This is a genomic window from Collinsella aerofaciens (assembly GCF_015556945.1).
Lineage (GTDB): Bacteria > Actinomycetota > Coriobacteriia > Coriobacteriales > Coriobacteriaceae > Collinsella > Collinsella aerofaciens_AO.
On sequence record NZ_JADNNH010000013.1, the window covers coordinates 1 to 57,671 of the forward strand.

46 protein-coding genes and 1 tRNA gene (1 of these 47 running past the window's edge) are annotated in these 57,671 nt (G+C 60.7%); 18 read left to right on the top strand and 29 right to left on the bottom strand.

What is annotated here, in order from left to right:
- Positions 1 to 433: 433 nt before the first annotated feature.
- From rplT to recJ, 9 genes are all read right to left on the bottom strand, one after another.
- On the bottom strand, positions 434 to 793 hold the full coding sequence (gene rplT / locus I2F59_RS05065) for a 50S ribosomal protein L20 (protein ID WP_006234421.1): 360 nt from the start codon (positions 791 to 793) through the stop codon (positions 434 to 436).
- Positions 794 to 839: 46 nt separating this feature from the next.
- Positions 840 to 1,031 carry a 50S ribosomal protein L35 gene (gene rpmI, locus I2F59_RS05070; RefSeq protein WP_006234422.1) on the bottom strand — a complete coding sequence of 64 codons (192 nt, stop codon included), beginning with the start codon at positions 1,029 to 1,031 and terminating at the stop codon, positions 840 to 842.
- Positions 1,032 to 1,063: 32 nt separating this feature from the next.
- Positions 1,064 to 1,633, bottom strand: coding sequence for a translation initiation factor IF-3 (gene infC, locus I2F59_RS05075; RefSeq protein WP_006234423.1), 570 nt, complete (start codon positions 1,631 to 1,633; stop codon positions 1,064 to 1,066).
- Positions 1,634 to 2,065: 432 nt separating this feature from the next.
- Positions 2,066 to 2,152, bottom strand: a tRNA-Leu gene (locus I2F59_RS05080).
- Between the two features lie 39 nt (positions 2,153 to 2,191).
- Positions 2,192 to 3,625 carry a transglutaminase-like domain-containing protein gene (locus I2F59_RS05085; RefSeq protein WP_195503461.1) on the bottom strand — a complete coding sequence of 478 codons (1,434 nt, stop codon included), beginning with the start codon at positions 3,623 to 3,625 and terminating at the stop codon, positions 2,192 to 2,194.
- 351 nt (positions 3,626 to 3,976) lie between these two features.
- Positions 3,977 to 4,843, bottom strand: a complete 867-nt coding sequence (gene fba, locus I2F59_RS05090; protein ID WP_117840144.1) for a class II fructose-1,6-bisphosphate aldolase — start codon at positions 4,841 to 4,843, stop codon at positions 3,977 to 3,979.
- 194 nt (positions 4,844 to 5,037) lie between these two features.
- Positions 5,038 to 5,721, bottom strand: coding sequence for an MBL fold metallo-hydrolase (locus tag I2F59_RS05095; RefSeq protein ID WP_324249581.1), 684 nt, complete (start codon positions 5,719 to 5,721; stop codon positions 5,038 to 5,040).
- A gap of 88 nt (positions 5,722 to 5,809) precedes the next feature.
- Positions 5,810 to 8,170: a RelA/SpoT family protein gene (locus I2F59_RS05100; protein WP_195503463.1), complete on the bottom strand. Its 2,361-nt coding sequence runs from the start codon at positions 8,168 to 8,170 to the stop codon at positions 5,810 to 5,812.
- Positions 8,171 to 8,185: 15 nt separating this feature from the next.
- Positions 8,186 to 11,473 (bottom strand): single-stranded-DNA-specific exonuclease RecJ, encoded by a 3,288-nt coding sequence (recJ, locus tag I2F59_RS05105; protein ID WP_195503464.1) that lies wholly within the window; start codon positions 11,471 to 11,473, stop codon positions 8,186 to 8,188.
- A gap of 274 nt (positions 11,474 to 11,747) precedes the next feature.
- Between recJ and I2F59_RS05110 the strand changes: the two genes are divergently transcribed.
- Complete coding sequence (locus I2F59_RS05110) at positions 11,748 to 12,746, top strand: bile acid:sodium symporter family protein (RefSeq protein ID WP_195503465.1); 999 nt, start codon at positions 11,748 to 11,750, stop codon at positions 12,744 to 12,746.
- A 30-nt stretch (positions 12,747 to 12,776) separates the two neighbouring features.
- Here the strand turns inward: I2F59_RS05110 and I2F59_RS05115 are convergent, their stop codons facing one another.
- From I2F59_RS05115 to I2F59_RS05150, 8 genes are all read right to left on the bottom strand, one after another.
- On the bottom strand, positions 12,777 to 13,574 hold the full coding sequence (locus tag I2F59_RS05115) for a DUF4931 domain-containing protein (protein WP_195503466.1): 798 nt from the start codon (positions 13,572 to 13,574) through the stop codon (positions 12,777 to 12,779).
- 3 nt (positions 13,575 to 13,577) lie between these two features.
- The gene (locus I2F59_RS05120; protein WP_195240671.1) at positions 13,578 to 14,255 is read right to left on the bottom strand and encodes a copper homeostasis protein CutC; all 678 of its coding nucleotides are present in this window, start codon (positions 14,253 to 14,255) and stop codon (positions 13,578 to 13,580) included.
- A 175-nt stretch (positions 14,256 to 14,430) separates the two neighbouring features.
- Positions 14,431 to 15,144 carry an ABC transporter ATP-binding protein gene (locus tag I2F59_RS05125; RefSeq protein ID WP_215694175.1) on the bottom strand — a complete coding sequence of 238 codons (714 nt, stop codon included), beginning with the start codon at positions 15,142 to 15,144 and terminating at the stop codon, positions 14,431 to 14,433.
- Complete coding sequence (locus I2F59_RS05130; protein ID WP_118206116.1) at positions 15,145 to 16,005, bottom strand: ABC transporter ATP-binding protein; 861 nt, start codon at positions 16,003 to 16,005, stop codon at positions 15,145 to 15,147. It lies immediately after the preceding gene.
- A complete protein-coding gene (locus tag I2F59_RS05135; RefSeq protein ID WP_195240665.1) occupies positions 15,995 to 17,074 on the bottom strand; it encodes a branched-chain amino acid ABC transporter permease in 1,080 nt (359 codons plus the stop codon). Before I2F59_RS05135 ends, I2F59_RS05130 begins: the two co-directional genes overlap by 11 nt.
- Positions 17,075 to 17,083: 9 nt before the next feature.
- On the bottom strand, positions 17,084 to 17,965 hold the full coding sequence (locus I2F59_RS05140; protein WP_035137220.1) for a branched-chain amino acid ABC transporter permease: 882 nt from the start codon (positions 17,963 to 17,965) through the stop codon (positions 17,084 to 17,086).
- A 139-nt stretch (positions 17,966 to 18,104) separates the two neighbouring features.
- Positions 18,105 to 19,292, bottom strand: coding sequence for an ABC transporter substrate-binding protein (locus I2F59_RS05145; protein WP_006234442.1), 1,188 nt, complete (start codon positions 19,290 to 19,292; stop codon positions 18,105 to 18,107).
- Between the two features lie 271 nt (positions 19,293 to 19,563).
- The gene (locus tag I2F59_RS05150) at positions 19,564 to 20,730 is read right to left on the bottom strand and encodes an ABC transporter substrate-binding protein (protein WP_195503467.1); all 1,167 of its coding nucleotides are present in this window, start codon (positions 20,728 to 20,730) and stop codon (positions 19,564 to 19,566) included.
- 250 nt (positions 20,731 to 20,980) lie between these two features.
- Between I2F59_RS05150 and I2F59_RS05155 the strand changes: the two genes are divergently transcribed.
- The gene (locus I2F59_RS05155) at positions 20,981 to 22,324 is read left to right on the top strand and encodes a homoserine dehydrogenase (protein WP_138111975.1); all 1,344 of its coding nucleotides are present in this window, start codon (positions 20,981 to 20,983) and stop codon (positions 22,322 to 22,324) included.
- Positions 22,325 to 22,538: 214 nt separating this feature from the next.
- Entirely contained in the window at positions 22,539 to 23,288 is a 750-nt protein-coding gene (locus I2F59_RS05160; protein WP_195503468.1) for an SDR family NAD(P)-dependent oxidoreductase, read from the top strand.
- A gap of 218 nt (positions 23,289 to 23,506) precedes the next feature.
- Here I2F59_RS05160 and I2F59_RS05165 read toward each other — a convergent pair whose 3' ends face one another.
- Positions 23,507 to 25,069 carry a cation:proton antiporter domain-containing protein gene (locus tag I2F59_RS05165; protein WP_195503469.1) on the bottom strand — a complete coding sequence of 521 codons (1,563 nt, stop codon included), beginning with the start codon at positions 25,067 to 25,069 and terminating at the stop codon, positions 23,507 to 23,509.
- 184 nt (positions 25,070 to 25,253) lie between these two features.
- Between I2F59_RS05165 and I2F59_RS05170 the strand changes: the two genes are divergently transcribed.
- Positions 25,254 to 29,000: a phosphoribosylformylglycinamidine synthase gene (locus tag I2F59_RS05170; protein ID WP_195503470.1), complete on the top strand. Its 3,747-nt coding sequence runs from the start codon at positions 25,254 to 25,256 to the stop codon at positions 28,998 to 29,000.
- Between the two features lie 98 nt (positions 29,001 to 29,098).
- Positions 29,099 to 30,034 carry a DMT family transporter gene (locus I2F59_RS05175; protein WP_195503471.1) on the top strand — a complete coding sequence of 312 codons (936 nt, stop codon included), beginning with the start codon at positions 29,099 to 29,101 and terminating at the stop codon, positions 30,032 to 30,034.
- A gap of 188 nt (positions 30,035 to 30,222) precedes the next feature.
- Here the strand turns inward: I2F59_RS05175 and I2F59_RS10035 are convergent, their stop codons facing one another.
- The 4 genes from I2F59_RS10035 to I2F59_RS05195 all read right to left on the bottom strand — a co-directional run bounded on the left by I2F59_RS10035 (position 30,223) and on the right by I2F59_RS05195 (position 33,723).
- Positions 30,223 to 31,365: a GGDEF domain-containing protein gene (locus I2F59_RS10035; RefSeq protein ID WP_195503472.1), complete on the bottom strand. Its 1,143-nt coding sequence runs from the start codon at positions 31,363 to 31,365 to the stop codon at positions 30,223 to 30,225.
- A 188-nt stretch (positions 31,366 to 31,553) separates the two neighbouring features.
- Positions 31,554 to 32,576 (bottom strand): 2-keto-3-deoxygluconate permease, encoded by a 1,023-nt coding sequence (locus I2F59_RS05185; protein WP_195503473.1) that lies wholly within the window; start codon positions 32,574 to 32,576, stop codon positions 31,554 to 31,556.
- Positions 32,577 to 32,717: 141 nt separating this feature from the next.
- The gene (locus I2F59_RS05190) at positions 32,718 to 33,041 is read right to left on the bottom strand and encodes an AzlD domain-containing protein (RefSeq protein WP_055287162.1); all 324 of its coding nucleotides are present in this window, start codon (positions 33,039 to 33,041) and stop codon (positions 32,718 to 32,720) included.
- Positions 33,031 to 33,723 (bottom strand): AzlC family ABC transporter permease, encoded by a 693-nt coding sequence (locus tag I2F59_RS05195; protein ID WP_070100763.1) that lies wholly within the window; start codon positions 33,721 to 33,723, stop codon positions 33,031 to 33,033. Before I2F59_RS05195 ends, I2F59_RS05190 begins: the two co-directional genes overlap by 11 nt.
- Positions 33,724 to 33,849: 126 nt before the next feature.
- Between I2F59_RS05195 and I2F59_RS05200 the strand changes: the two genes are divergently transcribed.
- On the top strand, positions 33,850 to 34,662 hold the full coding sequence (locus tag I2F59_RS05200; RefSeq protein WP_055287158.1) for an HD domain-containing protein: 813 nt from the start codon (positions 33,850 to 33,852) through the stop codon (positions 34,660 to 34,662).
- Here the strand turns inward: I2F59_RS05200 and I2F59_RS05205 are convergent.
- From I2F59_RS05205 to I2F59_RS10040, 3 genes are read right to left on the bottom strand one after another with little or no spacing between them, the layout of a single operon-like run.
- Complete coding sequence (locus I2F59_RS05205) at positions 34,659 to 35,864, bottom strand: electron transfer flavoprotein subunit alpha (protein WP_195503474.1); 1,206 nt, start codon at positions 35,862 to 35,864, stop codon at positions 34,659 to 34,661. The genes I2F59_RS05200 and I2F59_RS05205 overlap by 4 nt on opposite strands.
- Complete coding sequence (locus I2F59_RS05210) at positions 35,865 to 36,680, bottom strand: electron transfer flavoprotein subunit beta/FixA family protein (RefSeq protein WP_195503475.1); 816 nt, start codon at positions 36,678 to 36,680, stop codon at positions 35,865 to 35,867. It abuts the gene before it with no gap.
- 2 nt (positions 36,681 to 36,682) lie between these two features.
- The gene (locus tag I2F59_RS10040) at positions 36,683 to 38,284 is read right to left on the bottom strand and encodes an FAD-binding oxidoreductase (RefSeq protein ID WP_195503476.1); all 1,602 of its coding nucleotides are present in this window, start codon (positions 38,282 to 38,284) and stop codon (positions 36,683 to 36,685) included.
- A 345-nt stretch (positions 38,285 to 38,629) separates the two neighbouring features.
- Here I2F59_RS10040 and I2F59_RS05220 point away from each other — a divergent pair, with 345 nt between their 5' ends.
- From I2F59_RS05220 to I2F59_RS05260, 9 genes are all read left to right on the top strand, one after another.
- Positions 38,630 to 38,926 carry a hypothetical protein gene (locus I2F59_RS05220; protein ID WP_195503477.1) on the top strand — a complete coding sequence of 99 codons (297 nt, stop codon included), beginning with the start codon at positions 38,630 to 38,632 and terminating at the stop codon, positions 38,924 to 38,926.
- On the top strand, positions 38,923 to 39,432 hold the full coding sequence (locus I2F59_RS05225; protein ID WP_117746254.1) for a hypothetical protein: 510 nt from the start codon (positions 38,923 to 38,925) through the stop codon (positions 39,430 to 39,432). Before I2F59_RS05220 ends, I2F59_RS05225 begins: the two co-directional genes overlap by 4 nt.
- 90 nt (positions 39,433 to 39,522) lie before the next feature.
- Positions 39,523 to 40,122, top strand: coding sequence for a hypothetical protein (locus I2F59_RS05230; protein ID WP_161160416.1), 600 nt, complete (start codon positions 39,523 to 39,525; stop codon positions 40,120 to 40,122).
- A gap of 49 nt (positions 40,123 to 40,171) precedes the next feature.
- Positions 40,172 to 40,387 carry a hypothetical protein gene (locus I2F59_RS05235; protein ID WP_138111941.1) on the top strand — a complete coding sequence of 72 codons (216 nt, stop codon included), beginning with the start codon at positions 40,172 to 40,174 and terminating at the stop codon, positions 40,385 to 40,387.
- Between the two features lie 18 nt (positions 40,388 to 40,405).
- A complete protein-coding gene (locus I2F59_RS05240; RefSeq protein WP_138111938.1) occupies positions 40,406 to 41,836 on the top strand; it encodes a hypothetical protein in 1,431 nt (476 codons plus the stop codon).
- 118 nt (positions 41,837 to 41,954) lie between these two features.
- On the top strand, positions 41,955 to 42,671 hold the full coding sequence (locus tag I2F59_RS05245) for a DUF554 domain-containing protein (RefSeq protein WP_195503478.1): 717 nt from the start codon (positions 41,955 to 41,957) through the stop codon (positions 42,669 to 42,671).
- 87 nt (positions 42,672 to 42,758) lie between these two features.
- Positions 42,759 to 44,519: a TerB N-terminal domain-containing protein gene (locus I2F59_RS05250; RefSeq protein WP_271755743.1), complete on the top strand. Its 1,761-nt coding sequence runs from the start codon at positions 42,759 to 42,761 to the stop codon at positions 44,517 to 44,519.
- Positions 44,512 to 45,816, top strand: coding sequence for an ATP-binding protein (locus tag I2F59_RS05255; protein ID WP_052044044.1), 1,305 nt, complete (start codon positions 44,512 to 44,514; stop codon positions 45,814 to 45,816). Before I2F59_RS05250 ends, I2F59_RS05255 begins: the two co-directional genes overlap by 8 nt.
- A 116-nt stretch (positions 45,817 to 45,932) precedes the next feature.
- Positions 45,933 to 48,377 (top strand): DEAD/DEAH box helicase, encoded by a 2,445-nt coding sequence (locus I2F59_RS05260; protein ID WP_195503479.1) that lies wholly within the window; start codon positions 45,933 to 45,935, stop codon positions 48,375 to 48,377.
- A 27-nt stretch (positions 48,378 to 48,404) separates the two neighbouring features.
- On the opposite strand, the gene I2F59_RS05265 is transcribed toward I2F59_RS05260, so the two are convergent.
- The 4 genes from I2F59_RS05265 to I2F59_RS05280 form a co-directional block, all read right to left on the bottom strand.
- On the bottom strand, positions 48,405 to 49,283 hold the full coding sequence (locus I2F59_RS05265; RefSeq protein ID WP_195503480.1) for a spermidine synthase: 879 nt from the start codon (positions 49,281 to 49,283) through the stop codon (positions 48,405 to 48,407).
- Positions 49,284 to 51,191: an elongator complex protein 3 gene (locus I2F59_RS05270; RefSeq protein ID WP_195503481.1), complete on the bottom strand. Its 1,908-nt coding sequence runs from the start codon at positions 51,189 to 51,191 to the stop codon at positions 49,284 to 49,286.
- A 98-nt stretch (positions 51,192 to 51,289) separates the two neighbouring features.
- Entirely contained in the window at positions 51,290 to 52,186 is an 897-nt protein-coding gene (locus I2F59_RS05275) for a DUF4097 family beta strand repeat-containing protein (RefSeq protein WP_158562939.1), read from the bottom strand.
- Complete coding sequence (locus I2F59_RS05280) at positions 52,186 to 52,908, bottom strand: helix-turn-helix domain-containing protein (protein WP_117758784.1); 723 nt, start codon at positions 52,906 to 52,908, stop codon at positions 52,186 to 52,188. The genes I2F59_RS05275 and I2F59_RS05280 overlap by 1 nt, the downstream gene beginning before the upstream one ends.
- 267 nt (positions 52,909 to 53,175) lie before the next feature.
- Here I2F59_RS05280 and I2F59_RS05285 point away from each other — a divergent pair, with 267 nt between their 5' ends.
- The 3 genes from I2F59_RS05285 to I2F59_RS05295 form a co-directional block, all read left to right on the top strand.
- Positions 53,176 to 54,048: a methyltransferase domain-containing protein gene (locus I2F59_RS05285; RefSeq protein WP_055287126.1), complete on the top strand. Its 873-nt coding sequence runs from the start codon at positions 53,176 to 53,178 to the stop codon at positions 54,046 to 54,048.
- A 119-nt stretch (positions 54,049 to 54,167) separates the two neighbouring features.
- Positions 54,168 to 55,007 carry a tRNA (guanine(46)-N(7))-methyltransferase TrmB gene (trmB, locus tag I2F59_RS05290; protein ID WP_195503482.1) on the top strand — a complete coding sequence of 280 codons (840 nt, stop codon included), beginning with the start codon at positions 54,168 to 54,170 and terminating at the stop codon, positions 55,005 to 55,007.
- A gap of 98 nt (positions 55,008 to 55,105) precedes the next feature.
- Positions 55,106 to 57,671, top strand: the 5' portion of a protein-coding gene (locus I2F59_RS05295; RefSeq protein ID WP_195503483.1) for a DEAD/DEAH box helicase. It continues 116 nt past the right edge of the window; only the first 2,566 of its 2,682 coding nucleotides appear in the window; it begins with the start codon at positions 55,106 to 55,108; its stop codon lies beyond the right edge, outside the window.

A 57,671-nucleotide genomic window follows, 5' to 3' on the forward strand; every position in this document is an offset into this window, starting at 1 on the left:
CCTCTCGGCGGCCTTGCGAAAAACAAATCCAAGTTAGACCATTTCAAATGGTTCGATGTCTGCCCGGATGCGACACTGAAGTGAGTGTCCATCCTCGCAGTATCCGGTTCTCAAGGTGCACGCCCCGCGGCTGATCCGGTCCGACCGGGCCGCGCGGCAAGGAGATATATTGCCAGACCGGAGGGCCCCCGGGGGCGGGAATCTGGGCGTACACATTTCCTACACAATATATTGCTTTCTATAGGTAATAGAAAGACTGGTGCGGATCTTCCGCACGTATCAGATGATGACCCTTTGGTTCAGGAATACATAGAGATCGGTCACCTGTAAGTGTTTATCTACCCGCGCTTTTAGCAATGTAAACCGCGCTTCAGATAAAAAGAGGGAGCGCCGCGCACAACGCGACACTCCCCCAGCGATTCAAGAGAATCTATTAGGCCTCGAGAGCCTTCTTGGCGATGGTAGCCAGCTCGTTGAAGGACTCGATGTCCTCGTAAGCCATCTGAGCCAGGACCTTGCGGTCGAGCTCGATGCCGGCAACCTTCAGACCGTGCATGAACTGAGAGTAAGAGATGTCGTTCAGGCGAGCAGCAGCGTTGATACGGGTGATCCAGAGAGAACGGATCTCGCGCTTCTTGTTGCGGCGATCACGATACTGATACTGCAGGGAGTGCTGGACCTGCTCTTTAGCATGCTTGTAAGTACGCGAAGCGGCACCGTAGTAACCCTTCGCACGGTGCATAACGGTACGGCGCTTCTTCTTGGCGGCAACAGCGCGCTTAATACGTGCCATGTTCTATCAACTCCTAGACGGTAAAACGAAAAACGGGAACGCGAACTTAGGCGAGACGCGACTTGATGACCTTGCGGTCGGCAGCGGCGATCTCGGTCTCCTGACGGAAGCCACGCTTACGCTTGGTGGACTTCTTGCTCAGGATGTGGCTCTTGAAAGCCTTGGCGCGCATAAGCTTGCCGGTACCAGTCTTGCGGAAACGCTTCTTGGTGCCGCTGTGGGACTTCATCTTAGGCATGAAATACTCCTTAATCGGTTACAGAACACTAGTTACTTGGTATCGCTTGCCGCTTTATCCTCATCGAAGGCGCCCTTAATCGGGGCGAGCAGCATAAGCATGTTACGGCCTTCCATCTTAGGCTTGGACTCGACCGTAGCGTAAGGCTTGAGATCCTCGGCGAGGCGCTCGAGAACGTTAAGGCCCTGCTCCGGGTGAGCCATCTCACGGCCGCGGAACATGATGGTGATCTTAACGCGTGCGCCCTTCTTGAGGAAACGCAGAACGTGGCCCTTCTTGGTCTCGTAGTCGCCAACGTCGATCTTGGGTCGGAACTTCATTTCCTTGACCTCGACCTTGGACTGGTTCTTACGAGCAGCCTTGGCCTTCATGGCCTGCTGGTACTTGAACTTACCGTAGTCCATGACCTTGCAGACCGGCGGCTCCGCGTTGGGAGCGATCTCGACCAGGTCGAGACCCTGATCGTCGGCGACGCGCTGGGCATCGCGGATGGCGAACAGGCCGAGCTGAGAGCCATCGACGCCAATCAAACGGCACGAAGATGCAGTGATCTCGTCGTTGATGCGGGTGTCATCAGACTTAGCTATTTTCCCTACCTCCATTCATAAAAAAAATAACCCGGCGCTTCTCAACAACCAGGTCGTACACATAGACTTCCTCGATTTGAGGAAGGGAATCTAAGTTGTATGACCAGTCAGCTGCTCATTGGCGCCAAAAGGTGGGAACCCTCGGGTTCCTCTTTAGGGCATTGCGGGAACAACGCCTTGCGAATAATAACACGTACAGCGCGTTATCACATTACGTACACGAAAAAGAGGCCTTGACCCCCTTGAACGCTCGCTTGCATGTATGGTGCCCGAGGCGAGACTCGAAGGGCCTTCGCTTCGCGAAGCCCCGGGCTTCGGGCGCGTTGCGCCCTCGCCACGCTCCGCTACAAACAGGCCACAGGCCTTTTTGCTTAACGCTTCGCGCGCTCACGCGAGTTCGGCACGAAAAAGGGGGCCGCAACCCCCTTGACCGCTCACTTGCATGTATGGTGCCCGAGGCGAGACTCGAACTCGCACGTTGTTGCCAACGGTGGATTTTGAGTCCACTGCGTCTGCCAATTCCGCCACTCGGGCACGCAATGCGTGAGTTAGTTTATCACAGCTTTCTACCGATTAGTCCGAAAATGGAACTTCGAGCATTTCGATAAGCTCAACCTTGCGTAACATCTCCCGCTTACGACATCCACGTCCGTCAACCGAGGCCTCGCCCATCTGGTTGTCATAGGGATCCTCGCGCATACCATCGAAAGCAGGCACAAATTCAGCCTGGAATCGATTGTTGGCCACCATACGCCACGGGTCGAGATTGCCAAAGTAGTGACGGCGGCGCCACTCCTCCCCCATCCTGCGAGCAGAAGATCCAAATGACACGTCGGCGTTGAGCCAACCGGTCTGCGGCGTATAGAACTCTGCCCAGTCGTGCGACCCCACCGAATCGGGCGCAACGTACAGGCCGCTCTGCCAACGGGCAGGCACGCCCGCGATACGGCACATGGTGATAAACGCGAGCGCCATAACGCCGCAATCGCCGCGGAGTGAATGCGCGCAGTCATCGGCAATAGATCCCAAAAGCAAGTACGGCGGCTGATAACGATAGTCGATATGCTGCGTCAAATAATCATAGATAGCACGGGCGCGATCGAGCGGATCCTCGAGTCCGTCAACAACACCGGCCGTCAGCTGCTGCAGATACGGCGTGAATGCAATGTGCGGACGGTCCTCGGAAATATCCTCGGGCAGAGGCGCGTCCATACGCGGATGAACCGGAAGTGTGCCACCGTAGACATCACAATAAGCAGCATCGATGTGATAACGATAAGTCACCGAGAATGAGCGCTCACTCGAAGAAGACCACGAGGCGGTACGCGCCGAAGCGTTCGCGGGAGCAACAGCACCCTCCGGCGTCATGTCGAGAATCTCGACCCGAGACTGCTGACGGCAGGCAGCCGCGACGGGAAGCCAAGCGCAAACGGTCTCCCCCTCCAGAGCGCCGGGGACAGACACGGACGCTTTAAGCGTAATGACGCGAGCCAATCCGTTTTGCGACTCCATCTCCTCGAGCATCTGGTTGCGCAGCGCAATTCCGTCCGTAGAATCGGGACGCATGCCGGGGACCTCTTTGGGATATACGCGAAGCGAATCGAGGAAGTTATCGAGAACGAACAGCTCACCATCGATAAAGCGCCAGTCAATACGCTTACGGTCAATCAGATCGTTAAACTGCCCCTCGGTAAACTCAGGCCACTCCTCGCGAATCATCGCAATAGCTCGATCGCGCGACACCGAAAAATGAAGCGGCGTCTCAAGCATGCGATACCGCTCGGCACGAACGCAGGCAGCAAGCGAGGGATCGGGATTCTGCCCCAAAAGACGATCACAAGCCGCAACAGCCTGCGTCAAATATCCGGCATCCTTGAGACGAAGAATCTCGGGCGGCAGTCCAATATCGAGATGACGGAAATCATCACAGCAAACATCAACAGAGCAACCAACAGGACCCTCGTCAATAACCTTCCCATCCGAAGGCAGCACATTAATAACAGCCATACCAAACTCCAAGTCATTAGAACTCTTGAAGCCCATTGTAGCGAGGAAAAATAGAAAGCCCCAATAAAGGAACCCTCAACACCGATAAACGGTACCTCTAAAAATGAATTCAGCCCAGTAACCCTGTAGCGAGTTAACAAAGGAGGCCCCGTTTCCCCGGAGCTGATTCCGTCGCGCGACTTCTGGCGAAGCCAGTAGCCACCTTAATTCAGACTCGTAACCCTGCGGCGTTAAACGAAGGAAGCCCCGTCTCCCGGAACTGTTTCCTTGGCGCGACTTCTGGCGAAGCCAGGTGAGCGCAAAGGAAACAGTGTAGGGAGACGGGGCTTCCGACGGGAAGTTTAGCGACGCTTACGCCTTGTTGACGGAGCCAAACTCCTCCATGAGCTCCTTGGTGCGGGCAACGATGTTGTCGCGACCAGGCTTGAGGAGCTTGCGGGGGTCAAAGCCCTTGCCCTGCTGATCCTTGCCAGCCTCGATGTACTCGCGAACGCCCTTGGCAAAGACGAGCTGCAGATCGGTGTTGACGTTGATCTTGGAGATACCCAGGGAGATGGCCTTCTTGATCTGATCCTCGGGGATGCCGGTGCCACCGTGCAGGACGAGGGGCAGGTCGCCGGTCTGAGCCTTGATCTCGCCCAGGCGCTCGAAGGAAAGGCCAGCCCAGTCGGCAGGGTACACGCCGTGGATGTTGCCGATACCGCAGGCGAGGAAGTCGACGCCCAGGTCAGCAATCTGCTTGCACTCAGCAGGATCAGCGAGCTCGCCGCTGGAGGTCACGCCGTCCTCGGTGCCGCCGATGCCGCCGACCTCGGCCTCGATGGACATACCCTTGGAGTGGGCAAGCTCAACGAGCTCCTTGGTGCGGTCGAGGTTAAGCTGGAAGGTCTCCTCGTGAGAGCCGTCATACATGATGGACGTGAAGCCGGCCTCGATGCACTTGAAGCAGTCCTCGTAAGAACCGTGATCGAGGTGAAGGGCGACGGGAACGGTAACGCCCGTGGCCTCGACGGCAGCCTTGACCATGTCGGCGCAGACCTTGAAACCGCCCATCCACTTAGCGGCACCAGCGGTGCACTGAAGGATCAGCGGAGACTTGGCCTCCTCGGCGGCCTGGAGAATAGCCAGGGTCCACTCGAGGTTGTTGGTGTTGAAGGCACCGAGAGCGTACTTGCCGGCCTCGGCCTTCTTGAGCATGTCTGCTGCGTTGACGAGCATAAAAGAAACCTCCTGTAAGGTTGCTCCGATAACGCCTGAGATTTTACCACGACATACCCGAGCATAAACGTTCGTTTGTTCACGAATACCATCCGATTGGACAAATTTTGACCGTTTGCCCCACAGAATCGACCCACTGGGGAAAATAGCTTGACGATTGAGCGGTCTTCGTGGTTCGAAAGACGGCTTCGAGCCTACATCTGCATAAACGGATTCTGCATAAGTTCGCGCGCCATCGTGGTCGAATCGCCATGGCCCGTCAAGCAAACGGTATCGGGCGGAAGCGTCTTGGCAAGTTTGGAGAGCGAGCGCATAATCGCCGCCTCGTCACCGCCGGAAAGATCGGTACGACCGTGGCTGCCCGGGAAAAGCGTGTCGCCCACAAAGGCGATGTTCCCCTGCTCGGTCGCGGCGAACAGGACGATGCCGCCCGGCGTATGCCCCGGCGTCTCGATCACCTGCAGGCAGATATCGCCCAATTCAATCGTATCGCCCTCGGCAAGCAGCCGCGTCGGCTCGCCCGGATCGGGCGTCTCAATACCCCACATGGCGCGCTGCTCCTCGATATTCGCGCGAGGTACCGTCACGTCCTTAGCGCACAACTCATATAGTGCGCCGTCACCAACGACAGATCGAACCCCGGCGACCCCGCCAACATGGTCGGCATGACCGTGCGTGCAGACAGAGCCGAGTACGCGAACCTCGGGATGCGCGGTGCGGATATGCTCCACAAGACGCTCGCCCTCCCACGCCGGATCGACGATTAAGCACTCGTCATTCGAAATCACGGCGTAACTGTTGGTCTGAATCGGGCCGTTGACGAGCACCTCAATCGAAGCCGCGCCTCGGGGTGTCAGGTCCAAAGTCATACCGTCCATGCGCATGCCCTCCTTCTAAAATACGTTTGAGGCACCAAACGATGCCTCAAACGTAACCAATATCTATGATGCTGAGAGGCTCTCGCACCTACACACGGCGCTTGAGCTGAGCTCCGCCTTCGCCGGGCATAAGACGGCGCGCGTCGTAGACCGAATCGACACTGCTGATGGAAGCCAGCAGCGGATCCAGACCACTCGCGTCCGAGATCTCGACCATAAAGCGCAGGGTTGCAATACCCTCGCGGTTGGTCGACGTGGCGGCAGAAAGGATATTGCCGCCCGCATCGCCAATGGCAATGGTGACATCCTTGAGCAGGCCCATGCGGTCCAAGCACTCGACCACGATCTCGACCTGGAAGAGGGTGTCAGCAGCGCCGTCCCACTCCACATCGATCATGCGCTCGGGATGTTCCATAAGACCCTTGACGTTGGGGCAGTTGGCGCGATGCACCGAAACGCCACGACCGCGCGTGATGAAGCCGACGATGTCGTCACCCGTCACGGGGTTGCAGCAATGAGCCAGACGGACCAGCAGGCCACTGTTGCTCTCGCCCTTGACGATAATGCCGTTACTGGCGCTCTTGCCGCGCTTTTGAGGCTTGCGGTTGGAGCCGCGAGCGGGCTGCTTCACGACCTCGGCGATAGCCTCGGCCTTGGTGAGCTGTTCCTCGGGCTTGGGGTCCAAGATTTGCTCGACCTTATTGCCCACAGCGCGCGAGGCAACCTTACCGGCGCCGACGGCGGCAAACAGGTCCTCGAGCTGCTTGAAGTTAAACTGCTCCGCCACGGCATTGAGCGCACGCGTCGAACGCGGCGTAGAAATGCCATAGCCACGCTTACGCAGATCCTTGGCCAGCATATCGCGACCGGCGGCAGCGTCGTCGTCCTTGGTCGCAGCGGCAAAATAGCGGCGGATCTTTGACTTGGCGGAAGGTGTCTTAACGATCTTGAGCCAATCGCGCGACGGCTTGGAACTCTTGTTAGTCAGGATTTCAACGCGGTCGCCCGTCTTGATCTCGTGCGTGAGCGGAGCCACCGCACCGTTGATTTTGGCGCCGACGCAGTGGTTTCCCACCTCGGTGTGAACGGCATAGGCAAAGTCGAGCGGCGTTGAACCGGCACGAAGCGCCATGACCTCGCCTTTGGGCGTGAAGACAAAGATCTCCTGATCGAACAGATCGACCTTCAGCGAGTGCAGGTATTCCTTGGCATCGGTGATCTCGTCGGAAGCCGCCCAATCGAGCGAATGCTTGAGCCAGTTGATCTGGTCGTCCAAACGTTGAGCGTCATTGGTCTTGGAAGCAGACGATCCGCCCGACTTCTTATATAGCCAGTGAGCGGCAATGCCGTACTCGGCCTGCTCATGCATCTCGTAGGTTCGAATCTGAATCTCGAGCGGACGAGCCGTAGGGCCGATGACCGTCGTGTGGAGCGACTGGTAGTTATTGACCTTGGGCATGGCGATATAGTCTTTAAAGCGACCAGGCATGGGGTGCCACAGCGTATGCACCGCACCGAGCGTGGAGTAACAATCGCGCACCGAATGGGTAATAACGCGCAGCGCCACCAGGTCGTAGATCTCGGAGAACTCCTTGCCCTTGCGCTTCATCTTTTGGTAGATGGACCAATAGTGCTTGGAGCGGCCGTTGATCTGGAAGTCCTCCAGACCAATGCGGTTGAGCTCATCGGTAAGCGTCTTGATGGTCTCGGCAAGGTAGCGCTCGCGGACCTCGCGCGACTCAGCCACCATGCGCGCGATGCGCTGGTAGGCATCGGGCTCCAGGTAGAAGAAAGACAGATCCTCGAGCTCCCACTTAATAGAGCTCATGCCCAGGCGGTCAGCCAAGGGCGCGTACACGTCCATGGTCTCGCGAGCCTTAAACAGGCGACGATCCTCGCGCAGAGCTGCCAGCGTACGCATGTTGTGCAGACGGTCGGCAAGTTTAACGATGATGACGCGAATGTCCTTGGACATGGCGAGAAACATCTTGCGCAGCGTGAGCGCCTGCTTCTCGTCCATGCTGTCGACTTCGATGTTGGTGAGCTTGGTCACGCCATCGACGAGTTCGGCAACGGTTTCGCCAAACAGGCCGGAAACATCGGCGAGCGAGGTCTCGGTGTCCTCGACGGTATCGTGCAACAGCGCGGCGCACACCACGTCACAATCCATCTTGAGATCGGCCAGAATGATAGCCACCTCGACAGGATGGTTGATGTACATCTCACCCGAGCGGCGCTTTTGGTTACAGTGTTTCTCGGCGGCAAAGCAGTAGGCTTGCTCCACCTTGGAGAAGTCGTCCTCATTCATATATTTGAGGCACAAGCGCTCCAGCTTGTCGTAGCTGTCCGCCATAATCTCGGGCGGCAGCTCATCGGCATGCTTATAGTGCTCCATCTCCGAAAACGGCTGGAGGGTGGAATCATGGGCGGTACGGGCTGCGGCATCCATCGAGGTCCCCTTCCCCTAAGCCCGCGGTACGATCGGGCGGTTAACTTTGGCTAGCATATCAGAAGCGCACGAATCGAGCGCCCAACTCCGGAAAGCCGAGAACTCCATGCGCGAGCGCAAGCCCTCCAAATAGCGAATTGACCTGCTCAATTGCACGCGGCCGGGGTTTTCGGCCATCGCGATGCGACGGGTGTCGTCAAACCCCGAAACGCGACAAAAACCAAGCTCTTCGAAGATTCCCAGGCCGCTTTCCACCGAGCGCTCGTCGACCGGCGTGCGAGCATCGATGGCAAGGCACATCTGCGCGATGTCGATATCGCTCGCACTAAAGGAATCGTCCCCGGTCTTGCCGCGGTTGGAGCGCCACATGGTCTGCAGCGCGCGATAGAGCGTGACAAGCTCGTCGCGCTCGGGCGCATAGCAGTCGAGTAGGCGCTCGTTAATACGGGCGTCGCGCGACGAATAGAGTAGATGGATCACGGCGGGCTGGCCATCGCGACCGGCGCGGCCGCTCATCTGGTTAAACTCAATGCCGCCAAACGGCATGTGATAGAGCACGACATGGCGAATATCGGGCAGGTTGACGCCCTCGCCAAAGGCGGATGTCGAGACGATGCAGCTGAGGCTGCCGTCTCGAAACGCCTCCTCTACGCGATGGCGGTCGGTGCGCGTAAGGCCAGCGTTATAGAACGCGATACGGGTCGCACAGTCGGGAACGCGTTTGCGTAGTGTCTTGGCGAGCGCCACGGACTGGTCGCGCGAATTGACGTAAATGACGGTCTTCTCCCCCGTCGCCACGATCGACACCAAACGGTTCTCGCGACTTGCAAGATCACGGTCGTCCTCGAGCTGCAGGTTCTCGCGCACCGTCTCGTCGACCACCGTGTGAGTGATCGGAAGCATGCGGGCAAGCTCGGCCACGACCGGAGCCGTCGCGGTGGCAGTCGTGGCCAGAACGACCGGGTCGCCCAGGGCTTTGAGGATATCGGGCATGTCGAGATAGGCGCTGCGGTCGCCGCCCTTGGCAAGGCCAGCGTGGTGCGCCTCATCGATAACGACAAAACCGATGCGCCCCGAACGCGCAAAGCGGTCGCGGTGAATGGACAGGAACTCGGGCGTCGTGAGCACGATGCCGGTACGGCCCGAAGCCAAGCCGGCAAACACGTCATCGCGCGCCGCCTCCACGGTCTCGCCGGTCAGCACGCCAACGCCAATGCCAAGCGATGCCATCGTCGACGAGAGGTGATAGGCCTGGTCGGCAACAAGCGCACGCAGCGGATAGACAAAGATGCTCGCACGTCCGCGAAGCACCGCCTCACGCGCGGCATGTACATGGAAGATGAGCGACTTGCCGCGCCCCGTTCCCATAACGGCCAGAACACTTTGGTGATCGGCCAGGGCATCGAGCGCCTCGACCTGCGCGCGGTGCGGCTGGTTCGAGCCGATAAAGCTATGGATAAGCGAGCGCGTGAGCTCGGTATAGGAAAGCTGGGCGAGCGTCTCGCGCTTGCGCGACTCCAGGCGCAGGCCAGAATCCGCCGGCTGCACGCCACGACGAAGCTCGCATGCCGGATCGTCGACGCCGGGCAGCGTGGTATCGCGGACCAGAACATCCTTGATCATGAGCTTGGGCTTCACACGCCCCTGCCAATGCTCGGCAACGGCCTCAAACACCAAGTCGACAGCGCTATCGCAGTTGATGAGCTTATCGATTTGCGGCACGCGGAACATAATGGCCGGCACGCTCGCGGCGCCATCGGTCGCCACAAAGCGCATGTGCTCGCCGGTCTTACCCACCACGGCGCGATCGCACATCGTCACGCCCTCGGCAGCCAGCAGCGGCACCTTATTACCCTGGCCAAACGGCTCAAGGCGGGAAATCTGCTCTATAGTCTCGATATTCAGCTCGGAAAGGTCGACCGTGGCGGCAACCTCGTCGATGTCTTCAAAGTCCTCAGCGGGAATCTCCGATAGCACGGCGGAAAGGCGACGACGGAATTCATCGAGCTTGGATGCCTCGATGGTCACACCCACCGCACCGGCATGTCCGCCGCGACGAATCAGCAGGTCGGAACAGCGCTCGACGGCGTCAAACAGGTTAACTTTGCCCACCGAGCGACCAGAGCCGCGCGCGATACCGTCCTCGATCGAGAACAGCAGCGCCGGCACGTGATAGCGGTTGGTCAGACGGCTTGCCACGATGCCCTTGACGCCCTCGTGCCAGCCTTCGCCGCCCACAACGATCGCGCGCCCGCCGTCATAGGTCTCCTCGACCTTTGCCATGGCATCGCGCGTGAGCTCCGCCTCGATCTCACGGCGCTGGCGGTTGATTTCCTCGAGCTCAGCCGCCAGCGCGCTTGCTTCGATGGGATTGCGGGCAAGCAGCAGGTCGAGCGCCAGCTTGGGATCGGCCATGCGGCCGGCAGCGTTTAAGCGGGGAATGAGCGAGAATGACAGGCCATCCGCCGTAATGCTCGAAAGGTCCGCCTTGGCAAGCGCGGCAAGCGCGATATAGCCGGGGCGAGCGGTTACGCGCATCTGCTGGATGCCCTCGGCAACCAGCGCGCGGTTCTCGGGCGTGAGCGGCATCATGTCGGACACGGTGCCAAGCGCCGCGACCTCGATTAGCGAACGCCAATACGACGGCTTGCCCAGGCGCTCACCCAGGACTTGCACCAGCTTGAGCGCCACACCAGCACCGGCAAGCTCGCGCGAGGGGCCCTCGTCCTCGAGCTTGGGGTCGGTCAGGGGCACACCCTGCGGCACCTGGTCGGAGGGCTCGTGATGGTCCGTGACCACCAAATCGATCCCCAGGTCCTCCAAATAGGAAACCTCTTCCTTGGCGGCAATGCCGTTATCGACGGTCACGATCAGCTGGGGGCGAGCGAGCTCGTTAACGCGGTCGAGTGCCGCGCGCGAAAGACCGTAGCCCTCATCAAAGCGATGCGGAATAAACGGCGTGACATCGGCGCCAAACGTGCGCAGCGCCTCGGTCAACAGGCAGGTCGACGTAATACCGTCAACGTCAAAATCGCCAAAGACTGCAATGTGCTCGTGGTTGCGAATAGCACGCTCGACGCGGTCGGCAACGACCGACATGCCCGGGATAATGAGTGGATCGGCCCAGTCGCGATCGAGCGAAGGCGTCAAAAACAATTGGCCCTCTTTGATGGAGCCAATGCCGTGCGCGACCATAATGCGCGCCACCAGCCCGGGAATGCCCAGACCAGCCGAAAGCTCCTTTTCGAGCTCGGGGTTTTGCTGAGCGACCGCCCAGCGATGCGTCGTCTTAAGCGATGACATAGGCGCCCACCCCCGATAGGGGCAGGTCGCCGCGATACCTCTCACGGTTCATAGCGATGAGTCCTCTGTGTATGCCCGCTTCGGCAGGCAGATCTGTTGAACGGATTTATTATACCGTGCGGCGCGGACGCAAATCGCCGCAGCACGCCGCGGTTTCGGTAAACGATGCCGGTAATAGCCTCGAAATAATCGAGCGTTTCAGCCGCACGGACGCATACGAGCGTCTAGCATATCCATACAAACGAGTTCGCGGATAAAGGGAGTCACGGGACATATGAAGCAATGGACTGGACTGGGAAAGTTCCTCGCGGGGCATATGCAGGTCATCGTTCCGATTTGCGTGGCGCTCGGCGTGCTCTTTCCCCAGCAGATTGGCGTGCTCAAGCCCATTGTTCCCGCCCTCTTCGCCTTTATGACGTTTCAGGGTGCGCTCAGCAACACCTTCCACCAGGTAGCCGAGGTGTTCCGCCGTCCCCTGCACCTGATTTTGGCACTGCTCGTCTCGGCGGCGCTTATTCCCATCGCGGCCTATGCCATGGGATCGTTATTCTTTGGCTCCAATCCCAACCTTGTCTGCGGCATCGTGCTCGAGTACAGCGTACCCGTGGCGGTCACTGCCTTTATGTGGATTAGCATGTTCGGCGGCAACGGCCCGCTCGCGCTCACCATCATCCTGACGTCCTCGGTTATCTCCCCTGTGACGATTCCGCTCACGCTCAAGCTCCTGCTGGGCGCCACCGTCTCGATCGATGTGCCGAGCATGATGCAAGACATGGCCTTTATGATCGCCATCCCCGCCGTGCTCGGCATCGTGATCAACGAGCTCACGCGCGGATGGGGGCACGAAAAACTCTCCCCCGTGCTCTCGCCCGCCTGCAAATTCATGATGATGGGCGTTATCGCCTCCAACTCCACCGCCATGAGCGAGTACGTGCTGCACATGAACGCGGTGCGCTTGGAAGTCGCCCTCTTTATTTTGGTCTTCGCCATCAGTGGCTTTGTCGTCGGTTTTCTGGTCGCCCATACGCTGCATCTGCCATATAGCGAGACGACCACCATGTGCTTTACCTGCGGCATGCGTAACATCTCTTCGGGCGCCGTCATCGCCACGCAGTACTTTCCGGGCGAAGTCGTGTTTCCCGTCATGTGCGGAACGCTGTTTCAGCAGGTACTCGCCTCGCTTATCGGGCATCTCTTTGAGCGTCTGACCGGCGAGGAGCGCGCCGCCCAGCGCAAGCGCGCCGAAGCCGGCCGCGACGCCATGGCACGCTAGACTGTCCGCATTACGCGGGTGTTAGTCTTGCTATACGAGCGTTTCCAGATGCGCACGCAGGCGCTCAGCATCGATATCGAGCGTTGTCTCAGCATTGACCTGGGCCAAACGATAGCCGACAAAGTAGGGCGAAACCACCCAACGTGGCAGCGCCTTGGCAACGGTCCGACCGCCCAGGTGATAGAAGAACAGGTTGTACGACTCTGCGCGACCACCGTGGTGCTCGTTCAGGATATAGCGCAGAGCTACCTGGATCGCATCGGCGAAGAGATCCGCCTCGGCTTGGTCTCTCGTGTCATCGCTGGCAGCGATTCCCTGCGGGGCTGAAACGTTGATCTCAAAGAACCCCATGATCGGTTCGGTTGAGATGTCGACCGAGATTCTCCCCTGTTGCCAGACGCTGATGCCTTCAAAGTTGGCTGAGGCCAGCGCCGCATAGCCGTCCTCCTGTTCCAAGCCCACAATCTGCATGTGTGGATGGACGAGGCTGCCGCCCGAAAGCGGGCCTTTGTTCTTGTACATGAGCACACTGCAGTACTGTTGGGAATCGATCATCTGCTGCCAACAGCCCAGGGCAAACCGCATCACATGATGCAGCTCATCCGGTTCATAGGTCACCAGGTCGGCGTCGTGATTGGCAGACTCGATCAATACGGTCTGACGTGTGGCCCGCAATGTCTTGAACTTATTCTCGAGCCAGATGCAGTCACCATCGCGCTGGATGATGTTGGCAAGCCCCTCCGTGTCGCAAAAGGGGCACGCGGTGCCAGGGCGACGATTATCGTCGGGCTTACCGCTCGCCTGCTGGACATCGAATACAAGTGCCACGGGCTACACCTCCAGCGGCACAATCTTGGTGCCATGGAGCTCGGAGACGCCCAGTGCCGCCGCCACGGTATCGCGGTTGACCGTGGAAATGCCGCCGCCGGGAAGGATGGTCAAGCGGTCGCCCGCATACTCGATTAAGCGGGCCAGGTTTTCGAAGTTGTCCTCGATCGGCGTACCGGCAGCACCACCATGCGTCAAGATGCGTGTGATGCCGCAGTCGGCGAGTATGTCAATCGCGTCGAGCTGAGCCTCGGGCGAGAGCTGATCAAACGCCATGTGGAAGGTGATGTCGATGGGCTCACGCTTGCATTCCTCGGTCGCGCAGCCCGCGGCCATCACGAGAGCGCCCAACGTAAGCTCGTCGAGTGCCCATCCGCCAGCGCGGGGCTTGCAGCAGCCAAAGACTAAGCCGTCAACGCCGGCGCTCACGGCAAGGCCCAGGTCCATCTCCATCATACGCAACTCGTCCTGGTTGTAGTGAAAGTCGCCGCCACGCGGGCGAATCATGCACATCACCCGCGCATCGTGCTCGTGTGCATAGTTGGTCGTAGCGCTGATAACGCCGGCCGAAGGCGTGGTGCCACCAACGGCAAGGTTGTCGCACAGCTCGATACGCCTTGCACCGGCATCGATAGCCGCCGGCACCCGCTCAAAGTTCTCGGCACAAAACTCGTACAGCATAGATAGACCCCCAAAGACAGCAGATGTTTTCCGACGGGCATTGTCACACACCCCCATGAAGTTGCGGTGGAATAGGGACTCTTTTGGCCTCTGGAGCCCGTATTCAGTCCCTATTTCACCGCAACTTAAAAAGGGGCGCTGACTGAGATAGTCAGCGCCCCTTTTGTTAGGTGGGTTAGCCTCCGAGGTAGGCTTTGCGGACGTTGTCGTCATGCAGGAGCTCTTGGCCGGTGCCGGTCATGGTGATCTTGCCGGTCTCGAGCACGTAACCGCGTGTGGCGATGGAAAGCGCCATCTGCGCGTTTTGCTCGACCAGAAGCACCGTGGTGCCGGCCTTGTGCAGGTCCTCGACAATCTGGAAGATCTGTTCGATCAGAATCGGTGCCAGACCCATGGAAGGTTCGTCGAGCATAAGCAGTTTGGGGTTACTCATAAGGGCGCGCCCCATAACGAGCATCTGCTGCTCGCCACCTGAAAGGGTGCCGGCGACCTGGCGACGACGTTCCTTCAGGCGCGGGAACTGCTCGTAGACGCGCTCCAGGCCCGGAGCAATTGTGGACTTGAGCTGTGTATAGGCGCCCATCTCCAGGTTCTCCTCGACCGTCATCTGCAAAAAGGCGCGACGACCCTCGGGAACCTGAGCCAGGCCCTTACCAACCAGCTTATCAGCGGGCGTATGGGTAATGTCCTCGCCCATAAACTTGATGGAGCCGGTCTTGGAGCGCAGCAGGCCCGAGACGGTCTTGAGCGTTGTGGACTTGCCGGCACCGTTGGCACCAATCAAGGCCACGATCTCGCCCTCGTTAACGTTAAAGGAGATGTCCTTGATGGCGTGGATGGCGCCGTACCAGACGTTGATGTTGTAGACGGAAAGCATCGGCTCTGCCATTTAGTTCTCCCCCTTATCCTGCTTACCCAGATACGCCTCGATAACGGCGTCGTTGTTCTGGATTTCCTCCGCCGTACCCTTGGCGATAACCTTGCCAAAGTTAAGCACGCAGATGCCCTCGCAAATGTTCATAACGAGCGACATATCATGCTCGATAAGCATGATGGCGATGCCGAAGGTGTCGCGAATCTTGACGATGTTCGCCATGAGCTCTGCGGTCTCGGACGGGTTCATGCCGGCGGCAGGCTCGTCGAGCAGCAGCAGCTTGGGGTTAGTGGCAAGCGCGCGGACGATTTCCAGACGGCGCTGAGCGCCGTAAGGAAGCGAGCCGGCCTGCTCGTTTGCCAGGTGCTCCATGTCAAAAATGGACAGCAGCTCCATGGCGCGCTCGTGGGCGGCCTTCTCGTGCTTCCAATACGTCGGCAGGCGCAGCACGCCCTCAAAGCCGGAGTAGCGCTCCTGGTTGTGCAGGCCGACCTTAACGTTGTCCTCCACCGTCATGGTGTTGAACAGACGGATGTTCTGGAACGTACGGGCAATACCCATGCGGTTGACCTGGTAGACCGACTTGCCCGAAGTGTCCTCACCGTCGAGCAGGATGGTGCCGTGCGTAGGCTGGTACACCTTGGTGAGCAGGTTGAAGACCGTGGTCTTGCCGGCACCGTTGGGGCCGATGAGACCGGCAATCTCGGTCTTGCCGATAGTCAGGCTAAAGTCGTCGACTGCCTTAAGGCCACCGAACTCAATGCCCAGGTGGATGCACTCGAGTGCCGGGCGCTCGCCCAGGTCACGGTCGGGAACGATGGCGCCAGAAGGATACGGGACCATCTTGCCCTTGTTGAACTCAAATTTACTGGGCATCGGCTGCCACCTCCTTCTTGGAAGCAAAGCGGTCCTTGACGCGACCGAAGAACGCCTTGAGCTGCGGGTTGTTGGTAAAGATCATGACCAGGATCAACACGATGGCGTAGATGAGCATGCGGTAGTCCGAGAACTGACGGAGCAGCTCGGGAAGCACCGTGAGCAACGCCGCCGCGATGACGGAACCGCGCATGTTGCCCAGGCCGCCCAGGACCACGAACACCAGAATGAGGATCGACGTGTTGAAGTCGAACTTGGTGGCGGAGAGCTGCGAGAAGTTACCGCCGAAGAGAGCTCCGGCAGCACCGGCGAGGGCAGCGGAAACCACGAAGGCGATCATGCGGTACTCCGTGACGGAGATGCCTACGGACTCGGCTGCAATCTTGTTATCGCGCACGGCCATAATGGCACGGCCGGTACGGCTGCGGACCAGGTTGAGCACGATCACGAGTGTGACCATGACCAGGATGGCACCGGCGAGGAAGGTCGAGTACGTCGACACGCCCGAGGCGCCCTGGGCGCCCTTGATGATGGCGGTGCCGTCCTCGAGCAGGTGCAGGTCGTCGATCGTAGAGTTGCCCGTGATGTTAAAAATCACGTGCAGGCCGCGGGAGTCGACGCCCACAATGAGGCAGGTGACGATCTCTTTGATGATCTCGCCAAAAGCCAGGGTCACGATGGCCAGATAGTCGCCGCTCAGGCGCAGGACCGGGATACCAATCAAGAAGCCCAAGATGGCAGCGGCGATAGCGCCGACCACAATGCTGATGATCAGACGCATCGGATCGGACGGAACGGCGCTCTCCAGCGCGACGGCGGTGACGATGCCCGTGTAGGCACCGACGCTCATAAAGCCCGCGTGGCCCAGCGACAAGTCGCCCGCGATGCCGACGACGAGGTTGAGGGAAATGGCCATGACGATATAGGCCGTGATGGGAACCAGCTGACCGGCGATCATGCGCGGAATCATGTGGTTAGACTGCATAAAGAACACGATGGCGAAGGCCACGATGCACATGGCGTACGTGACAAAGTCGTGACGCGTCTGCTTGTCTTTAAGAAACTTCATAACGCTCACCTACACCTTCTCGGGGACGTACTTGCCCAAGAGGCCGGCAGGCTTGACGAGCAGGACGATGATCAAAACACCAAAGACGATGGAGTTGGCAAGGCTCGTGGAAATGTAAGCCTGCGCCATCGCCTCGATGATGCCGATGAGAATGCCACCGACAAAGGCACCGGGGATGGAGCCGATGCCGCCGAAGACGGCGGCGTCGAAGGCCTTGATGCCAGGCATGGCACCCGTCGTGGGCTGCAGCACCGGCGAGTAGGAGCACAGGAGCACGCCGGCGATGGCGGCGAGGGCGGAGCCGATGGCGAACGTCATCGAGATGGTGCGGTTGACGTTGATGCCCATGAGCTGAGCGGCGGCCTTGTCCTCGGACACGGCGCGCATGGCCTTGCCCATCTTGGTCTTACCTGTAAAGAACATCAGGCCGGCCATGATAACCAGGCAAGCGACGATGGTGACGAGCGAGACGGCGCTTACGTTGAACTTGGCCAAGAACTCCGGCACCTGGAAGGTGACGAGCGAAGTGAAGTTCTTGGGCGTGGCGCCCCACAGAAGCTGCGCGGCGTTCTGCAGGAAGTAAGACACGCCGATAGCCGTGATCAGAACGGCCAGCGGGCCTGCTTGGCGCAGCGGCTTATAGGCCAGACCCTCGATGAGAACGCCGAGAACCGTGCAGACCACACAAGAAAGAATTACAGATACCCAGCCCGGGAGGCCGAGATACGACGTGGCGCAGAACGAAACATAGGCACCGACCATGATGACGTCGCCGTGAGCGAAGTTCAGCATCTTGGCGATACCGTAGACCATGGTGTAGCCCAACGCGATGATGGCGTAGACGCTGCCCATGGACAGGCCGTTGACCAGGTATTGGATAAAGACCGTCATGTTCCACATCCCCCTTTCGAATAGGTTTCCAGTTGATGTATGAAACAGGGACGTTACATCGTCCCTAGATACCAAGCAAGCAGGGAAGGCCAAAACCTCCCCTGCTTGGGATCAAAACCGCTCTATGTAAGGCGGCCAATTAGGCCTGTACGTACTTGCCGTCGGTGATGACGTACGCCGTGGGCTCCTTCTGAACCTGGCCCTTATCGTTCCAGGTGAGCTTGCCGGTCAGACCGTCAACGGTAATCTTGAGCATAGCCTTGGACAGCTTCTCGGCGACCTCGGTCGGGTCGGCGTCGACACCAAGACCGGCCTCCTTGACGGCCTCGGCCACCGCGTGCACGCCGTCGTAGGCGTCGGCGGCAAACTGGTCGGGGGTATCGCCGTACTTATCCTTGTAAGCGTTAACGAAGTCGGCGTTCTTCTCGTCGTCGGCGGAGAACGGGGTCATGAGCAGCAGACCCTCAGCAAGAGAGGTATCGAAGCCCTCAACGCCCAGGATACCGTCCATGCCGTCGCAGCCCATCATCTTGACATCGTAGCCCATGTCCTTGGCGTTCTTGAGCAGGACGGACGCCGGCGTATAGTAGATCGGCGCAAAAATCATGGTGGCGCCAGCCTGCTTGGCCTTGGTCAGCTGGTTGGTAAAGCTCGTGGCGGAGTCGTCCTTAAAGGTCTCCTCGTCAACAATCTCGAGCTTGGACTCAGCGGCCTGGGCCTTAAAGGAATCTGCGATGCCCGAAGAATAGGCGTCGCCGGAGTTATAGAACAGCACGAACTTCTCGTCCGCATACTTCTGCGCCAGGAACTTGGCGGCGTTGACACCCTGGTTGGGGTCGGTGAAGCAAACCTGGAAGACGCAATCCTTGCCGTCGGTGACGTCCTCGGAGGACGCGGACGGGGTGATCATGAACGTCTTGGGGTCGTTACCACACTCTGCGGCAACGGCAACCGACGCACCCGTGGTAGTCGGGCCGACGAGGGCCTGCATGCCCCAGTCGAGCAGGGTGTTGAAGGCGTTGACGGCCTTCTCGCCATCGGCCTGGTCATCCTCGGCCTTGCTGGCAAGCGGCAGCTCCTTGGTCGAAAAATCCTTGCAGCCAAGCTCGACACCCTGGGTAACGGACTTGCCGTAGGACGCGTTGGCGCCGGTCAGCGGGCCGATGGTGCCGATCTTAAACGAAGCGTCGCTCGAAGCGGAACCGCTGTCGCCGCCGTTGGAGGAGCAGCCAGCTAGAATGGACATCGCCCCCAGACCTGCTGCGCTCGCGATAACGCTCCTGCGATTCATAACAGGGTTCAATGACTTACCGGTGAGGCTCGACATGCGGCTCTCCTCTCAAATCTCGTCGGGTTTCGGTTACCCGACAGGCCATCCTTCGCCGTGTTCGGCGTTCGCAAAATAGTAGACGCTTTAGTTGAGAAAAGTGGCGATTATTTCAACTTTTCTTTTGCTTTGTCCATTTATCCATATTTATGCGTATTTCTATCAGTTTATGCAGTTTAGCCACTTTATTATGTGAAAGTAATGTTTCTGTTCTGTTACAAGCGCCCTTGCCCTGAATAAAACGGCCTCACCGGTAGCGCTTTATGCGCACTTAGGCGGCGATGTACTTGCCATCCTGAATCACATAGGCCGTAGCGGGCTTTTCGACCTGGCCCTCGTCGTTCCACGTGAGCTCGCCCGTCAGGCCCTCAATCTTGATCTTGCGCATGGCCTTGGCAAGATCGTCGGCAATGTCGGCACCATCGGCCGTAATATCGATGCCCGCCTTGTCGATGGCCTCGGCGATGGCGTGGACACAATCGTAGGCGTCGGCGGCAAACTGGTTAGGCGTCTCGTCGTAGGCATCCTTATAGGCCTTGACGAAGTCGGCATTCTTCTCGTCATCGGCGGAAAACGGGGTCATGAGCAGTACGCCCTCGGCAAGAGAGGTATCGAAGCCCTCCACAGAGAGCAGGCCGTCCATGCCGTCGGTACCCATGAGCGTCATGTCGTAGCCCATGTCCTTGGCGTTCTTGAGCAAAACGGACGCCGGCGTGTAGTAGATCGGCGCAAAGATGAGCGTGGCGCCGGCCTCCTTGGCCTTGGTGAGCTGGTTGGTAAAGCTCGTGGAGGAATCGCCCTTAAAGGTCTCGGTATCGACGATATCAAGTTTGGACTCCTTGGCCTGCTCGGCAAAGGCATCGGCAACACCCGAGCTGTACGTATCGCCGGAGTTGTAGAACAGGGCGATCTTGGCGTCCGCGTATTTCTCGGCCAAGAACTTCGCAGCGCTGGCGCCCATGGTGGGATCGGTGAAGCAAACCTGAAAGACCGTGGTCTTATCCTTGGTGACGTCGAGCGACGAGGCCGAAGGCGTGACCATGAGCATATCGTCGGCGATCTCGCCCGAGACGGCGACGGCGGCACCAGTCGTGACGGGGCCGACGAGAGCCTGCATGCCCCAGTCGCACAGGGTATTGAAGGCGTTGATAGCCTTCTCGCCGTCAGCGACGTCATCCTCGGACTTAAGCGAGAGTTTGAGGTCCTTGGTCGAGAAATCCTTGGCGGCGAGCTTGGCACCCTTCTCGGCCGAAACGCCATAGGTTGCCGCGGCGCCGGTCAGAGGGCCGATGACACCGATCTTGAAGGTCTTGCCGTCATCGGCGGAGCCGCCCTCCGAGCCACCCGACGAGCAACCAGCGAGTGCCACGGTGCTGCCGAGCGCCGCGGCACCGGCGAGAAAGTTCCTACGGCTGAGCGTGCTGTTGATGTTGAACATGGTGTCCCCCTTTTCGCTGGCCGCAGTGCGGCCGTCTTGCGGTACGGGGCAAACCTTATGGCGCAAACGTTGACAGTTTGTTACGGAGTTTCGTTTGTAGCGAGCATGTTTCCAATGTTTCCGCAGCGTTTCGGGGGTGCCGTTTTGTGCGACTCCTGTTGCCTGGCGAGCACGCGCCCTCGGTTCACGCTAGAATGCACTCAACCTTTAAGCGGTTAATCCATCCATAAGATGCACGAAGGAGCTATCTATGAGCGAACCCCTGCGCACCGTGAACGTCGGTCTGATCGGTCTGGGAACCGTCGGCGGCGGCGTGGCCCGTCTGATCAAGAGCCACCACGATGAGTACCTGGCAGCCTACGGCATCGACCTTAAGCTGACCCGCGCCTGCGCGCTTGCTTGGGAGCAGGCCGAGGCGGCAGGCATTGAGCGCGAGGCCTTTACGAGTGACTGGCACGACGTCGTCACCGACCCCGCCGTCGACATCGTCGTCGAGCTCATCGGCGGCGAACATCCCGCAACCGAGATCTTCACCACTGCCTTTGAGCACGGCAAGCACGTCGTCTCTGCCAACAAGGCCCTGCTGGGCCGTCACGTCGAGACGCTTGCCGAGAAGGCACGCGCGTGCGGCGTGCAGATTAAGTGCGAGGCCAGCTGCGGCGGCGGCATCCCCATCGTGAGCACGCTTGAGCATGACCTGGTGGGCAACAAGATCCTGACCATCGCCGGCATCCTTAACGGCACCACCAACTACATCCTGTCGCGCATGGACGCCGAGGGCGCCGATTACGCCGACGTGCTCGCCGACGCACAGGCTAAGGGCTATGCCGAGGCCGACCCGTCCGCCGACGTCGACGGCTTCGACGCCGCCAGCAAGACGGCGATCCTCGCTTCCATCGGCTTTGGCACCCGCGTTACCACCGACGATGTGTACCAGCAGGGTATCCGTACCATCGGTGCCGAGGACATCGCCCAGGCCCGTGAGCTCGGCTACACCATTAAGCTGCTCGGCATCGCCCGCAACACCGACGCCGGCGTCGACGTCCGTGTGCATCCCACGCTGATCCCCGCCGACCACATGCTTGCCAAGGTCAACGGCGCCATGAACGCTGTCTACGTGGTGGGCGACGCCGTGGGCGAGACCATGTTCTACGGTGCCGGCGCAGGCTCCTTCCCCACCGCGAGCGCCGTCGTGGGCGATATCCTGTCGCTCTCCGAGCAGATCAGCCGCGGCGTGGCTCCGCTGCCCGAGATTGAGCCCTATGGTCACAACCTCGCCTTTAAGCCCATGGACGAGCTCCAGACCAAGTACTATGTGCGCCTGAAGGTCGCCGACCGCGTGGGCGCCCTGTCCGAGACGGTCGATATCTTTGCCAAGCACAACATCTCGATCTCGCTCATCAACCAGGTCGAGGACGGCAAGTCGGGCGTCAGCGATGCCTGCTCGGTCATCTTCCTAACGCACCGCGCGCTCGAGAAGGACGTCCAGGCTGCCGCCGCCGAGCTTGCCAGCGTCGACTGCGTGGCCGAGGTCGCCAACGTCCTGCGCATCGAGGACGTCGAGGCCTGGACAGAAGGCGTCATGGCCAACTAACCCAACGCTCGCCTAGCAATACGCGCCTTGAGGGCTCCCGTCCGATGTGGGACGGGAGCCCTTTTGTCACCTGCCCTAAGCACAACGGCAGAGCATATTTGCGCGAGCCGCTCATCGGTAACGCGGGCTACCGTTCACCGATATGCAAACGCGGCCGATTCCGGCTACCGCTACGCTGTGCTGCGAATGTCCGCCCACGATGAGAGGAAGCACCATGTTGCTCGAGGGCAAGAAAGCAATCGTCACCGGAGGCACGCGCGGCATCGGCTATGCCATCGCCTGCCGTTTTATCGAGGAAGGCGCTGCCGTCACCGTCTTTGGCTCGCGCCAGGAGACTGCCGACGCGGCCGTTGAGAAGCTGGCAGCCGCCTATCCCGACGCAAAGGTCTGGGGCCGCTCCTGCGACCTCACCTCGCTCGAAGCCGTGACCGAGGCCTTTACCCAGGCCGCAGCCGACATGGGCGGCTTGGATACAGTCGTCAACAATGCCGGCATCTCCCAGCGCTCGCCCCTCCTTAACTACACGGCCGAGGAGTTCGCCCAAGTTATGGATCTCAACGTCGTCGCCGTCTTTAATGGTCACCAGGCTGCCGCCAAGATCATGACCGAGGCCGGCCACGGCGGCACCATCACCACCACGAGCTCGATGGTCGCCAAGTACGGTCAGCCCTCCGGCGTTGGCTATCCCACGTCCAAGTTTGCCGTCAACGGTATGGTCCAGTCGCTCTCGCGCGAGCTCGCCCCCATGGGCATTCGCGTCAATGCCGTCGCACCCGGCGTGACCAAGACCGATATGGTCGCCAACCTGCCCGAAGAGGTCATCAAGCCCATCATCGCCACCATTCCGCTGGGTCGCATGGGCGAGCCCGAGGACGTCGCCAACGCCTTCGTTTTCCTAGCGAGCGACATGTCCTCCTATGTCACGGGCGCCGTGCTCCCCGTCGACGGAGCCGCCCGCTCCTAAAGGTCGCAAGCCACGACTTCGAACCTCAACGAGGCCCAACGCAAAAGGCGCGCTGTCTGCATCAACCGCAGGCAGCGCGCCTTGTTCTGCCTGCAGGGGAAGCTGCGTCCCGATATTTCAGCTCAGAACGGGGCGCAGCTTCCCTCAGGGCTTTCTTTCGGAAACTATGTCCCACTCTGGACGCGGATTCTGGGATGCATTTTCCGCGACGGCGTTGGCTACCTGCCGTCGTCGTCCTGGGCTTCATCGCGCGCATAGAGCTCCAGCATGCGGCGGCGGTATTCGCGCACGGCGAGCTTGGCGCGCTCCAGGCGGCGACGCTCGCGCGGGGTCAGCTCGGACGGGTCAACCTCATCACCATAGGTCTTATCGGCAAGAAGATGCGCCGCGTCCACGATGCGGGCATCGATGTGGCCGCTCGCTGCCTCGGCGGAAAGACGCTCGGCAATCGTATCGAGCGTAGGCAGGCCCTCGAATACGCGACCATGGCCATGCGATGTCAACAGCTCGTGCTCGCGTGCGAGCAGGCTTGCCAAATCGTGATGAGCACGCAGGATGTCGAGCGCATCGGATGGATGCTCGGCAACTTCTGCCACGGCGGCAACCGGCGCAGCATCCACCACGCGGTAGAAGAGCTGCGCGAGCAGCGGCATCAAGAACACTGTGATGGCACCGGCGGCAACCATGACCGACGCAATATCTTGCGACAGCGCGCCCGCGTTGACGGCAACACTCGTCACGGCAACGATGATCGGCAGGGCCGTGGTGCAGTACAGGGCCACGGTAATACGACCATACGCCGACACATCGCGCGTCGCAGGACAAATGCTCATAGAGATGAGAATGGGCACGGCGCGAATGATCAGCAACGCCACGATAAAGCCTGCGAGCAGCCCGGGGCGCGACGCCACGGCCGTCAGGTCGATCTTTGCGCCCGATACGGTAAAGAATACCGGAATCAAAAAGCCGTAGGCCAGGCCATCGAGCTTGGTCTCGAGCGTATGGTTGCCCTCGGGGATGATATAGCGCAGGACAAAGCCGGCGGCAAAAGAACCCAACACGATGTCGAGATCAAAGACGGCCGAGAACGCCACGAGTGTGACCAGGATGAGCACCGTCAGGCGCACGAAGGTCTGCGACGTGGTATCGGCGCGTTCCTCGACAAACGCAAAGAAGCGGCTGCCGACGCGCTTGGAGCGGCTTGGGACCACGGCCAGCAACACGCAAACCACCGCAAACAAGCCAAGGATTACGAGCGTTTGGATGCCAGTGCGGGCAGACAGCAGCACCGACATGGCGAGCACAGGGCCGAGCTCGCCCCAGGTGCCATACGCGAGAATCGAGTCGCCCACACGCGTGCCAGTGAGCGAGCGCTCACGCATGATGGGCACGAGCGTGCCGAGCGCCGTCGAAGTGAGGGCAAGCGTCACGGCGATACCGTCGAAATGACTGACTGAGAACCACGGGGTAAAGCGCACGGCAAGCCAGGCGATACCAAACGTGACGACCCACGTCGCCAAGCCGTAGCGCCCCTCGACGCCCGTGATGCTCTTGGGGTCGATCTCAAAGCCGGCAAGCAGGAACAAAAAGGCCAGGCCGAGCTCGGACACGAGCGAGACCTCGGCATCTACATGGATAATGTCGAGCATATGGGGTCCCAGCACCGCGCCAAACACGAGCAAAAAGACCGTCTCGGGAACGGGTTTCCCGGGAATCGCCGAGGCGATAAAAGGACTCGCAAAGGCCACGAGTGCGATGATGGCGAGCGAAACGAATGCCATGTGATGCCTTTCTCTTGTTTGCGCTTCACTGTAGCACCCTCGCCGTCCTCAACGCGCCGCGAGCTGTCGTATCATAGTGAGGTTTACAAACATGTGGCTCAAGGCGACCGCGAGGCTTGCCCCGTAAACCGACCGCTGCCGCATACCGTACCGTACGCCCAACCGATCAGGAAGGCAGGAACCAATGGTCTCTCGTATCTACGTGGAGAAGAAACCCGGGTTCGACGTCGAGGCTCAGCAGCTCAAGGGCGAGCTGACCGAAATTCTCGGCATCAAGGGCATCGAGGCCCTGAGGATCATCAACCGCTACGACGTCGAGGGCATCGACGAGGAGCTTTTCCGCTCCTGCGTGCCGACCGTCTTTAGCGAGCCCCAGGTCGATGTGACCTACGACGAGCTCCCCGCAAGCGATGGCGCCGTCTTTGCCGTCGAATTCCTGCCTGGCCAGTTTGACCAGCGCGCCGACTCCGCCAGCGAGTGCGTGCAGCTCATCAGCCAGGGCGAGCGCCCCGCCGTGCGCTCCGCCAAGGTCTATATGATCTCGGGCACTCTGGACGAAGCCGCCATCGAGGCCATCAAGCACTACGTGGTGAACCCCGTCGAAGCACGCATCGCCTCGCTCGACCTGCCCGAGACGCTGCACATGGAGACCCCCGAGCCCCAGCCCGTCGAGGTGCTCGACGGCTTCCGCGAGCTCGACGAGGCCGGCCTTGCCGCCTTTATCGCCGATCGCGGCCTTGCCATGGACGAGGCGGACATCGCCTTCTGCCAGCAGTACTTCCGCGATGAGGACCGCGACCCCACCATCACCGAGATCCGCGTGATCGACACCTATTGGTCCGACCACTGCCGTCACACCACCTTCGGCACCGTCCTGGATGACGTGACGATCGACGACGCCGTGGTGCAGCAGGCCTTCGACCGCTACATGGAGATGCGCCATGAGCTCGGTCGCGACGCCAAGCCCGTCTGCCTCATGGACATGGGCACCATCGGCGCCAAGTACCTCAAGAAGACCGGCGTCATGACCGATGTCGATGAGTCCGAGGAGATCAACGCCTGCACCGTCAAGGTGAAGGTCGATGTCGACGGCGAGGACCAGGACTGGCTGTTCCTGTTTAAGAACGAGACCCACAACCACCCGACCGAGATCGAACCCTTCGGCGGTGCCGCCACCTGCGTGGGCGGCGCCATCCGCGACCCGCTCTCGGGCCGCAGCTACGTGTACCAGGCCATGCGTGTCACCGGCGCCGGCGACCCCACCGTCCCCGTGTCCGAGACGCTCGAGGGCAAGCTGCCGCAGCGCAAGCTCGTAACCACCGCTGCCGCCGGCTACTCCAGCTACGGCAACCAGATCGGCCTTGCCACCGGCCAGGTCAACGAGCTCTATCACCCCGGCTACGTGGCCAAGCGCATGGAGGTCGGCGCCGTCGTGGGCGCTACCCCGGCAAACCACGTGCGCCGCGAGTGCCCCGCCCCCACCGACAAGATCATCCTGCTGGGCGGCCGCACCGGCCGTGACGGCATCGGCGGTGCCACCGGCTCCTCCAAGACCCAGAACACCGAGTCCATCGAGACCTCGGGCGCCGAGGTCCAGAAGGGCAACGCCCCGGTCGAGCGCAAGCTGCAGCGCCTCTTCCGCCGCGGCGACGCCTGCCGTCTGATCAAGCGCTGCAACGACTTTGGCGCTGGCGGCGTCTCGGTCGCCGTAGGCGAGCTTGCCGACGGCCTGTATGTCGACCTTGATACCGTGACCAAGAAGTACGACGGCTTGGACGGCACCGAGCTCGCTATCTCCGAGTCCCAGGAGCGCATGGCTTGCGCCGTCGCCGACGGTGACGTCGAGGAGTTCATGGGCTACGCCGCCGAGGAAAACCTGGAGGCTACCGTTATCGCCGAGGTTACCGCCGAGCCGCGCATGCGCATGGCCTGGAACGGCGTCGCCATCGTCGACCTGTCCCGCGAGTTCCTCAACTCCAACGGCGCACCCAAGCACCAGGTCGCCCACGTGTGCGCCCGCAGCGTGTGGCAGCCCAGCTGGGCCGGCACCACGCTCACCGAGCGCATGACCTCGCTTGTCACCGACCTCAACGTCGCTTCCAACAAGGGCCTTTCCGAGCGCTTCGACTCCACCATCGGCGCCGCGACCGTGCTCATGCCCTTTGGCGGCAAGACGCAGCTCACCCCGAGCTCGGCCATGGTCGCCAAGTTCCCCGTGGACGGCGAGACCACCACGGCGAGTGCCATGGCATGGGGCTTCAACCCCTATCTGATGGAGGCCGACCAGTTTGCGGGCGCCTACCTGTCCGTGGTCGAGTCCATCGCCAAGCTCGTTGCCGCCGGCTTTGAGCACAAGCGCGCCTACCTCTCCTTCCAGGAGTACTTCGAGCGCCTGCGCACCGAGGCCGAGCGTTGGGGCAAGCCCATGGCTGCCGTCCTGGGTGCCCTCATGGCCCAGGTCGACCTGGGTGCCGGCGCCATCGGCGGCAAGGACTCCATGAGCGGTTCGTTTGAGGACGAGGCCGGCGAGCTCAACGTTCCGCCGACCCTGATCAGCTTCGCCGTCGCCGTGGGCAGGGCCGCCCGTGCCGTCTCGCCCGAATTCAAGGGCCTCACGCACCGCGTCGTCCGCATCGCCCCCGCCACCTATGGCGAGGACTACCGTCCCGACGCTCAGCAGCTGCTCGCCGCGTTTGACACCGTCGAGGCGCTCACCGCCACCGGCGACGCCCTGGCCGTCTCCACGCCCGGCTACGGCTGCGGCGCCGAGAGCCTCTTTAAGATGTGCGTCGGCAACCAGATCGGTTTCGAGCTTGCCGAGGATGTGGACGTGGAGAGCCTCTTCACCCCGCTCTACGGCAGCTTTATCGTCGAGCTCGCCGAGGATGCCGAGCTGCCCGAGGTCGCCGACGGCGTTGTCGTCGAGCCCCTGGGCACCACCGTCGAGGGCTATGTCATCGATACCGGCTCCGAGGTCATCGAGCTCTCCGAGCTCCAGGAGGCCTGGGAGAGTGGCATCGAGGGCGTCTTTGCCTACCGCAGCGCCGGCGAGACCGCCGAGGTCGAGACCATCGACTTCCGCGCCAAGGATATCCACGTGTACGGCGGCGCCAAGATCGCCCGCCCGCGCGTGATCATCCCCGTGTTCCCCGGCAACAACTGCGAGTACGACAGCGCCCGCGCCTTCCGTGCCGCCGGCGCCGAGGCCGACACCTTCGTGATCAACAACCTCACGCCCGAGGCCGTCGCCGAGAGCACCCACGAGCTTGCCCGCCGCATCCGTGCAAGCCAGATCGTCATGATCCCCGGCGGCTTCTCGGGCGGCGACGAGCCCGATGGCTCCGCCAAGTTCATCACGGCGTTCTTCCGCGCTCCCGAGGTCACCGAGGCAGTCCGCGACCTGCTCAAGGCCCGCGATGGCCTGATGCTGGGCATCTGCAACGGCTTCCAGGCCCTGGTCAAGCTTGGCCTGGTGCCCTACGGCGACATCGTCGATGCCACGCCCGATGCCCCCACGCTGACGTTCAACACCATCGGTCGCCATCAGAGCCGTCTGGTGCGCACCCGCATCTCGTCCAACTTGTCCCCGTGGCTGTCGCAGTGCAGCCTGGACGACCCCTACACCGTCGCCATCAGCCACGGCGAGGGCCGCTTTGTCGCCAACGACGAGGTGCTCGCACAGCTGATCGCAAACGGCCAGGTCGCCACGCAGTACGTGGGCGAGGACGGCAAACCGAGCATGGACCTTTCCGTCAACCCCAACGGCTCCGCACTGGCCATCGAGGGCATCACGAGCCCCGACGGCCGCGTTCTGGGCAAGATGGGCCATGCCGAGCGCCGCGGCGACAACCTGTACCGCAACGTGCCCGAGCATGTCCCCGGCGATAAGTTCATGCCGATCTTTGAGAGCGGCGTGGCCTACTTCGCTTAATGCGTCCCATCGGGTACAATCCCCTCGGGTAATAACACCCGCCACCGGCACACCCGGTGGCGGGTTCTTTTTTGCTTCGCGCATACAGGAAGGACATCATGGAAAGCCGCAAGCCGTATCTCGCCACCCTGCCCGGACTCATCCTGGGCTGCCTCGTCTGCTGCGCGCTCTGGGGGTCGGCTTTCCCCTGCATCAAGATCGGTTACGGGCTCTTTGGCATCCCCGCGCACGATTGCGCCTCACAGCTGCTCTTTGCGGGCTTGCGCTTCACGCTTGCCGGCGCCCTGGTTATCGTTGGGATGAGTGCGGCCCAGCGCCGTCCACTCGTTCCGCAGGCTCGCGACATCAAGCCCATCTTTGTCCTGTCGCTCTTCCAGACTATCGGGCAGTACTTCTTTTTCTACCTGGGACTCTCGCGCGCCAGCGCCATGTCGAGTTCCATCATCGAGGCCAGCGCCAACTTCCTCGCAATCCTCTTTGCCGCCTTGGCATTTCACACCGAGAAGCTCAATACGGCCAAGGTGCTTGGCTGTGTGCTGGGCTTTACCGGCGTCGCGCTCGTCAACCTTTCGGGCGCGGACGGCACCTTTGGCTTTACGCTCGACGGCGAGGGCTTTATCTTGGCTTCCACTGTTGCAGGCGCCCTATCGACCTGCCTGATCGGCATCTTCTCGCGCGAGCACGACGGCGTCTTGCTTGCCGGGTGGCAGTTTTTAGTCGGTGGCGTGGTCCTTACCGCCATCGGGTTTTTGATGGGCGGCACGTTGTCCCCCACCGAAATCGCCCCCGCCATCGCGCTCATCATTTATATGGCGCTCATTTCCGCCGTCGCGTACTCGCTGTGGTCGCGCCTGCTTGCCGTCAACCCCGTCAGCTGCGTCTCGGTCTTTGGGTTTATGAACCCCGTCTTTGGTGTGGTGCTGAGCGCGCTGCTGCTCGGTGAGGGCGCTGGCACGAGCCCCGTCACCGTACTTGTTGCCCTGCTCTTGGTCTGCAGCGGCATCATCATTGTCAACAAACCTAAAAAGGCCTAGCGAGCTCACCTTTTTAGAGAGGGTGTTCGCAAACTTTAGCTTAATGGAGCACACTGGTTCTCGTTGATTTCGTACCGAGTCGCGGCGGCAGACGCCCGTCTTGCCGCACCGCGCCTGGGCATTATGGCCGGTGGCCCCCACAAACGCAAAAAGGGGCGCACGACCACCACGGTCGTGTGCCCCTTTTCCTAGCGTATCTGGACGCCGGCCTTCTTTTTCTCGGCCTTGACGCGGTAGAGCTCCGCGTCGGCAGCGCGAAGCAAGTCTTGCCAGGTATCGACGCCGTCACCGACCCGTGCGTAGCCGATGGACATCCGCAACAGATACGGCACCTCGGCGCGCGCGAGCTCGTCGTTGATTGCCGCGCACAGATGTATGATGTCCTGTTCCGCTGCCGCCTTTTGAAGGACTACGAACTCATCGCCGCCATAACGTGCGATAAAGCTGCCAGACGCCGTGCAGACCTTTTTGAGCGCAGCAGATAAGACCTGAAGAGCATGATCACCCTCCACATGTCCATAGCGATCGTTAATCTGCTTAAAGCCGTCAGCGTCCATCATGAGAAGATACACATCGTCCGTATGACCAACATTTGAGAAGAGCGACAGCATATAGGTCTCAAAACGGTTGCGATTGTTGAGGCCAGTCAACGGGTCGGTCGAGATGAGCTGCTCCTGGCAGATGATATAGAGCAGCAACATGCTAATCATTATGCCGACACAAAGGCCAGGCACCGAGTATACGATCTGAAAGGTACCGCCCACCAGGACCGGAATGGCGAAAAATGCTAAGGTTCGATAGATAGCCTTCGTCTGCAGGCTCTCGACCCTGCGAGATTGCACAAACGCATGCAGGGACGTATGTATAACGTAACAGTAGCTGACAATGGGCTGGATCATATAGGCAAAGCCGCGACGATACACGCCCTGCGAATCGATATAGAACAGGGCGTGCGTCCAGTAACTGGTAAAAGCCAGCACGACCACCAGAGCCGTAGGCAACGTTACAAGCACCACCCTATAGCGCGAGGTCACAAGGTGAGAGCCCTGCATCGTCTCGGAATAGATAAACCAAATGAGACACGCGATGGCGAAGAGCGAAAACGAAACCGCGTTGGAAATCCAGTTGGCTGCAATGCCCAACGTGCCGTCCACACCATCCGAAAGCGTCCAGATCATATCGAAGAAAATGTAGGCAGCAGACGTGTAGCCCAGCATGCTAAACAAAAGCTGCTGGGTGCTCGAGAACAGGGAGCGACGGCTTCGTACGGCAAGCCCGATAAGAACAATCATGCATAGCAGGAATATCTCAATCTTGAGTGCCTTAACCACTAGACGCCCTCCCTTCAATATCCAAGTGGTCAGAATCGCCCGATTCGTGTCTGGGCAATAAACGCCCCTTTCTCCGCAGGGGTAAGGGGAATAATAGCAGAGCGCCCGAACGTCACTGCAAGACAGCTCTCGTTCGGGCGCTCAAACGGCGCGAGTTGCACGCCGGAATCATTGATGGGTATCGATTGCTACTCGCCATCGATGTCGGCCGCGACAGCCTCCTCGATGGCCTCGACACCGGCAGGCGACAGGTCTTCCTTGCCCTGGCAGAACTTCTTATCGACCCAGCCGGTCAGAATCGGGGCCATGATTGCCGTGATGATGACGGCGGTGGCGATCTGCGCATACGCGGTGGGCGCAAGCTCGGCATAGCGCGGAGCGACCTCGGCGAGGGCGACCGGCGTGGTCATGGCCGTGCCGGCAATGGTGGAGCATGCCACAGCCGCCTTACCGTTGCCGCCACACAAGCGCTCGAAGGCAAAGGTAATGGGACCGACGATAAAGAGCGTGATGAGGCCCAGCAGGATACCCGAAATACCGCCGGTGATAAAGCTCAAAAGGCTCATGGACGCACCGAGCTGAAAGCCGATAACGGCGATCGCGGGATTGGCGCCGGGGACCAGCAGGTTCTTGATAAACGGGAACAAGTTGCCCAGGACCATGCCGATAACGAGCGGCAGGATGGATCCGATGATGGTGCCGACGGGGATGTTGGCGAGACCCGAAACACCAAGGATGATCATCGTGACGGCGGGGCCGGCCGTAAAGAACAGGATACCGACAGCGCCCTGCTCGGACTCATCGCCGAACTCGCCCATGATGCCCGTATAGAGCGCCATGTTGCAAAACGTAATGCCGCCGATGATGGAAACCGAACTCAGGCCTAAAAAGTTATCGTTAAAGAAGTACGCGACGCCCAGACCCAGCGCGGCTGCCACTACAAGCTTAGGAATCAGCACGACGATGCCGGTCTTGATGGCGCCCGGCGTGGACTTAAAGCTGATGCCGGCGCCCACGAACAGCAAGATCGCGGCAACGATGGTGTTGGAGCCACCGCGGCAGGCAGCCGTAAAGAAGCCGCCGACCTCAAAGACCTGCGGGCAGAAGGTATTGAGCAAAAGGCCGACGATCATCGGATAGATCATGATGTCGCCCGGGATACGCGGGACCTTGAATTTCTTTTGCTCGTTGGCGGTCGCTTCCTGTGCCATGAAACCCCCATTTCCGTTGACGCAGAACAAAAGCCCACGTCACGCTTTGCTACAGTAAAGTTTGACCATGGTACCAGAAGAAGCAGACCGCCTCGGTGAGAAATTCGATTCGTTAGGCCGGGACGATAACGCGTCCTGCTCCTATACGAGGCTCAAAACGATATAGAACACGATGCCCGAAACGCAGCACCACAACATCGACTTTGTCTTGATTGCCACCGCCACGACGCCGGCGGCCGCAATCCAGGGAACCAAGGCAGGCCAGAGTCCCGCGTCGAACGCGCCGGGGCTCACCAAGTCGTTGGCGACCAGCGCGGCAAAGGCAGCGGGCGGGATATAGCCCAGGGCCTCGGTAATACGGGGCGACAGGGTCCGCCCGCGCAAGGCGAACGCCGGCGCGATGCGAAAGAACGCGATAGCAGCCCACGACGACAGCCACAGAACCAAGAACTCGTTAACGGGCATCGCGGGCACCTCTTCCGTCAAATACAGCATCGCACGCCAGCGCAATGGCAATGCCGACCACGACGCTTGCCGGCACGGCAATATTCGCGAGGCCCAAGAACTTGCATGCGGCGACGGACACCGCGCCCGAAACCGCCGCGACAACGTTACCGCGCGACAGCCGCTGCGAAAAGAGCAGGCAGATAAAGAGCGAGGTGCAGACAAAGGCTGCAATGGCGGTGGGAACATCGACAACGGCGCCGACGATGGCGCCCATCGTACACGAAACGCCCCATGTTGCGATGAGGATCACGTTGAGCACAAAGGACTCGCGCGGGCCCCAATCCTCCCCCTCAATCAGCTTGGCAAGCGAGATGCCATATGCCTCCTCGGTAAGTGTCGCGGCGACGGCCAGCGTCTGGCGCTTCGAGGCACCCCTCAGATGCGGCGCGATCGATGCCGAGTAAAGTGCAAAACGCGAGGAGATGGCGGCAACGCTCGCGACGATCGATGCTGCAGGTACGCCCGCCAGCCAAAGATTGCAGATCATAAACTGGCCGCTGCCCGTCACAAACGTGCTGCTCAGGGCAAAGACCATCCAGGGCTCCATTCCCGTCTGCCCCATGATCATTCCGCACGGCGCGCCTATTGCAACATAGGTAAGCATCACCGGCCAGACGGTTCTAACGATTTTGAGCACCATACGCTTCTCATCCTGACAAGGTCTCCGAGCCGCATGTAGCGATACGGCAGAATCATCATCCGACAGCAACCGAGTTCACCTACAATTGCCACCGGATCGAAAGACACAACTTTTTAGGAAGTCATTATGACAGCTATCGATCGAGACCGGGCGCGCGCGGCCTTCAAAAGCTACACCGATGCCTACGACGCCACCAACCCACGTATCGCGCTCAAAATCGAGCATACGTACCACGTGGCCGAGGCATGCGATGCCGTAGCGCGCGAGCAGGGCTGGTCGTCAGAAGATATTGACCTGGCATGGCTTTGCGGCCTGCTACACGATATGGGCCGCTTTGAGCAGCTGCAACGCTGGGACACCTTTAAGGACGCCGAGAGCATGAGCCATGCGGCGCTGGGCATCGAGGTCCTCTTTGGCGAGAATCCCGCCGATGCACCCGCCGTAACGAGCATCCGCGACTTTATCGATGACCCGGCAGAAGATGAGCTCATCCGAGCGAGCATTGCCTATCACAGCGATTTCCGCCTACCCGCGCAGCTCGACGTGCGCACGCGGAGCTTCTGCGATATCGTGCGCGATGGTGACAAGATCGACATTATGCGCACCATCGCCGACAGCACCGTCGAGACCATCCTTAAGGTGGATGAGGACGCATTTCTCGCCAGCCACTTCTCGGCACCGACGCTGGCCGCCTTTGACGAGCACCGCTGCGTCACGCGCGATGAGCGCGATGAGCCCGCTGACTTCTTGGTGGGGCTTATCTGCTTTATGTTTGAGCTCGTCTATCCAGCAAGCCGCGCGCTGGCGCGCGAACAGGGCGATATCCACCGCCTGCTCGACGCGCCCTTTGGCATTACGCGGCCCTTTACCGACCCCGCCACGCAGGCAACCTGGAGCCGCTTAAAGGACGAGATGCGTAACTGGCTGGCGCGCGCCTAGCGCTCAAGCTGGGCTAGCAGCTCCTCAACGACCTCGACGGCGTCCCCAACAACCTTGTACTGGGCAGCACCGAAAATGGGGGCATCCGGGTCCTCGTTGATGGCGATAATACACTCCGCCCCACCGATGCCGGCGAGATGCTGGATGGCGCCCGAAACACCGATACTCACGAGAAGCTTGGGCGAAACCGATACGCCGGTCTGGCCAATCTGATGGCGATACCCCAGCCAACCCGCCTCCACGACGGGACGCGTGCAACCAAGCTCGGCACCCAGGGCATCGGCGAGCCTTCGCATCAGCGGCAGGTTTTTCTTGGAACCAATGCCGCGACCCACCACGACCAGGCGCTCGGCATCGGCGATCGAAGCCTGCTGCCCCCACTCCTCGGCGGGAATCGAGATCTCGACACGGGCCTTAACGTCTTCCGCAAGCATCACCTGGGTGATCGCGCCGGAACGGCCGTAGTCGAAGTCGGGCGCCTTAAAGATGCCGGGACGAACCGTTGCCATCTGCGGACGGTGGTTGGGGCAAATGATGGTGGCCATCAGGTTGCCGCCAAACGCCGGACGCGTCTGTTGCAGCAGCCCCGTCTCCGCATCCATCGAAAGTACGGTGCAGTCAGCCGTAAGGCCCGTCTGCAAACGCACGGCAACGCCGGGTGCCAGTTCGCGGCCAAAGGCGGTCGCACCGTAAAGAATGGCCTCGGGCTTGCGCTCTGCCACCAAATCGCAGATCAGCCGGGCGTAGACCTCCGCATCGTTCTGGCGCAGACGCTCGTCGCGACAAATCAGGACCTCGTCTGCACCGACGCAAACCAGATGCTCCAGGTCACCGAGAGAACCCTCGGGGCCCATACCGACCAGCGCCACCAGACGGCAGCCGCGAGCATCGGCAAGCTCGCGGCCCTTGCCCATGAGCTCGAAGGCCACGGATGCCACGGCATCGTTCTCGTCAGTTTGCACGAAGACCCAAATGTCTCGATATGCATCAAGGTCCACCGCACCGGCGGCCTCGTCGCGCTCGATCGAGATGGCGTTGACGGGGCAGGCGTCGACGCACCCGCCGCACAGGATACAGCCGTCGGTTACGCGGGCACAGCGATTGGGACGCTCGCCCTCCACCACAATGCCGCCCGAGGCACAGGCGCGAACGCAGCGACCGCAGCCGATACAGGCTTCGCTATCGATAATCAGTCCGCTCATCTATGCCATCCCCTCGATAATCTTGGCAAGCTTTGCCGCCTGCTCGGACGCCGTCCCCTCAACGGTCTCGCACGTTTGGTCACGGTCGGGCACAAACGAGCGCACGACCTGTGTCGGCGACCCGGCAAGGCCACAACGCGAGGGATCGGCGTTCACGTCGGCGGCACTGACCACGCGCACGTCCGCCTCCTCTGCCGCGCGAATACCGGCAATACTCGGCATACGCAACTGGCCAATCTCCTTGGCGGTCGTCATCGCGCACGGCATCTCAAGGTACACCGTCTCCTCGCCGGCATCGCATCCGTGAACGAGCGCCAGCGAGCCACACGTCGTAAAGCCCGCGCTTTGCACGCAGCTCACGTCGGTCACGCAGGGGATCTCAAAGGCACCGGCAAGCTCGGGGCCGATCTGGGCCGTATCGCCGTCCACTGCCATCTTGCCGCAGATGAGCAGGTCGAAGTCCTCGTCGAGCGCCTCGATGCCGCACTTGAGGGCATAGGTGGTTGCCAGGGTATCGGCACCTGCAAAGGCGCGATCGGTCAGCAGCAGCGCGTCGTCGGCACCTCGAGCGATGCAGTCGCGCAGCAGCGACTCGGTCGCGGGGATGCCCATCGACACCACCGTTACGCGTACGTCCATGCCAAAGCCGATAAAGTCGTCTTTCAGCGCCAGCGCGCATTCCAAAGCGCTCGCATCAAAGGGATTAATGACCGCCTGCTTGCCATCGCGCACGATGGTATTGGTCTTGGGGTCCATCTTGACCTCGGTGCTTCCCGGCACCGCCTTGACGCACACCACCATATGGAAATCGCTCATCTTCACGCGCCCCCTTTCTGGACAAGCTCATCCAAGAGCTTCTCCGAAAACAGGTTGCCGCGACCCAGCTGCCCGTCGGGATCGAGCTGGAGCTTGAGCCGCGCCGACTCGACCATGGCCTCGTGACCGTACATCGTCTCTAAGAAGCCCGCCTTGATCTTGCCGACGCCGTGCTCGGCAGAAACGGCACCGCCCATAGCCGTTACCTCCGCAGCCCACTGGGCAAACAGCTCGCCACCGCGACGGTAGCCCTGCGCATCGCGCGGCAGGATGTTCACATGCAGATGGTTGTTACCGATGTGCCCCCAGGCAGCAGATTCAAGCCCGCTTTCGGCCAGTGTGCGGCGATAGAGGACCACGACATCGGCAAGGCGTGCATTGGGCACCGACATGTCCGAACCCAGTTTGGTGATGGTGGGATCCGTGCGGCGACGCTCGTCGATAAGCATATTGACGCTCTCGGGGACCGCATGGCGGAAGAACCGCTGGCACTCGCGATCAACCTCGGTGCGCGCGACCCATGTCGCATCGTCGCGGCCACCCGCAAACTCGAGCACCCATCCCAGGTGGTACAGTTCCTCGGTCACCTGGGCCTCGTCATCGCAGTCGAGCTCCACGTACACACAGACCTTGGCCTCTTTGTCGAGCGCCGGCAGCGAGGCAAACGCCGTCGACTGCTCGCGCTGGCGACGTAGAATATCCAGGGCGCCAGCGTCGAAGTACTCGATGGCAGCCGCATGGGACAGGACGGGACGCACGGAATCGGTAAAGGACACGGCCTTGTCTTCGCTATCGAAAAAGCAGCTCACACCCCAAACGACCGCAGGCGCCGCCTGCAGGGCAATCTCGAGCTCGGTGATAACGCCGAGCGTGCCGCAAGCACCGATAAAGAGGTCGATGGCGTCCATTTCGTCCGCAACGAAATAGCCTGAGGCATTTTTTGTCTTGGGCATGGTATAGCCGGGAAGATCGAGCTCGAGCGTACGGCCCACTGCCGTCACAAGCGACAGGTGGCGACCCTGGGCAAAAGCCTCGCCGCGCTGAAGCTCAAGCAAATCGCCATCAGCCAGCGCGACGTGGAGTCCCGTGATATGTGGGCGCATGGGGCCGTAGGCGTAGCTGCGGGCACCGGAGGCGTTACATGCCGCCATGCCGCCCAGACAGGCAGACGTCTCGGTGGGATCGGTGGGAAAGAACTGCTCGGGGGCCTCTTGGAACTCCTCGTAGGCCTCAAGCGATGCCTGGTCCCAACCAGCGGTCGGCAGCACCTTCTTGCTCAGCTGCTTGCGCAGCTCCGAGAGCACAACGCCCGGCTCCACGCGCAGCAGAAATTGGCCTTGTTCATCGCGGCGAAGGCCCAAGTAGCGATTCATACGGGAAGTATTGAGGATATGCCCGCCGTGGGGCACGGCACCGGCGGCAAGGCCGGTTCGGGCGCCCTGAACCGTTACCGGGACACGCTCGGCATGGAGCTTTTCCAAAATGGCACGGACCTCGTTTTCCGTCGTCGGAAACGAGATGCTCGATGCTTCGCCCGATGCGCGAGATTCATCGCGACCATACTCTTCGAACTCGTCGGTGAAGGGTTTGATGGTTGCAGACACGCGAACTCCCCCTTTAGCTAACTACAGTGTTTGCAGGGAGATGTTACCGCATCGTTTCGTCGACGTGTTCGAGACCGTCTCCATAATTGGCGATTTTTACGTTCGTGCAATTCGGCGAGCGGCTTGATTTCCTCGGCAGACGATGCTTTTGACACATATGGCCCCGCCGTCGCCGACCGCGCGATTGTCGCTCGAAAAAAGTTGGAGTATTTTTTGCCGCCTTTTACCTGCGGAGACGCCAATCCGTCAAGCATTTGGTCAGAAATTGGTCAAGTAGCGGCTGATACCGTCGGCATCGACAGCCAAAACCGATAGAAGTTTTGGCCCAGAAGCAGGGAGGTTCCCATGGCATATTACTGGCCCCAGTACGGCATCGCCATCGAAGTCGACGACGATCCCCATCTCCTGCCTTTCGACGAAGAGGCATTCCCCGATACGACGGTCTACCACGTTACCACCGATGTGATCTGCGACCCCGAGTCGTTCTCGGCGCTCGCCCACCACATCGCGCATATCCACGACATCGAGCTCCCTCCCGACTTCGACGAGCTTGTCTACTCACGCCGCCTGATGCTTCACATGCTCTTTGGAGCGAACCCGTCCACCTTTGCGCGCATCTATACCGCCAAGGATGCCGCATGAGCGCGAAGAAGCCACCCCACTTTGCAGGCCTGGGTCGTCGCAAGAAGCTCATCGTTGCCTGCTTGGCCATCGTCTGTGCCCTTGTCGCCGTAGGACTATACGCTTGGCAGTCGCAGCCCGTACCCGAGGCGGGCGCTTCGGTTACGACGGCCGAGGGCAAAACGCGTCAGGAAATCCAAGATGAGCTCGACGCCATCGTCCGCGACAACATGATGACGATTTCGGTCGCACCGGTCGCTCAGCTGCAGGAGGACGGCAAGCTGCGCGTCAACGTGCAAAACGTCCAAGACAATAAATTTCCCCAGCGATTCCGCGTCATCCAAAACGACGAGACCATGTACGAATCCGGTGTGGTCGAGACCGGCAAGACAATCGAAACGTGCCCCGCCGGCGACATCAAAGAAGGCGAGGCGTACATCGAGATTCAGGCGCTCGATGCCAAGACCCTCGACAGCCACGGCAATCCGACACGTGTCAAGGTGCGGGTTGAGCAAGCCGAGAACTAGCTTTTCCGGCCGACGCGGCACCGCACGCAATTCACCAGCATTCGTCCAATCATCGCGGGGACGGCCCGCGGCGAATAGAAAGGAACGACCATGGACATCACCAGGAACATGAACGGAGCCAGAGCGCTCGCCGTGGGCGCAGGGCTCGCGCTCGCGCTCGCAATGGGCGCCGCCCCGACGCCAGCTATGGCAGCCGGGCGCGTTGGAACCACGAAGGTAATGGTCAGGACCGAGATCGACAACGTTGAGTTCAAAGTTCCGACGGTTATTCCCTTCGTCGCCAAGGCCGACGGCACGCTTCAGGGCCCCTCAGAAGACGCGACCACCATCGACAATCATTCGGCCTACGGCATCCATGTCACCAACATGAAGATCGACGCCATGAACACCTGGACCATTGCCGCCGATGCCAAGGCCGGAACCGCGCAGAACTCCATCGACTTTAAGGTCGGCCCCGACGGCGCGCTCCAGAACGCCAGCGCCGCAATGCAGGGAACGGGCCTCGATCTTTCCAAGAATGCAGCCTTCGACATGGGCTACCAGGGCATTGCCGGTGGCACGGACAAAATTAAGCTCAAGACAAGCGGAAACGTCGCCCGCGTCACGCGCGACATCTTCCGCGTAACCGGCGAAGGCGATCAGGTTGCAACGATCACCTGGACGGTCGAGCCCGGTGCGCACACGGCATAAGGCCGTCGCCCTGGCCGCCGCCGTCAGCATCCTAGCGTTTGGGCCAGCCATGGCCTTTGCCCAGCAAGAACAGGCGCAGGCCGCCACGCAAGTGACGGTCGACCTCTCGGAGCTCGACCGCAGCGACCGCGAGGAACCGTTGGCGCAGACAGGCGACAAACGATGGCTCTTGGCAGCAGGCGCCGCAGCAGCAGGCGCGGGAACCGCCGGCCTCGGTCTGCACATCAAACACAGCCAGAAACAAAACATGAACAGGCCGCACTAAATTAGCTAAGGAGACCCCATGGCATCGAAGAACCTTTTGCCCGTCGTCGCACTCTGCGGCGCGCTCGCAACCGGAACGCCTGTCGCCGCTTGGGCGACTCCTGTCATGGCAGACTCCTTACCAGCGGCCCTAAGCTCCGCACCAAATCCGTCGAGCGCCATTGCGTGCAAGCGTTTTTCGATCGCACAGGCCGCAATCTCAACCTCGGGATGCCTTCGTCGTAATACGGACGGCTCGATAGTCGTGGATATCAATCGTTCGAACAAGGCAAACGGCTCCCAGGCGGGGTGCGCCGTCTGCACGTGGCGCTCGGTTGTGCTCGATGCAGATGGCGATCCATGCAATTTAGAGCTGCGCATCGACATCGCTTCGGTCGATGACTCGGCGAACGGAGCGAAGGTCGCCTTCGACGGTACGTTTTTTGAGAAAGGAGGCGGTATATGTCTGGGCTGCGCCGCCGCGAATGCAGACGACACGCAGCCCACCCTCTCATTCACGGCATCGTTGCGGCTGACCAAAGCCGGTACCGATGCCATCGCGGCGGGAGAAGCGTCCCTGCTGTTCTACGCCGTCAGTACCAAAGACACAGACGCTCATTTCGAGAAGCCAGCCGGATCACTCAGCCTTACACGAGGGATAGAGGCAGGCCCTATTGAAATCGATGCCCGCGCGCAAAGCAGGCAACGCATTCTTGCCGACCCGGCGCTTCTCGAAATGGAGTGGAACGGATCCGGAGCCATCGGAATTCTCCCCTCCGCGTTTGACGCCAAGACGCTCCCCCCAAACGACGAACCCATCAACGCAACCATACAAGAAGAGAGCGCGGACAAAGAAGCAGGTGCGGGCGACACGCCGTCGCCGACAAACAGCGTCCCAGCTTCTTTCGAAGCGCCGAATGAGCCCGCTGCCGATCCAAACGATCCCGAGTTCGCGGACAGTCTGGGGCTTGCTGATCCTCAAGAGATCGATGAAGGTAACTGCTGCGTGCTTGCCGCGCTCGACCACACGGAGGTCATCGACGCTGCGAACATCGAAGTTGCCGCCGCCAATCAGCCCGTCCGCAAGTCGGCTATCATCGCATTTCCTGAATCCATCGAAGTCGTCTTTTTGCCATCGGGCGAGGTCGTGGCCCCAACACTGCTCACCTTGTTGGGCGCCAAGAATACTCGAAACGAAATTAAAAAGGTCACGGTTGTCGACCCTGCAACCACCGCCAAGCTGCGTCTATACGCCGTTGCTCCAGACGGAGGCAAGACCTTGGAATTCGATGGTGACACACTCCTAGCCTGGCGACGTCTGGACATTATGCAAGACGTCTCGTATCAGATCGAACTCGAAGGGTTTGATCGTGCCCGCGATGCCAATATCATCGCCGCGGCTATTGAATCCCCGCAGCGGCTTATGACACTGCGCTTTGAATACTATCCCTATGTCCCGACAACCACCTGAGGCTTAAATGCTGCACATCATTCCTAACACCACTTATATAACGTATTAGATGAGTCGCGATGTGCCTCGCATTTCGTTCTGCTACGATTGCCACGTTGGCATCAATACAGGAGGGCTCATGCCGGGCTTGGGAACAATCATCAACGTTGTGCTTTTAGTTGCGGGCGGTCTTTTGGGATTAGCGGGCGGCCGCTTCATTACACCGCGCATCCAAGACACGCTCATGAAAGCATCGGGGCTGTGCGTCCTGTTTATCGGCCTGGGCGGCACCATGCAAAAGATGCTCATCATCGATGGAAAGGCGCTAGCGACCACCGGTACCACCATGCTCATCGTCTCATTTGCGCTCGGTTCGCTCATCGGCGAGGCCGTCAACTTGGAAGCCGCCATCGAGAACCTTGGCGAATGGCTCAAGCGCAAAACCGGCAGCGAGGGCGATAACGAGTTCACCAACGCTTTTGTCTCGACTTCACTCACCGTGTGCATTGGCGCCATGGCCATTGTGGGATCGATCCAGGACGGCCTGCTCGGTGACTGGTCAACGCTTGCCCTGAAAGGCGCATTGGACTGCATCATCGTCTGCACCATGACGGCGTCGCTTGGACGCGGCTGTATCTTCTCGGCCCTGCCCGTTGCCGTATTCCAGGGCACGATCACGCTTTTTGCCGGCGCACTCTCCCCCATCATGACCACCGCAGCCCTCGACAGCCTTTCGCTTGTGGGCTCCATGCTCATCTTCTGTGTTGGCGTCAACCTCATCCGTCCTCAGACCTTCCGCACGGCCAACATGCTCCCCCCCGTCGTCGTAGCGGTCATCTACGCCCTCCTGTTCTAAACCATCTGCATAGTGATATCTCGAACATCTGTTTGATGCTGTGCTATGATATGAGGTCATCGTAGCTGCGTTAGGAGAGGAGAGACGGTGGCCGACCAGGACATCAAGATGCTCATCGAGCGCATTATGGCCGAGGCCCGGACCCATCAGTCTGCTCGCTTCTCAAACGAAGTCTATGCTGACGAGCCGATTCTCAAAACCGGTCGTCAGATGCAGAATTTCCTTCCCGACCAATACCGCAAGATGCGCGAGATATCGCGCTGGCAGAATGACCCCAAAGGCGGTGCGGGACGCTGGCTTTCGGAAGCCGAGCTCTTCTACCGCCAAGGCCTGCTGATGGCCGGCTTTGAGGACGATTGCCCCTATAACGGTACGTTCAAGTCGTACTTCCCAACCTACAACGCTATGAGCGATCGCCAGCTGCGCGGGTACTTTACCTGGCGCGCACGGGTACGCCGCGGAACCGTCGAAGAAACGTCGACGTCGTTTGCTTTTCTGTATCTCTACGAATTGATCTGTGGCATTGGCGTGGACAATCCACTCGATGGGTTCAACAAAATCAAGGCCTTTTGGGATGCCTATCGTGCCTTCGAGCCCGGCATCGACCGGTTTGCACGCGTGTGGCTGCAAGATTACGCCGTGTTCCACGGGCTCGACCCCAAGCTGCTTCGCGACTCTAAAACCGTCATGTTCGATAACGCCCTTATCGAGCTGCGGCACGCGGCTCGAGACCTTGTACCAGCACAGGTACCGTCCGGCCAGACCCCTAAGCGTCGCAAAACCTCCGAGCCCACGCTCCCCCTTCCGCCCGACGAGGCAGGCGAGGAGCGACTCATGACCGCTATAAACGCCCTCTCCACGTACAACCTGAATAACTCACGGCTCGACCGTTCCCACCATCGCGACCTGCGCCACGTGGCATGCGCCGTGTATGTCCGTATGGCGCGCTACTATGACACGCACCGAAAGACCGGCATCGTAGCGAGCTTGTTTGGGGAGGAGACGGCCATGCCCTACACCATGTTTGCCTCGGCCGTATTCTTTGCGCCCGAGCGCCACGAGGACTGCGAATACCGCCTGGATCCTATCCATATCTACCGTTGCCAAAACGGCTTTTGGGAATGCATGCGTATCCACGGCAGCAGGCAAAAGAGCAGCAAACTCGGCGAAATGATGCGCGCCTGCGACCAACGCCTACGCCTGGCGCTGGACCCCGCCCACCCCCTAAAGGAGGAGAAGGTCCCCAAATATCTGACCAAGATCATCGATGACGAGATCGTGGCATGGCTTTCGTGGGATGCCGCGCACCAGCCCGTCAAGATCGATATCGATTTGAGTCAGCTGGGACACATTCGGAGCGCCGCCGCACAAACGCGTGAGGCGCTTTTGATCGATGAGGAGCGCGAGGACGATGTGCTCGCAGAGGTCGATACGGTGGACTCCGAGCAGCCGAAAGCCGAGCCCGCAGCAGACGCGTTTGTCGAGCCGGTCACGGCGGCCGCAGAGCAGGACGAGGCCGACGAGCCAACCATTTCCACCGAACAGTTTGGTGTCGTGGCGCCGCTTCTTGCGCCGACGCCCCCGCGCGCAGCGGCTGCGCCCACTGACGCCGCGAGCGAACTCGCACCCGCCGCAACCGCGTATCTGCGCGCACTGCTCGAGCAGAACGCAGCGCAAGCGACATCGGCAGTGGCGCACTCGGGCCAGAGCGAGGACATGCTCGTCGATAGCATCAACGAGGCGCTCTTTGACCTGGTGGGTGACACCGTAATTGAATTTGGCGCGGCAGGACCGCAAATTATCGAGGACTACGAAGCAGACGTGAGAGGATACCTAGACTATGAGTGATACCGCATCCGCAGCACCCCGCGTGCCCAAGCGCGTCGCCGCCGTCATTCTCAACTCGCTCAAGGGCGGCGTGGTCCCGCGCATCGGCCTTCCCTACATCACCGTAGGGCGCGAGGTCGAAATCCGCGCCCTGCTCACCGACCTGAGTCTCATCGCCGACGGCGGCGCGAGCTTCCGCTTTCTGGTCGGTCGCTACGGAGCCGGCAAGAGCTTTTTGCTCCAGACCATCCGCACGCACGCCATGGGCGAGGGATTCGTCGTCGCCGATGCCGACCTGTCACCCGAGCGCCGCCTACAGGGCGGCCAGGGGCAGGGCCTTGCCACCTACCGCGAGCTCATCCGCAACATATCGACTAAAACGCGCCCCGAGGGCGGTGCGCTCAACCTAATCCTCGATCGCTGGGTCGCCTCGTGTGCCGATGCCGATGAGTCTGCCGTCAATGCCCAACTGGCCCCGCTCGAGGAAATGGTCCACGGCTTCGACTTCGCCCGTATGCTCCGCCGCTACCGCGCGGCCGTATCCGAGGGCGACGAAGAAGCTATGAGCCGCGTGACCAAATGGATTCGCGGCGAGTACCGCACCAAGAGTGAGGCACGCGCCGAGCTGGGCTCCTCGACCATCATCAGCGATGACGACTGGTACGACTACGTTAAGCTCATTGCGCGCTTTTTGGTCTGCGGCGGCTACAAGGGCATGCTGGTGCTCATCGACGAGCTCGTGAATCTGTATAAGATTCCCAACGCCATCACGCGCCAATACAACTACGAGAAGATCCTAACCATGTACAACGACACGCTCCAGGGCAAGGCGCAGTACCTGGGCATGATCATGGGCGGCACGCCAACCTCCATCGAAGACCGGCGCCGCGGTGTGTTCTCCTACGAGGCCCTGCGCAGCCGACTCGCTCAGGGCCGCTTTGCGCGCGAGGACCTTAAGGACATGCTCGCGCCCATCATCCGTCTGCAGCCACTCACCTACGAGGAGCTGCTGGTGCTCATCGAAAAACTCATGCAGATCCATGCCGGCTACTTTGGCTGGACGCCCACGCTTACCGAGAACGACTTGGTGGACTTCCTCAAGATTGAGTTTGGCCGCGTGGGAGCCGACACGCATCTGACGCCGCGTGAGGTCATTCGTGACTTTATCGAGCTGCTCGACATCCTATGCCAAAACCCCGACGCCAACGTGGCCGAGCTACTGCAAAGCGTCGGCGGCGACGCGCTGGCGCCGGCAACAGCAACAGGCGACACCGGCACCGCAAGCGGCGACCGCAATTTCGCCGAATTCACCATCTAACCTGCCAAAAAGGGACAGGTTTATTTTGGCAGGCTTTATCTGGGCAAACGTCGAGGCAGTAATGCAGCAAGCCACTGCCCACCGCGTTGAGAGATTCGTTTTTGAAAGGAGGCCCCGTGAACGCCTTTGACCGCTACGCCCCGTTTATCCAAGACTTCATCTACTCCCACGATTGGGAGAGTCTACGCTCCATCCAGGTTGCAGCAGCTGATGCCATCTTTAACACTCAGGACAATGTGCTCCTGACGGCATCCACGGCTTCCGGCAAAACCGAGGCAGCCTTCTTTCCCATCCTGACCGAGTTTTGGGAGAACCCGCCCGCGAGCGTTGGCGCCCTCTACATCGGCCCCCTCAAGGCACTCATCAATGATCAGTTCGTCCGCCTCAACGACCTGTGCGAAGAGGCCGATATCCCCGTCTGGCACTGGCATGGCGATGTTTCGCAGTCGCACAAGGCTAAGCTCATCAAAAAACCGAGCGGTATCTTGCAGATTACGCCCGAGTCGCTCGAGGCGCTCCTGATCCATAAGCACATGGCAATCCCTCGTATGTTCTGCGACCTGCGCTATGTGGTTATCGACGAGGTTCATTCGCTCATGCGCGGCGACCGCGGCGGTCAGACGCTCTGCCTTATCGAGCGCCTCTCGCGCATGGCGGGCGTGCAGCCCCGCCGCATCGGCCTTTCTGCCACCATCGGCGACCCCGAGCGCACGGGCGCCTTTCTCTCACAGGGAACAGGACGCGATTGCATCATCCCCCGCTTTGAGGAACCGCGCCGCGTGTGGCGCATCTCCATGGAGCACTTCTACAACTCGGGTCCCCAGGCACAGCAGCGGGGATTCGAGAGCACGGGTCCACAAGAAGCCGAGATGCTTGCTTGCGAGCGTATTGAGCCGGCGGCGCCCGCGGCGCTGCCGGCTGGCGCCCAAGACGTGCGCCACAGCGGACAGCTTACACAGGAGGAACGCCGTCAACGTCGTGAGCGGGCACGGGGCAAGGCCGCTCCCAAAGACCGTCGCACTTCTCCGGCCCCCGAGGGCGAAGTCGATATCCCCCGGGCCGATGAGCAGGCGCTCCTCAACCCCACCGACACCGCGCCCGAAAACGCCGATCCCGGCATGGGCTATATCTTTGAACACACCCGCGGGCGCAAGTGCCTGGTCTTTGCCAACTCGCGCGAGGAGGCAGAGGCCGTGTGCTCCATGCTGCGCAGCTACTGCGAGAGCCGGCACGAGCCCGACCGTTTTCTCATCCACCATGGCAATCTTTCGGCATCGCTGCGCGAAACGGCCGAGGAACTCATGCGCGATGAGGAGCAGGCACAGACAACCGTCACCACCTCCACGCTGGAACTCGGTATCGATATCGGCCGTCTGGAGCGTGCGTTTCAGATCGACGCGCCGTTTACCGTCAGCTCCTTTTTGCAGCGCATGGGGCGCACGGGACGCCGCGACCTTCCGCCCGAGATGTGGTTTGTCATGCGCGAGGAAGAACCCGAGCCGCGCACGATGATGCCCGAAACCATTCCGTGGAAGCTCCTGCAGGGCATCGCACTCGTACAACTCTATCGCGAGGAAAAGTGGGTCGAGCCGCCCGAGCTCGATCGACTCCCCTACAGTCTGCTCTATCACCAGACCATGTCGACGCTTGCCAGTACCGGCGAACTCACGCCGGCAGAGCTTGCCCAGCGCGTGCTCACGCTCAGCTACTTCCACCGCGTCTCGGCCGATGACTATCGCGTGCTACTGCGTCACCTCATTAAGATCGACCATATCCAAGTCACCGAGGGCGGTGGGCTCATTGTGGGCCTCGCGGGCGAGCGCATCATTAACAACTTTAAGTTTTACGCCGTGTTCCAGGAAAACGAGGAGTTTACCGTTCGCAGCGAGTCGGCCGAGTTGGGCACGATCGTCAATCCGCCACCGCCCGGTGAGCGCATCGCCATCGCCGGACACTGCTGGATTGTCGAGGAAGTGGACTGGAAGCGTCATACCGTCTTTGCCACGCAGGTCAAGGGCCGGGTGCCGGCCTACTTTGGCGACTGCCCCGGTGACATCAACACACATGTACTCGAGCGTATGCGCAAGGCGCTCAACGAGCACGCGGTATATCCGTACCTTATGGGTAACGCACGGGCCCGCTTGGCGCAGGCTCGCCATACGGCCGGGATTTCGGGCGCAGGGACCAAGCCGCTCATCAACCTGGGTGGCGACACTTGGGTGCTTTTCCCCTGGTTGGGCAGCTACGCCTTTCTGGCGCTCGAGCGTATGCTCAAGATTAAATGCGCCACGGAGCTGGGCCTTCGCGGACTCGACCCATCACGCCCGTACTTTATGCAGTTTAAGATGAAGGCCGACGAGGAGACGTTCTTTGAGGTGCTCGCCGCCGAGGCCGAGAAGGACTTCGACCCCATCGAACTCGTCTATCCCGGCGAGGTGCCTTATTTTGATCGCTACGACGAGTACGTTCCCGAGGAGCTCGTGCGCAAAGGCTTCGCCGAAGGCGTGCTCGACATCGAGGGCATGAAGCAGCGCGTCCTCAGCTGGCGCGACCACGCCTAAGACCAGTCTTTTTTGGGACGGGGAGACTTACTTGTCATGAAGGACGGTGCCAAGGAAGTCGGTGTCGAAGGGCACGGCTTCGGCAAAGGCATAGTCACCGTCGCTGGCGATGAGCAGGTAGTTTCCCGCGCCGCCGAACTCTGCATCGCCACATGGGACCACCCAAGCGTGGGCGAATACCTCGAGTGCCGTGGCAGCGCAATCGCGCAGGAACGTCACATCGCTCCCCTCGCTTGCGCTCACGATATTGGCAACGTAGATGCCGCCCGGGTTCAAGCTACCCCGCGCCAGACGCAGCGCCTCAACGGTTGCCAGCTCGCGTACGGGCTCGGCACCGCCAAAGCAATCGCTCACGACCACGTCGTAGCGACGATGTCCCACGCTCGTCACGCCCAGGTACGAACGCGCCTCGGCGGTAATCACCCTCAGGCGATCGCCAACCGTACGCTCCAACTCCTCCAGATAGAACCAGCGGCGCGCCAGACGTGTAATCTCGGCATCGTATTCGATGACGTCCATGCGCAAGCTCTCGTGCGACACCAGCGCATATTTGGGATAGGCAAACCCACCGCCGCCCAGCATAAGCATACGGTCGATACCGTGACCATAAGCGTCACGCATTGCATCCTCGGCCTCAAACACATCGTCAAATGCACGATAGTACGCAAAGACGGGCTCAGCCCAACGCTCGCCAACGTAGCTTGCACTTTGGTAGACGCCGCCTTGCACCAACACGCGGATCTCATCGCCGCGCTCATCGTGCACGCGTTTCACACGCGCCAACCCATTGCGGGTTCGCGCAACCTGCAGACAGGCAGCACGAACAGCGAAGGCAGCCGCACCCAGCGCCGCAGCTCCCAGGGCAACGCCGGCAACGACGCCGGCAGAAACACTCGGTTTGTTCATCTAGAGCTCCTTTTGCAGATAGAGTCCTCGGTCGTAAAAACCCAAATGGCGATAGTACTCGCGCGTACCGATCGCGCTGATCACGTTGATGCGCGCATAGCCCACGTCCCGAGCAATATGGCACGCACGCTCCACCAGCGACCGTCCCAATCCATGGTGCTGGGCTGCCTGGCCTTGATCCCCCACGCGCGCCGCCATGCCATACACATGCACCTCGCGAATCATCGCCTCATCCGGCGTCGTCAGCAACTCGTCCGCATGTGCGGTGACAAAGGCACGATCGGGCAGGGACAGGCGCAAAAAACCCGCGATCTTGCCTTCGGGCGTCACCCACTGCAAAAAGCGCTCGTGCGTCACCGGCGTCTCGTACGCCACTTCCTCGTCAAGGGTCAACTCGTCCAGGTCGGCACCCGCCGTGCTGATCTCGCGATAGCGTATCTCACGCACCGTCGCGCCTTCCCCACGAGCCGCCAAGCGGTTTTCGACGAGCTGACGCAGGTTGGGTTTCTTGTTGCCCACCATGATGTCGTCGGAGCTAAAGTCGCGGATCATGCGGCTGATGCGGCAGAACGCCGGCGTCACCACGATGTCGTCGGCCAACACATCGAGCAGCTCGTCCTCGGTATAGGGGCGCCACTCGCCACGCTCGTAACAGCCCACCAGACGCGAGCCCTCGATGAGCGCGCACGGGTAGACCTTGACCTCGTCGGGCATAAAGGCGCCCTCGGTCATAAAGCGCTCGTAGTCGCGCTTGTCCCCATCAGGCGTGGCGCCCAGCAAGTTGAGCATAAAGTGCGCGTGGATCTTAAAGCCAAACAGGCGCGCGAGCGAAAACGCCCGCTCGATCTGCGCCACCGAAATGCGGCGCTCGTTGATATCGAGTAGATGCTGGTCAAGACTCTGAATACCCATCTGAATCTTGGTGCAGCCCAAGCGGCGGATAAGTGTGAGGGCCTGCGGCGTTACGGCATCGGGACGTGTCTCGATAACGAGCCCCACCACGCGATGCTTCGCCGTCTCGTTGATGCGCTGCTGACGCTCAAGTTCCTCCATCGTTGCCGCCTGCCACTCGGCAACCTCGCCCCACGGCGTGCCAGGGCCGTACAGACGACGCACCGCACGGTTGTAGCCGCCCACAGCAACATCCACGCGCTCCTGCTCTCCTGCAACACCGCTCGCGAGCTCGGCCTCGTCTGTCGCAATGCCGGCAGCCCGGTAGCGCTCGCGACGCCCCGCCACCACCGGCGGCAGGGCATCGGCGGGCGCATCGTCGAGCAGGCGCCCCGCCTCGGCACGACTGATGCCCGGACGCGCCAACATGGGATTTGCCGCCACGCCCGCCACCGCATCATCATTGAGCGCACGGAAGAGCTCCAACATAAACCACGTCTGATACCCTTGCGGATAGTCGCTCCAGGTACCGCCAAGCACAATAAGCTCGATTTTATCGGTCGCATGACCCATCTGCGAAAGCGCGGTCAGGCGAGCGCTCACCTGCAGATACGGGTCGAAGCAGTTTTGCTCCGCACGAGCGCATGCCGGCTCGGCGTGCAGATAGCTTTTAGGCATGCGCAGGTCGTTGGGGCAAAACAGGCAATCGCCCGAGCACGGCCAGGGCTTGGTGATGACGGTAATGGTCGCCACGCCCGAAGCCGTGCGACGAGGCTTCATGCGTAGCACCTGCAGCAGTTGACGCTCCAGCTCCGCATCGACATTCCATCCAGCCCAACGAGCCGGCTCCTCACGTTTAACCCGCTGGTAGAACGGCAGCAGACGGCGCTTGGCCAAATCGCGTTTGTCGGCACCCTCGCGGCGCGCCTCGGCATGTATCAGTTTGACGAGCGCCTTGTCGTCTACGGTCTCGCCGCAACGCAGGGCCTCGAGTATGTTCAAGATAATCTGTTCCATGCCCCCATTGTAAAGGCAAAGGCGCCGAAGCCCGTCACGGCTCCGGCGCCTCCATCAAACAGCGCGTCTATGGTTTATAAGTCTTCGATAACCACCCGTCACTCTGGATCAAACGACATGTCGCCCGAACCGACCTCAAAACGATACGTGGCAGACTTATCGCCGTTGTCGAATTCAAGATTCAATATGGTCTCGCCATCGTAGCCAAGCGGAAGGAAATCGCTCTCGAAGTCGCCGCTGCCCACGGTGAGGCTCGCCTTAAAGCCCGTCGAGCTCGGAACCGTCATCTCCACGTCGCCCGAGCCCACGCTCACGTCCATCGACTTCGCGGGCGCCTGGTAGAGCTCGAACGTCATGTCACCCGAACCAACCTCGGCATTCAGGGTGTCGGTCACGGTGCCCGTAAACTCAACGTCTCCCGAATTCAACGTTATATCCAGATCATGGCACGCAATGTCCGCGACCGCCAGGTCGCCCGACCCTACATTCGCCGTAATGCCCACCAGGTTATCCGCAACATCTCGCGGCAGCTCAATGGTAATTGTGCGGTCAATCGCGCGCTTATCATCGTAGTCGAACTGACTGATCTTGAGCGTAGATCCCTTGACCTCAGCAAGGTTCCGGGTAGCCGCATCAGAAGCAGACGTTCCCTTCGCAACGCGGCCGCTTTCGATAACACGCACCGGGCCGCCAGAGACACATTTAACCTCGACCGTGCCCGACGTCACGTCCAAGTCAAGCGATGTGAACGCGTCGGCATCAAACGTTTCGCTCGAAAGCTGTTGAGGCCGAGCGGAATAGTTACCGCTATCCAAGAGATCATCGTCGTCAAACATATCGTCAAAATCAGACAAATGGCCAGATAGAATACCGGTTGTACGCACCATATCGGAATGAGCCAATAGCCGCGAAGTGCCAAAGACAAGCCCGATGATAAACACGAACGCTCCGATGCCAACGCCCAAGCGTACCTTGGATTCATGCGAAAGCTTCATCATTCATCACCCTCTTTGGCACATGGCTCAGCGGTGGCCGCGGTAGCCACGCCAGCATCAGGTTCCGCAGAAGTATCCTTCCCCTGGGCCTTGATCGCCACCGACGCCGGGCCAACCTGAATATCCCCGCGCGCCCAATCGCCATCGAGCGCACGCGCCACCCAGTGATAGATGGGAATCGTAAAGAAGATCAGCGCGGCAAAGGGACCGGCACCAAACAGGAACATCAGCAAAAAGAACAGCAGCCAGCACACGGCCCAATACGGGAACGACTGGAACGGGCCCTTCACCGGAGTCGAGCCAACCGCGGCGCCACTCGTCGCCTGCGCCGTAGCGGCATTGGCGGCCTGCGCACTCCAACTCGCCGCCTGCGCCGCCTTGGCCGCGGCATCACTTGCCTGCGTAGCTGCCTCCGTGGCGCGTGCCGCCGCCTCATGGGTGCGGGCGCGCTCCGCCGCCTCGGCCTCGCGCTGACGGGCGCGGTCCTTGTTCTCAAACTCGATATCGTCCTCGATCTCATCGCTCGGATTGAGCAGCTCGTCCAGGCTCACGCCATAGAGTTTGGCAAGCGAGATCAGATTCTCGGTATCGGGCGAGCTCTCCGCGCGCTCCCATTTGCTGACCGCCTGGCGCGACAGTCCCAGCTTTCGTGCCAGCCCTTCTTGGCTAAAACCCTTGCTGCGGCGAAGGTCGGCGAGCCGCTGCGCAGTTTCTACATTCATGGTTCCTCCTATGTGATGCCAGCCGTGCCGCCGGACCGTTTTTGTTCTTAAGGCGCCTTGCACAGTTAAAAATCTATCCGCCACCGCCAAAAGCATGCCACCTATTCTAGTGAGATTTTTGACAACCGGCGGTTGCGGACACACATGAGCTGCGGAAATGTGTCCAAACAAAGCAATGGCACCTAGCCCGGTTGTCCCCGTTGCGGCGTTAACGGTAGTATGGTCGTACTGTTTATTCCGCACCGCCAACGGAGGGAGTCCCGCGCCGTGAACCGCGATTTCGCCTCATCGCTCATCCAGCTCAACAACACGTTCTATCGCGAGCACTCCGCCTCCTTTTCCGATACGCGTCAGGCCCCATGGCCCGGCTGGGTGCGCACCATGGACATCGCGCTCGAACAGCTCGACGTCGCCACGATCGAGCATCCCGTCCGCGTCTTCGATCTCGCCTGCGGCAATATGCGATTCGAGAACTTTGCCGCCGGCGGCGCACTTGCCGCCAAGGGCGTCGACGGCGCAAACCCCTCGGCGGATGCCAGCTGCCCGTTTGAGTTCTATGGTGTCGACTCGTGCCAAGACCTAGCCATCGATGCACGTGGTCACGCCCTGCGCATTCCCAACCTGCACTTCCAGGAACTCGATGTGCTCGACGCTCTCATGAAGCTCAACCCCGCCGAGACGCCCGACGTGCTTTTCGACGCCCCACTCGCCGACATCTCGGTCTGCTTTGGCTTTATGCACCACGTACCGTCATGCGAGTACCGCGTACGCGTGCTCGACGCCCTGGTGCGGCAGACGCGCCCAGGCGGCATCATCGCCATCAGCTTTTGGGAGTTCATGAACGACGAGCGCATGGCGCGCAAGGCCGTTCGAGCCGAGGCCCGCGCCGAGCTCACCCCGCCGTTTGAGGGTTACGATTCAGCGCAGTTTGAAGCCGGCGACCACCTCATCGGCTGGCAAAACGACCGCCACGCCTACCGTTATTGCCATCACTTTGACGATCAGCAGATCACCGACCTGGTGCGCGGCGTCCGCACGTTCTACAAGAGCGGCGAGGTCCCCGTGCGCGAGCTTGAGCGCTTCCATGCCGACGGTCGCAGCGGCGAGCTCAACCGCTATGTGATTCTCAAGCGTCTGTAAGCACCGACGACTTGCCGTCGAGCCGCATCGCATCTTTCGGGCAAACTATGCCCACCCTTTTTTCAACCCATTGACGGAACGTGCAACCATGCGTTCCACACTTATGACCAAGGAGCCTCATGGGAGCCGTCCACGTTCGCACGCCTAAGAACTTTGTACTCGAGGAGCGCCTGGAGCGCTACGCCGATGCGATTGAGACGAACCCCGAGGCTTATGCCGGAGATTGGCGCGAGGCTTGCGCGCCAGCTGGCAGCAAGCCCTTCGAACACCTTCACCTGGATCTTGGCTGTGGCAAGGGAACCTATCTGGTCGAGCGCGCCCACCGCGAGCCCGACACCCTCTTTATCGGCATGGACCAAGAGCCCATCTGCATCGCCTATGCCGCGCAGAAAATCTGCGAACAGGGGCTATCCAACGCACTCGTCCTGCCCCGAGGCGCCGCATCGCTGCCACAGCTGTTTGCCGCAGGCGAGCTCGATGCCATCACCATCAACTTTCCCACGCCGCAGCCCAAGGCCAAGTACGCCAAAAAACGACTTGTCCACGTCGACCATCTAATGCTCTATCGCCCGCTCCTTGCAGCCGACGTCATCGTCACGCTGCGAACCGACAGCAAGCCATTGCGCGACTACGCCCTGGGCCAGTTTGCCGCGGCAGGCTACGACACGCTTTGGAAAAGTGACGACGTCCGCCGCGACCATCCCGAGCATCCCGAGACCGAATATGAGTGCCGCACGCGCGAGATGGGCGCCGCCGTCTATGGCATATGCGCCACACCCGGAGCACAGCCAACCGACGAACAACTCACAGTAGGCCGCATGCAGGAGCAAAGCCTTGCGTGCTACCTGCCCGATAACCTCGATGAACTCACCTATGTGCCTCTGGGTATGGAAGAGGCCGTCGAGAACTTTAGAAACCGTGCCCGGAAAGGCAAGAAGCGCCTGCCGCAAGAGCACTAACTTCACGCGCCCATTTCCTGCATTTTCTCGCGCGCTGCCGCCCCGCGCCGCCGCTACGCCATAATAGTTGGCGGACAATCGCGAGAGAAAGCAAACACATGGGACAGACCACGACAGATACCGCCGCCAGCACCGTCTCCGGCGCCGGCGCCGCCAGCTCATTCTCGGGCGGCACGGGAACCGAAGCCGAGTTTGGCTCGCTCGGCGCGCTCTCCCCCACCTGGTGGGAGCCCGAGGATGGCAGTGAGCCCGAGCCATGGCTCACGCCCGACCAGGCCTTCGAGCGTTTCTTTGAATGGACGAGCGATCGCGGTATTGAACTGTGGGATCACCAAGAAGAGGCCCTCATGGACCTGGCTGCCGGCGATCACGTCATCTTAGGCACACCGACCGGATCGGGTAAATCGCTCGTCGCGCTGGGCATGCTCTTTATGGGCATGGCGCAGGGTAAGCGTTGTTATTACACGGCCCCCATCAAGGCCCTGGTCAGCGAAAAGTTCTTCGACCTTGTGCAGGTGCTCGGCCGCGATAACGTCGGCATGATCACCGGCGACACGCATATCAACACCAAGGCACCCGTCATCTGCTGCACGGCCGAAATCCTTGCCAACGATGCGCTGCGCGAGGGTGAGGACGCCGATGTGGGCTGCGTGGCCATGGATGAGTTCCACTACTTTGCCGACCCCGATCGCGGTTGGGCCTGGCAGGTGCCGTTGCTCACCCTGCCCCACACGCAGTTTATGCTCATGAGCGCCACGCTCGGCGATGTCGCTGCCATCGCCGCCTCACTCGAGGAGCACACCGGCGCTGCTTGCGACTTGGTTGTCGACGCCCCGCGTCCTGTTCCGCTGAGCTACGACTATGTGACGACCTCCCTCGAGGGCACCGTCGAGCTCGCCATGCGCCGTGGCGAGGCCCCGCTCTATATCGTGCACTTTAGCCAGGATGCCGCCCTTGCGACGGCGCAGTCGCTCGCCAATTTTGGCATCGCCAGCAAGGAGCAGCGCGAAGCCATCAAAGAAGCGGCAAAGGGAACGAGCTTCTCGACGGCCTTCGGCAAGATCCTCAAGCGCTTGCTCGGCTGCGGCGTCGGCGTGCACCATGCTGGCATGTTGCCGCGCTATCGCCTGCTGGTCGAGCGCTTGGCACAGCAGGGCCTGCTGCCCGTCATCTGCGGTACCGATACGCTCGGCGTCGGCATCAACGTACCCATCCACACCGTGGTCCTCACCGCGCTCACCAAGTTCGATGGCTACAAGATGCGTCGTCTGCGCGCCCGTGAGTTCCATCAGATTGCCGGTCGCGCCGGCCGCTCGGGCTTCGATACCGAGGGCATGGTGATTGCCGAGGCACCCGAGCACGAGATCGAGAATGCCAAGCTTATGGCCAAAGCAGGCGACGACCCCAAAAAACTCCGTAAGATTAAAAAGAAAAAGGCCCCCGAGGGCTTTGTCACCTGGAACAAGCAGACCTTTGAGCGCCTGATCGAGACGCAGCCCGAGACGCTCAAGCCGCGCCTGCGCATCACACACTCCATGGTGATTAGCGTGGTCGAGCAGGGCGGCGATGCCCGAGCCCGCGTACACGACCTCATCGAGACGAGCCTGCAGACCCCCGAGGAAAAGGCTAAGCTCGAGGTTCGCGCTGACGAAATCTTCGCCACGCTCATCGACTCCGGCATCGTCGTTCGCACCGAGGTGCCGCCCGCACCCGACGCCCCGACTGACGCCGCACCAGACATCGACTATGCGCTGACGGTCGACCTGCCCGAGGACTTTGCGCTCGACCAGCCGCTCTCGCCGTTTTTGCTTGCCGCGCTGGAGTTGCTCGATCCCGAGAGCGAAACCTATACCATGGATCTGATCTCGATGGTCGAGGCAACGCTCGAGGATCCCAAGCAGGTGCTGCGCGCACAGGAGCGCGCCGCGCGCGACCGAGCGATGGCCGAAATGAAGGCCGACGGCATCGAGTATGAGGAGCGTTTGGAGCGCATTCAAGACGTCACGTACAAAAAGCCGCTCGAGGATTTGCTCGACGCCGCTTTTGACAAGTACTGCCAGGAAGTGCCCTGGGCCAACGACTACCAGCTCTCTCCCAAGAGCGTCCTGCGCGATATGCTGGAAAGCGCGAGCGATTTTAAGGGCTACATTCAAAAGCTCGGCATCGCCCGCTCCGAGGGCATTTTGCTGCGCTACCTGGCAGAGGCTTACCGTTCGCTTGACCGCACCGTGCCCATCGAGAAGCGCGACGAGCGCCTACGCGACATTATCTCGTGGCTGGGCTTTGTGGTGCGCTCGGTCGACTCGAGCCTGGTGGACGAGTGGGAAAACGCCGGCAACCCGGCTGCCCTCGACGCCGCGCCGCCGCAGGGCATCGACGAGGTCGTTGCGGACCGTCGCGGCTGCACGCTGCTGGTGCGCAACGCGCTCTTCCGCCGCGTGACCCTTGCCGCCCGCGAGCACGTTCGCGACCTGGGCGAGCTCGACGACGACTGGGGCATGAGCGAGATCCGCTGGCAAAAAGCGCTCGACGCTTACCACGAGCAGCATGAGGAGATCCTCACCGACGGAGATGCCCGCAGCGCCGCGATGTTTTCCATCGATGAGTCCGACGAGAAAACCACGCACGTATGGCACGTGCACCAGATCTTTGCCGACGAGGACG

Bases quoted from the DNA above. Each gene is read 5' to 3' on its own strand.
- I2F59_RS05135 (WP_195240665.1), bottom strand. From the start codon at position 17,074: ATGAAGTTTCTTAAAGACAAGCAGACGCGTCACGACTTTGTCACGTAC.
- I2F59_RS05125 (WP_215694175.1), bottom strand. From the start codon at position 15,144: ATGGCAGAGCCGATGCTTTCCGTCTACAACATCAACGTCTGGTACGGC.
- I2F59_RS05120 (WP_195240671.1), bottom strand. From the start codon at position 14,255: ATGCTGTACGAGTTTTGTGCCGAGAACTTTGAGCGGGTGCCGGCGGCT.
- I2F59_RS05240 (WP_138111938.1), top strand. From the start codon at position 40,406: ATGGCATCGAAGAACCTTTTGCCCGTCGTCGCACTCTGCGGCGCGCTC.
- I2F59_RS05145 (WP_006234442.1), bottom strand. From the start codon at position 19,292: ATGTCGAGCCTCACCGGTAAGTCATTGAACCCTGTTATGAATCGCAGG.
- I2F59_RS05230 (WP_161160416.1), top strand. From the start codon at position 39,523: ATGGACATCACCAGGAACATGAACGGAGCCAGAGCGCTCGCCGTGGGC.
- I2F59_RS05205 (WP_195503474.1), bottom strand. From the start codon at position 35,864: ATGAGCGGACTGATTATCGATAGCGAAGCCTGTATCGGCTGCGGTCGC.
- I2F59_RS05265 (WP_195503480.1), bottom strand. From the start codon at position 49,283: ATGAACAAACCGAGTGTTTCTGCCGGCGTCGTTGCCGGCGTTGCCCTG.
- I2F59_RS05270 (WP_195503481.1), bottom strand. From the start codon at position 51,191: ATGGAACAGATTATCTTGAACATACTCGAGGCCCTGCGTTGCGGCGAG.
- I2F59_RS05210 (WP_195503475.1), bottom strand. From the start codon at position 36,680: ATGAGCGATTTCCATATGGTGGTGTGCGTCAAGGCGGTGCCGGGAAGC.
- I2F59_RS05130 (WP_118206116.1), bottom strand. From the start codon at position 16,005: ATGCCCAGTAAATTTGAGTTCAACAAGGGCAAGATGGTCCCGTATCCT.
- I2F59_RS05225 (WP_117746254.1), top strand. From the start codon at position 38,923: ATGAGCGCGAAGAAGCCACCCCACTTTGCAGGCCTGGGTCGTCGCAAG.
- trmB (WP_195503482.1), top strand. From the start codon at position 54,168: ATGGGAGCCGTCCACGTTCGCACGCCTAAGAACTTTGTACTCGAGGAG.
- I2F59_RS05100 (WP_195503463.1), bottom strand. From the start codon at position 8,170: ATGGATGCCGCAGCCCGTACCGCCCATGATTCCACCCTCCAGCCGTTT.
- I2F59_RS05220 (WP_195503477.1), top strand. From the start codon at position 38,630: ATGGCATATTACTGGCCCCAGTACGGCATCGCCATCGAAGTCGACGAC.
- I2F59_RS05170 (WP_195503470.1), top strand. From the start codon at position 25,254: ATGGTCTCTCGTATCTACGTGGAGAAGAAACCCGGGTTCGACGTCGAG.
- I2F59_RS05195 (WP_070100763.1), bottom strand. From the start codon at position 33,723: ATGGTGCTCAAAATCGTTAGAACCGTCTGGCCGGTGATGCTTACCTAT.
- infC (WP_006234423.1), bottom strand. From the start codon at position 1,633: ATGGAGGTAGGGAAAATAGCTAAGTCTGATGACACCCGCATCAACGAC.
- I2F59_RS05110 (WP_195503465.1), top strand. From the start codon at position 11,748: ATGAAGCAATGGACTGGACTGGGAAAGTTCCTCGCGGGGCATATGCAG.
- I2F59_RS05275 (WP_158562939.1), bottom strand. From the start codon at position 52,186: ATGAAGCTTTCGCATGAATCCAAGGTACGCTTGGGCGTTGGCATCGGA.
- I2F59_RS05140 (WP_035137220.1), bottom strand. From the start codon at position 17,965: ATGACGGTCTTTATCCAATACCTGGTCAACGGCCTGTCCATGGGCAGC.
- rplT (WP_006234421.1), bottom strand. From the start codon at position 793: ATGGCACGTATTAAGCGCGCTGTTGCCGCCAAGAAGAAGCGCCGTACC.
- I2F59_RS05175 (WP_195503471.1), top strand. From the start codon at position 29,099: ATGGAAAGCCGCAAGCCGTATCTCGCCACCCTGCCCGGACTCATCCTG.
- I2F59_RS05165 (WP_195503469.1), bottom strand. From the start codon at position 25,069: ATGGCATTCGTTTCGCTCGCCATCATCGCACTCGTGGCCTTTGCGAGT.
- I2F59_RS05255 (WP_052044044.1), top strand. From the start codon at position 44,512: ATGAGTGATACCGCATCCGCAGCACCCCGCGTGCCCAAGCGCGTCGCC.
- I2F59_RS05155 (WP_138111975.1), top strand. From the start codon at position 20,981: ATGAGCGAACCCCTGCGCACCGTGAACGTCGGTCTGATCGGTCTGGGA.
- I2F59_RS05235 (WP_138111941.1), top strand. From the start codon at position 40,172: ATGGCCTTTGCCCAGCAAGAACAGGCGCAGGCCGCCACGCAAGTGACG.
- I2F59_RS05245 (WP_195503478.1), top strand. From the start codon at position 41,955: ATGCCGGGCTTGGGAACAATCATCAACGTTGTGCTTTTAGTTGCGGGC.
- I2F59_RS05085 (WP_195503461.1), bottom strand. From the start codon at position 3,625: ATGGCTGTTATTAATGTGCTGCCTTCGGATGGGAAGGTTATTGACGAG.
- I2F59_RS05095 (WP_324249581.1), bottom strand. From the start codon at position 5,721: ATGGACGGTATGACTTTGGACCTGACACCCCGAGGCGCGGCTTCGATT.
- I2F59_RS05280 (WP_117758784.1), bottom strand. From the start codon at position 52,908: ATGAATGTAGAAACTGCGCAGCGGCTCGCCGACCTTCGCCGCAGCAAG.
- I2F59_RS05200 (WP_055287158.1), top strand. From the start codon at position 33,850: ATGACAGCTATCGATCGAGACCGGGCGCGCGCGGCCTTCAAAAGCTAC.
- recJ (WP_195503464.1), bottom strand. From the start codon at position 11,473: ATGTCATCGCTTAAGACGACGCATCGCTGGGCGGTCGCTCAGCAAAAC.
- I2F59_RS05150 (WP_195503467.1), bottom strand. From the start codon at position 20,730: ATGTTCAACATCAACAGCACGCTCAGCCGTAGGAACTTTCTCGCCGGT.
- I2F59_RS05160 (WP_195503468.1), top strand. From the start codon at position 22,539: ATGTTGCTCGAGGGCAAGAAAGCAATCGTCACCGGAGGCACGCGCGGC.
- fba (WP_117840144.1), bottom strand. From the start codon at position 4,843: ATGCTCGTCAACGCAGCAGACATGCTCAAGAAGGCCGAGGCCGGCAAG.
- rpmI (WP_006234422.1), bottom strand. From the start codon at position 1,031: ATGCCTAAGATGAAGTCCCACAGCGGCACCAAGAAGCGTTTCCGCAAG.
- I2F59_RS05190 (WP_055287162.1), bottom strand. From the start codon at position 33,041: ATGCCCGTTAACGAGTTCTTGGTTCTGTGGCTGTCGTCGTGGGCTGCT.
- I2F59_RS05185 (WP_195503473.1), bottom strand. From the start codon at position 32,576: ATGGCACAGGAAGCGACCGCCAACGAGCAAAAGAAATTCAAGGTCCCG.